50 protein-coding genes and 2 pseudogenes are annotated in these 57671 nt (G+C 58.6%); 33 read left to right on the top strand and 19 right to left on the bottom strand.

The window, feature by feature from the left end; genetic code table 11:
• The 4 genes from PH551_RS02415 to PH551_RS02430 form a co-directional block, all read left to right on the top strand.
• Window positions 1-644: FAD-dependent oxidoreductase (locus tag PH551_RS02415; RefSeq protein ID WP_285191711.1), on the top strand; the 644-nt coding region annotated here is incomplete at its 5' end.
• Window positions 645-721: 77 nt separating this feature from the next.
• Entirely contained in the window at window positions 722-1786 is a 1065-nt protein-coding gene (fba, locus tag PH551_RS02420) for a class II fructose-bisphosphate aldolase (RefSeq protein ID WP_285191712.1), read from the top strand.
• A gap of 185 nt (window positions 1787-1971) precedes the next feature.
• Window positions 1972-4491, top strand: a complete 2520-nt coding sequence (locus tag PH551_RS02425) for a methyl-accepting chemotaxis protein (protein ID WP_285191713.1) — start codon at window positions 1972-1974, stop codon at window positions 4489-4491.
• Window positions 4492-4593: 102 nt separating this feature from the next.
• Window positions 4594-5214 carry an HAD-IA family hydrolase gene (locus PH551_RS02430; protein WP_483315405.1) on the top strand — a complete coding sequence of 207 codons (621 nt, stop codon included), beginning with the start codon at window positions 4594-4596 and terminating at the stop codon, window positions 5212-5214.
• A 422-nt stretch (window positions 5215-5636) separates the two neighbouring features.
• Here the strand turns inward: PH551_RS02430 and PH551_RS02435 are convergent.
• Window positions 5637-6086 (bottom strand): annotated as a pseudogene (locus PH551_RS02435) (aldehyde dehydrogenase family protein); the annotation flags it as partial.
• Between PH551_RS02435 and PH551_RS02440 the strand changes: the two are divergent.
• A pseudogene (locus PH551_RS02440) lies at window positions 6080-6268 on the top strand (inositol monophosphatase family protein); the annotation flags it as partial. The pseudogenes PH551_RS02435 and PH551_RS02440 sit on opposite strands and share 7 nt — an antisense overlap.
• Window positions 6269-6753: 485 nt before the next feature.
• Here the strand turns inward: PH551_RS02440 and PH551_RS02445 are convergent.
• Window positions 6754-8046: a DUF3422 domain-containing protein gene (locus tag PH551_RS02445; protein ID WP_285191716.1), complete on the bottom strand. Its 1293-nt coding sequence runs from the start codon at window positions 8044-8046 to the stop codon at window positions 6754-6756.
• 208 nt (window positions 8047-8254) lie between these two features.
• Here PH551_RS02445 and tkt point away from each other — a divergent pair, with 208 nt between their 5' ends.
• From tkt to derI, 5 genes are read left to right on the top strand one after another with little or no spacing between them, the layout of a single operon-like run.
• Window positions 8255-10246 carry a transketolase gene (gene tkt / locus PH551_RS02450; RefSeq protein ID WP_285191717.1) on the top strand — a complete coding sequence of 664 codons (1992 nt, stop codon included), beginning with the start codon at window positions 8255-8257 and terminating at the stop codon, window positions 10244-10246.
• Complete coding sequence (locus tag PH551_RS02455) at window positions 10243-11265, top strand: class 1 fructose-bisphosphatase (protein WP_285191718.1); 1023 nt, start codon at window positions 10243-10245, stop codon at window positions 11263-11265. The genes tkt and PH551_RS02455 overlap by 4 nt, the downstream gene beginning before the upstream one ends.
• Before the next feature lie 6 nt (window positions 11266-11271).
• Window positions 11272-12321: a class II fructose-bisphosphate aldolase gene (fba, locus tag PH551_RS02460; protein WP_285191719.1), complete on the top strand. Its 1050-nt coding sequence runs from the start codon at window positions 11272-11274 to the stop codon at window positions 12319-12321.
• 43 nt (window positions 12322-12364) lie between these two features.
• Complete coding sequence (locus PH551_RS02465; protein WP_285191720.1) at window positions 12365-13132, top strand: triose-phosphate isomerase; 768 nt, start codon at window positions 12365-12367, stop codon at window positions 13130-13132.
• 10 nt (window positions 13133-13142) lie between these two features.
• Window positions 13143-13616 (top strand): D-erythrulose-4-phosphate isomerase, encoded by a 474-nt coding sequence (gene derI / locus PH551_RS02470; protein ID WP_285191721.1) that lies wholly within the window; start codon window positions 13143-13145, stop codon window positions 13614-13616.
• Between the two features lie 273 nt (window positions 13617-13889).
• Here derI and PH551_RS02475 read toward each other — a convergent pair whose 3' ends face one another.
• Window positions 13890-14591, bottom strand: a complete 702-nt coding sequence (locus PH551_RS02475) for a FadR/GntR family transcriptional regulator (RefSeq protein WP_285191722.1) — start codon at window positions 14589-14591, stop codon at window positions 13890-13892.
• Between the two features lie 101 nt (window positions 14592-14692).
• Window positions 14693-15487: an SDR family NAD(P)-dependent oxidoreductase gene (locus tag PH551_RS02480; RefSeq protein ID WP_285192118.1), complete on the bottom strand. Its 795-nt coding sequence runs from the start codon at window positions 15485-15487 to the stop codon at window positions 14693-14695.
• Between the two features lie 175 nt (window positions 15488-15662).
• On the opposite strand from PH551_RS02480, the gene PH551_RS02485 reads away from it, so the two are divergent.
• The 12 genes from PH551_RS02485 (at window position 15663) to PH551_RS02540 (ending at window position 28729) form a co-directional block, all read left to right on the top strand.
• Window positions 15663-16988, top strand: a complete 1326-nt coding sequence (locus PH551_RS02485) for a four-carbon acid sugar kinase family protein (RefSeq protein ID WP_285191723.1) — start codon at window positions 15663-15665, stop codon at window positions 16986-16988.
• An 11-nt stretch (window positions 16989-16999) separates the two neighbouring features.
• Window positions 17000-17887, top strand: coding sequence for a beta-keto acid cleavage family enzyme (locus tag PH551_RS02490; protein ID WP_285191724.1), 888 nt, complete (start codon window positions 17000-17002; stop codon window positions 17885-17887).
• Window positions 17888-17954: 67 nt separating this feature from the next.
• Window positions 17955-19487: a sugar ABC transporter ATP-binding protein gene (locus PH551_RS02495; RefSeq protein WP_285191725.1), complete on the top strand. Its 1533-nt coding sequence runs from the start codon at window positions 17955-17957 to the stop codon at window positions 19485-19487.
• A gap of 37 nt (window positions 19488-19524) precedes the next feature.
• Window positions 19525-20487, top strand: a complete 963-nt coding sequence (locus PH551_RS02500; RefSeq protein WP_097600938.1) for an ABC transporter permease — start codon at window positions 19525-19527, stop codon at window positions 20485-20487.
• 93 nt (window positions 20488-20580) lie between these two features.
• The gene (locus PH551_RS02505) at window positions 20581-21579 is read left to right on the top strand and encodes a substrate-binding domain-containing protein (protein ID WP_285191726.1); all 999 of its coding nucleotides are present in this window, start codon (window positions 20581-20583) and stop codon (window positions 21577-21579) included.
• 67 nt (window positions 21580-21646) lie between these two features.
• Window positions 21647-22681, top strand: a complete 1035-nt coding sequence (locus PH551_RS02510) for an aldo/keto reductase (protein WP_285191727.1) — start codon at window positions 21647-21649, stop codon at window positions 22679-22681.
• 5 nt (window positions 22682-22686) lie between these two features.
• The gene (gene oiaX / locus PH551_RS02515; protein ID WP_285191728.1) at window positions 22687-23976 is read left to right on the top strand and encodes a 3-oxo-isoapionate-4-phosphate decarboxylase OiaX; all 1290 of its coding nucleotides are present in this window, start codon (window positions 22687-22689) and stop codon (window positions 23974-23976) included.
• A 4-nt stretch (window positions 23977-23980) separates the two neighbouring features.
• A complete protein-coding gene (locus tag PH551_RS02520) occupies window positions 23981-24961 on the top strand; it encodes an aldo/keto reductase (protein ID WP_285191729.1) in 981 nt (326 codons plus the stop codon).
• Window positions 24962-25143: 182 nt separating this feature from the next.
• Window positions 25144-26100 (top strand): L-threonylcarbamoyladenylate synthase, encoded by a 957-nt coding sequence (locus PH551_RS02525; protein ID WP_285191730.1) that lies wholly within the window; start codon window positions 25144-25146, stop codon window positions 26098-26100.
• Between the two features lie 247 nt (window positions 26101-26347).
• The gene (locus PH551_RS02530) at window positions 26348-27391 is read left to right on the top strand and encodes an aldo/keto reductase (RefSeq protein WP_285191731.1); all 1044 of its coding nucleotides are present in this window, start codon (window positions 26348-26350) and stop codon (window positions 27389-27391) included.
• Window positions 27388-27891: a hypothetical protein gene (locus tag PH551_RS02535; RefSeq protein WP_285191732.1), complete on the top strand. Its 504-nt coding sequence runs from the start codon at window positions 27388-27390 to the stop codon at window positions 27889-27891. The genes PH551_RS02530 and PH551_RS02535 overlap by 4 nt, the downstream gene beginning before the upstream one ends.
• Window positions 27863-28729 (top strand): N-acyl homoserine lactonase family protein, encoded by an 867-nt coding sequence (locus PH551_RS02540; RefSeq protein ID WP_285191733.1) that lies wholly within the window; start codon window positions 27863-27865, stop codon window positions 28727-28729. Before PH551_RS02535 ends, PH551_RS02540 begins: the two co-directional genes overlap by 29 nt.
• A gap of 121 nt (window positions 28730-28850) precedes the next feature.
• Here the strand turns inward: PH551_RS02540 and PH551_RS02545 are convergent, their stop codons facing one another.
• Together PH551_RS02545 and PH551_RS02550 are read right to left on the bottom strand one after the other, a co-directional pair.
• Window positions 28851-30224 carry an NAD(P)(+) transhydrogenase (Re/Si-specific) subunit beta gene (locus tag PH551_RS02545; protein WP_285191734.1) on the bottom strand — a complete coding sequence of 458 codons (1374 nt, stop codon included), beginning with the start codon at window positions 30222-30224 and terminating at the stop codon, window positions 28851-28853.
• Between the two features lie 14 nt (window positions 30225-30238).
• The gene (locus PH551_RS02550; RefSeq protein WP_285191735.1) at window positions 30239-31813 is read right to left on the bottom strand and encodes a Re/Si-specific NAD(P)(+) transhydrogenase subunit alpha; all 1575 of its coding nucleotides are present in this window, start codon (window positions 31811-31813) and stop codon (window positions 30239-30241) included.
• 237 nt (window positions 31814-32050) lie between these two features.
• On the opposite strand from PH551_RS02550, the gene PH551_RS02555 reads away from it, so the two are divergent.
• Together PH551_RS02555 and PH551_RS02560 are read left to right on the top strand one after the other, a co-directional pair.
• Window positions 32051-32824 (top strand): DeoR/GlpR family DNA-binding transcription regulator, encoded by a 774-nt coding sequence (locus tag PH551_RS02555; protein ID WP_285191736.1) that lies wholly within the window; start codon window positions 32051-32053, stop codon window positions 32822-32824.
• Window positions 32825-33125: 301 nt separating this feature from the next.
• Window positions 33126-35030: a methyl-accepting chemotaxis protein gene (locus tag PH551_RS02560; RefSeq protein WP_285191737.1), complete on the top strand. Its 1905-nt coding sequence runs from the start codon at window positions 33126-33128 to the stop codon at window positions 35028-35030.
• Between the two features lie 87 nt (window positions 35031-35117).
• On the opposite strand, the gene PH551_RS02565 is transcribed toward PH551_RS02560, so the two are convergent.
• From PH551_RS02565 to PH551_RS02625, 13 genes are all read right to left on the bottom strand, one after another.
• Entirely contained in the window at window positions 35118-35837 is a 720-nt protein-coding gene (locus PH551_RS02565; RefSeq protein WP_285191738.1) for a GntR family transcriptional regulator, read from the bottom strand.
• 139 nt (window positions 35838-35976) lie between these two features.
• A complete protein-coding gene (locus tag PH551_RS02570) occupies window positions 35977-36822 on the bottom strand; it encodes an SDR family oxidoreductase (RefSeq protein WP_285191739.1) in 846 nt (281 codons plus the stop codon).
• 3 nt (window positions 36823-36825) lie between these two features.
• The gene (gene otnC, locus PH551_RS02575; protein WP_285191740.1) at window positions 36826-37470 is read right to left on the bottom strand and encodes a 3-oxo-tetronate 4-phosphate decarboxylase; all 645 of its coding nucleotides are present in this window, start codon (window positions 37468-37470) and stop codon (window positions 36826-36828) included.
• Window positions 37470-38729: a 3-oxo-tetronate kinase gene (otnK, locus tag PH551_RS02580; protein WP_285191741.1), complete on the bottom strand. Its 1260-nt coding sequence runs from the start codon at window positions 38727-38729 to the stop codon at window positions 37470-37472. The genes otnC and otnK overlap by 1 nt, the downstream gene beginning before the upstream one ends.
• A 5-nt stretch (window positions 38730-38734) precedes the next feature.
• Window positions 38735-40213, bottom strand: coding sequence for an aldehyde dehydrogenase (locus PH551_RS02585; RefSeq protein ID WP_285191742.1), 1479 nt, complete (start codon window positions 40211-40213; stop codon window positions 38735-38737).
• A 14-nt stretch (window positions 40214-40227) separates the two neighbouring features.
• Window positions 40228-40938 (bottom strand): haloacid dehalogenase type II, encoded by a 711-nt coding sequence (locus tag PH551_RS02590; protein ID WP_285191743.1) that lies wholly within the window; start codon window positions 40936-40938, stop codon window positions 40228-40230.
• A gap of 11 nt (window positions 40939-40949) precedes the next feature.
• A complete protein-coding gene (locus PH551_RS02595) occupies window positions 40950-41264 on the bottom strand; it encodes a putative quinol monooxygenase (protein WP_285191744.1) in 315 nt (104 codons plus the stop codon).
• Window positions 41261-42376 (bottom strand): isocitrate/isopropylmalate dehydrogenase family protein, encoded by a 1116-nt coding sequence (locus PH551_RS02600; protein ID WP_285191745.1) that lies wholly within the window; start codon window positions 42374-42376, stop codon window positions 41261-41263. Before PH551_RS02600 ends, PH551_RS02595 begins: the two co-directional genes overlap by 4 nt.
• Before the next feature lie 15 nt (window positions 42377-42391).
• Window positions 42392-43102, bottom strand: coding sequence for a GntR family transcriptional regulator (locus tag PH551_RS02605; protein WP_285191746.1), 711 nt, complete (start codon window positions 43100-43102; stop codon window positions 42392-42394).
• 29 nt (window positions 43103-43131) lie between these two features.
• Window positions 43132-43992 carry an NAD-dependent epimerase/dehydratase family protein gene (locus tag PH551_RS02610; protein ID WP_285191747.1) on the bottom strand — a complete coding sequence of 287 codons (861 nt, stop codon included), beginning with the start codon at window positions 43990-43992 and terminating at the stop codon, window positions 43132-43134.
• 30 nt (window positions 43993-44022) lie between these two features.
• Window positions 44023-45003: an ABC transporter permease gene (locus tag PH551_RS02615; protein ID WP_285191748.1), complete on the bottom strand. Its 981-nt coding sequence runs from the start codon at window positions 45001-45003 to the stop codon at window positions 44023-44025.
• Window positions 44993-46576, bottom strand: coding sequence for a sugar ABC transporter ATP-binding protein (locus PH551_RS02620; protein WP_285191749.1), 1584 nt, complete (start codon window positions 46574-46576; stop codon window positions 44993-44995). Before PH551_RS02620 ends, PH551_RS02615 begins: the two co-directional genes overlap by 11 nt.
• A gap of 57 nt (window positions 46577-46633) precedes the next feature.
• Window positions 46634-47764 carry a substrate-binding domain-containing protein gene (locus tag PH551_RS02625; RefSeq protein ID WP_285191750.1) on the bottom strand — a complete coding sequence of 377 codons (1131 nt, stop codon included), beginning with the start codon at window positions 47762-47764 and terminating at the stop codon, window positions 46634-46636.
• A 417-nt stretch (window positions 47765-48181) separates the two neighbouring features.
• Here PH551_RS02625 and PH551_RS02630 point away from each other — a divergent pair, with 417 nt between their 5' ends.
• The 9 genes from PH551_RS02630 to PH551_RS02670 all read left to right on the top strand — a co-directional run bounded on the left by PH551_RS02630 (window position 48182) and on the right by PH551_RS02670 (window position 57593).
• Window positions 48182-49684 (top strand): aminoacyl-histidine dipeptidase, encoded by a 1503-nt coding sequence (locus PH551_RS02630; protein WP_285191751.1) that lies wholly within the window; start codon window positions 48182-48184, stop codon window positions 49682-49684.
• Between the two features lie 9 nt (window positions 49685-49693).
• Window positions 49694-50161: a cupin domain-containing protein gene (locus tag PH551_RS02635; protein WP_285191752.1), complete on the top strand. Its 468-nt coding sequence runs from the start codon at window positions 49694-49696 to the stop codon at window positions 50159-50161.
• Window positions 50161-50565: a cupin domain-containing protein gene (locus PH551_RS02640; RefSeq protein ID WP_285191753.1), complete on the top strand. Its 405-nt coding sequence runs from the start codon at window positions 50161-50163 to the stop codon at window positions 50563-50565. The genes PH551_RS02635 and PH551_RS02640 overlap by 1 nt, the downstream gene beginning before the upstream one ends.
• Window positions 50566-50659: 94 nt before the next feature.
• The gene (locus PH551_RS02645) at window positions 50660-51736 is read left to right on the top strand and encodes a sugar ABC transporter substrate-binding protein (protein ID WP_285191754.1); all 1077 of its coding nucleotides are present in this window, start codon (window positions 50660-50662) and stop codon (window positions 51734-51736) included.
• A 53-nt stretch (window positions 51737-51789) separates the two neighbouring features.
• Complete coding sequence (locus PH551_RS02650) at window positions 51790-53325, top strand: sugar ABC transporter ATP-binding protein (RefSeq protein ID WP_285191755.1); 1536 nt, start codon at window positions 51790-51792, stop codon at window positions 53323-53325.
• The gene (locus PH551_RS02655; RefSeq protein WP_285191756.1) at window positions 53318-54292 is read left to right on the top strand and encodes an ABC transporter permease; all 975 of its coding nucleotides are present in this window, start codon (window positions 53318-53320) and stop codon (window positions 54290-54292) included. The genes PH551_RS02650 and PH551_RS02655 overlap by 8 nt, the downstream gene beginning before the upstream one ends.
• Before the next feature lie 10 nt (window positions 54293-54302).
• Window positions 54303-55007 (top strand): L-ribulose-5-phosphate 4-epimerase AraD, encoded by a 705-nt coding sequence (araD, locus tag PH551_RS02660; RefSeq protein WP_285191757.1) that lies wholly within the window; start codon window positions 54303-54305, stop codon window positions 55005-55007.
• Window positions 55008-55015: 8 nt separating this feature from the next.
• Window positions 55016-56632 (top strand): ribulokinase, encoded by a 1617-nt coding sequence (locus PH551_RS02665; protein WP_285191758.1) that lies wholly within the window; start codon window positions 55016-55018, stop codon window positions 56630-56632.
• A gap of 43 nt (window positions 56633-56675) precedes the next feature.
• Complete coding sequence (locus PH551_RS02670; protein WP_285191759.1) at window positions 56676-57593, top strand: LysR substrate-binding domain-containing protein; 918 nt, start codon at window positions 56676-56678, stop codon at window positions 57591-57593.
• Window positions 57594-57671: the final 78 nt, after the last annotated feature.

Below are 57671 nucleotides of genomic sequence, written 5' to 3' on the forward strand. Positions count from 1 at the left end.
CTGCAGACGGCAAGGTCCAGCAGATCACCGCCGACCGGATGATTTCGGCTGTCGGCGTTCAGGGCAATATCGAAAACCTCGGCCTGGAGGCGCTCGGCATCAAGACCGACCGCGGCTGCGTCGTCGCCGACGGTTACGGCAAGACCAATGTCGCGGGCATCTATGCGATCGGTGATGTCGCCGGCCCGCCGATGCTGGCCCACAAGGCCGAGCATGAGGGCGTCGTCTGCGTCGAAAAAATCGCCGGCCTGCCGAATGTTCATCCCACCGACAAGGGCAAGGTGCCGGGCTGCACCTACTGCAATCCGCAGGTCGCTTCCGTCGGTCTCACGGAAGCCAAGGCCAAGGAGCTGGGCCGCGACATCCGCGTCGGCCGCTTCTCCTTTGCGGCGAACGGCAAGGCGATCGCGCTCGGCGAAGATCAGGGCATGGTGAAGGTGATCTTCGACAAGAAGACCGGCGAACTGCTCGGCGCCCACATGGTCGGCGCCGAAGTTACCGAGCTCATCCAGGGCTTCGTCGTTGCCATGAACCTCGAAACGACCGAGGAAGAGCTGATGCATACGATCTTCCCGCATCCCACGGTTTCGGAAACCATGAAGGAAGCGGCGCTCGATGCCTATGGTCGTGTGCTGAATGCCTGAGGCAACTTAGGACTTGGCTTAATTGTTTTCGCGAAAAATATAGGCGGCGTTCGAGGAAAGCCGCGGGAGGGAGTTGGATGGCAAGGATAACCCTGAGACAGTTGCTGGACCACGCGGCGGAGGAAGGTTACGGCGTGCCCGCCTTCAATATCAACAATATGGAGCAGGCGCTCGCCATCATGGAGGCAGCGGATGCGGCTGATGCTCCTGTCATCATCCAAGCATCACGCGGCGCGCGCGCATATGCCCACGACATCATGCTGAAGCACATGATGGATGCAGTCGTCGAAATCTATCCGCACATCCCGGTTTGCGTGCATCTCGACCATGGCAACGACGCGGCAAGCTGCATGACGGCAATCCAGGCAGGTTTCACCTCGGTCATGATGGACGGCTCTTTGAAGGCGGATGCGAAGACACCTGCCGACTGGGAATATAATGTCGGCGTGACCAAGAGAGTGGCCGAGATGGCGCATCTCGGCGGCATTTCGGTCGAAGGTGAGCTTGGCGTACTTGGCTCTCTCGAGACCGGCATGGGTGAGGCCGAGGACGGCCACGGCGCAGAAGGAAAACTCTCACACGACCAATTGCTGACCGACCCGGACGAGGCAGTGAAGTTTGTGCGCGAAACACGGGTCGATGCGCTGGCGATCGCTATGGGGACCTCGCACGGCGCCTACAAGTTCACTCGCAAGCCCGATGGTTCGGTGCTGGCGATGAGCGTCATCGAAGAAATCCACCGCAAGCTGCCGAACACGCATCTCGTCATGCACGGGTCGTCGTCGGTCCCGATCGAGTTGCAGGAAATCATCAACAAATACGGCGGCCAGATAAGGCCCACCTGGGGTGTGCCGATCGAAGAGATCCAGCGCGGGATCAAGAATGGCGTGCGCAAGGTAAACATCGACACCGACGGCAGGATGGCGATGACCGGCCAGATCCGTCGAGTCTTGCAGGAAGATCCAGGCGAATTCGATCCCCGTAAATATTTGAAGCCGGCAATGACCGCGCTCACCAAGCTTTGCAAGGAACGCTTCGAGCAATTTGGCACCGCCGGCATGGCGGAACGCATTATGCCCCTTACCGCTCCGGCGATGGCAGAGCGATATGCGTCCGGCGCCCTCGATCCAGTTTTCTCCTAATTTCAGGGAGAACGTTTGTCTCTGTGAATTCCAATAGTTGATGAAGCGCGCCCTATTCTCGTATTCCGCTCGATAGCGTGAACATTTTGATCGCTCACTGGCAATATGTAAAACTGAAAGGTAAACTTAAGTAATTCATGCCAGGGTATCTCGGCTCGGAGAGAAAAATACCTTTGGGGGGCGAAATGGACAAAATTCTTGCGCGGTTCAGAATCCAGACGAAGGTCGTGATACTGGTTCTGCCGCTGTTGATCACTATCGCTGCAGTCGGCGCCACGGGACTTTATGCGACAAGGGTACTGGAAGCGCGATTGAACGTATCGAATGACGTGGTCCGGCTGCTCTCAGGGTTCAAAGGTGTTTATGCCGGCATTACGGCGTTTCTTCGCGAGCCCAACGATGAAACATTCACGCAAGCCTCCAGTATAACCGCAGCGCAGATCAGCGAAATCGACCGCGCCATCGGAGGAACTCCGGACGCCAAAGATGTTGTTGAATTGCGGAAGGCGCAGGAGGCTACGCGAACAATCCTGTCATACATAAGTGAAATATGGAGGATTCGGCAGGATCGGTCGCGGCTGACAGATAATATTTCCAGACAGCTGGACGCACTGAATTCACTGCAGCTGGAACTTGGGAAACACGCATTCAAGATCGTCGCGCAAGCTACGCAGCTGGAAAATAAACGAAAATCGAGGCTTTCCGAGACACTGGCCCTCCAATCGATTCTCAATGACTGCGAAGATCTCGAAATACAACTCCGGTCGAGGGAGGGTTGGTATTTTCGTTCAGAAGGAACAGCTGTACGAAAGGCCTTTGAAGATTTCGCACACAATCTGTCAAAATCGGATCGTCTTCTAAATTCATTCGCTGTGCGAGGCGGGTCCGGTATGGCCGACCGGATGATCGCGTTCCTCAAAGCAAACGGTGTCCAGGAAACGGCGAGCCAGCTTGAGGAGTCGGCTATCGCAAACGAGCTGGCCGGCTTATCAAAAAAATTGAGAGCGGCGAGCGTGGCAGCCGTCGATCAAGCCGCCGCCGATCTGGCTGGTCGAAACGGGGGGGCACTGGACGCCGACAAGGTGACGAAAAAGCTCCGGTCTATCGTGAGCAACAGCAGCGACGTGAAAATCACCTTTGCCAGTATTCTGGGTGAACCAATTGAGGATAATGTGAAGGCAGTGGAACGCGCCCTGTTCGTTTATAGGGGCGAGGTAAGCTTGCTGACGGAGTTGGTCTCGATCGATCCCTACTTCGGCGAGGTCCCAAATACGGTTACGGCGATCGCCGACGATTTACGGGAAAGTGCCGTCGGACTGGAAGCTAATCGAGCCGGTTCCGAGAAGCAGTATCGATCCGCGACCGACAAGATCAACGAGATCTGGGAATTAATGGACACATTTGCGGACGGTCAACGGCAAATGGCAGCGACTGAAAGGTCGCTGGCGAATTCAGTCTCGCTGACGTCGATGGCTGTTGGATTTTTCATCGCAATAGCATCAGGCACTGCACTCGTCATCACGCTCAAGCGGCCGATCGGCTCAATCACCGACATTATGCGCCGCCTGGCCGGCGGTTCGTTGGACATCGAGATTGAAGGAGACCGACGAAAAGATGAAATTGGTGAAATGGCGCGTGCACTTGCAGTGTTCAAGGAAAACGCAGCCCAGAAGATTGCCATACAGGCGCATACGGAAGATCTTCATCGAATGGCAGAGGCGGAGCGGGAGACAAATGAACGAGAACGAGCTCTGACCCAGAAAAACATCGAACGGGCGGTAACGTCACTTGCAAACGGTCTGAGAAATCTAGCGAGCAGAGACCTACGAAAAATGATCGATGTCTCTTTTGCTGGAGATCTTGATACGCTCAGACGAGACTTTAACAGCACCATCAGCGGCCTGAGCTCGACCATGCTCGACGTCCGGGCGACGTCAGCCGAAATTCATACCAATGGCCGGCTACTTGCAGAAGCCTCCGAAGAGCTTTCTCGGAGAAACGAACAGCAAGCAGGCTCGATTGAACAAACTGCGGCAGCAATCGAAGAGATCACCATAACTGTCGGGGAAGCGTCAAAGCGTGCATCAAGTGCCGCTGACATTGTACAGCGGGTCAAGCTGGAAGCAGATGGCTCACTTGTTATCGTAAGGAATGCCATCGGCGCAATGTCACGTATCAAGGAGGCATCCGATCGCATAACGAGTATCGTCACCGTCATCGATGGGATCGCGTTTCAGACAAATCTTCTGGCGCTAAATGCCGGTGTTGAGGCTGCTCGAGCTGGAGAAGCAGGAAAGGGGTTTGCTGTCGTCGCGCATGAAGTCAGAGAACTCGCCCAACGTGCCGCTTTGGCGGCGAAAGAAATCGGAGCGCTTATTCATCATTCGACGGGCGAGGTGGACGTCGGAGTGAAGTTTGTCGAGCAAACGGGCCACGCTTTGGACGATATTGCGCTGAAGATTGGCGACGTTTCGCGGGATGTCGACCAACTCGCCCTTTCAAGCCAAAGCCAGGCAAAGAGCCTCAGCGAGATCAATGACGCCGTCGGAACCATGGAAAGAGTGACTCAACTCAATGCTGCAATGGCTGAGGAGGCCGGCGCAGCGACCCGCCGGCTTGCGGAGCAAGTCGACGACCTCGTTCAGCTGGTAGATTCCTTTGCGTTGAATGAAATGCCAGTCGTTCAGACTGAAAGAGCAGCTTAGGGCCAAACTCCCCGCCTCGCCATCGCATAGCCCGTACCAGATAAGGATACCTACCCCTTGAAATTCGATCAAGACAAGCAATTCTCAGCCTTCCTTTTCGATATGGACGGCACGCTTCTTACTTCGATAGCAGCTGCCGAACGAGTTTGGGGTACGTGGGCGCAACGCCAAGGGCTGGATCCAATCGCGTTCTTGCCAACAATGCATGGCCAAAGAGCGATCGACACTATTCGTCGACTGGAACTCCCCGGCTTGGATCCGGAGATTGAAGCGGCAAACATCACCAATGCCGAGATCGAGGATGTTGAGGGCGTTGTCGCGATAGCAGGAGCCGCAGAGTTCCTAGCTGCGCTTCCCGATGATCGTTGGGCGATTGTCACATCGGCTTCAAAAAAACTCGCTCAGAGGCGACTTGAGGCAGCCGGGCTGGCCATACCTCGCGTTATCGTAACCGGGGACGACGTCGCGGTCGGTAAACCGGACCCTCAGTGTTTTCTTTTGGGAGCAAAGCGGCTGGGCGTTTCGGCTGCAGACTGTCTTATTTTTGAGGATGTTGAAGCTGGTGCCATCGCCGGACGCGCGGCAGGCGCGGACGTGATGCTCGTTACGGCCGCCGGTCATGGTCTTGATTTGCCCGACATACCAAAAATGGAAAATTACACCAACATCGTCCCCGTGATTTCGTCGGAAGGCCTGCTGTCGATCAATCCTATACACCCGTAAGAGTTTGGCACGACCGTGAAACTATCCGCCAAAACAGTTCCATAGTGCTCCCTTGATCAGCTAAGGGGGCTTGAACAGCGCCGACGTCAGACTCTTCTCCGGATTTCCGACCAAGATTGTGAGCATGTACGGTGCGCGAAAAGCGACCCAAAAGAATTAGGTCTCCCGCGCATCGCAGGTCTCCTTCGACCTTCGTCACTTGGATAAGCCGATATCGGACTAGGTCAGTCCACAGCCGTTTCGCTCGATTGGATAGTTCCTATGTCGCTGGCACAACGTGAGCTTTCGAGGCCGGTGCCCGCTTGTGGTCAAGGACAACATGAGACGCTTGGAGCGCCTCAAACTTCCGTTTTCGTGTCACCAAATCATGTCCTGGCATGAGGTGTTGTGATTCACCCATCAACACGGCAGCACGTATGATATCAAACAGACAGGCATACGTACTTGAGTTCCAGGAACTCTTCCATACCATATCGCGAACCTTCACGACCAAGGCCAGATGACTTTACCCCGCCAAAGGGTGCTTCGGCAGTAGAGATAAGCCCGGTGTTTACACCGACCATGCCGTATTCAAGCGCTTCGGCAACACGGAAGACGCGCGAAAAATCACGTGCGTAGAAGTAGGAAGCCAAACCAAATTCGGTGTTATTTGCCTGGCGAATAACATCGTCCTCATCAGTGAAACGAAAAAGCGGCGCGACAGGGCCGAACGTCTCTTCGTTTGCGAGCAGCATTCGACTGGTTACGTCCGCAAGCACGGTCGGTTGGAAGAAGTTCCCGCCGCGCTCGTGCCGACCGCCTCCCAGCATAACCCGGGCGCCCTTCGATCGGGCATCCGAGACATGTTCTTCGACCTTCTCAACGCCGGCTTGTTGGCTATTACGAGCCTCATATGCGTGCCTGGGATTGCATGGCCGGCTACTGCCTCGTCAGGGAGGCAGGTGGAACTCATCTAACCTTCCCGGCTGAAGGCGAAGCCTTGCTGCAGGGCCATCCAGTGCTGGCGAGCAACCAGACGGTCTATGCTGATCTGCTGGCAATCCATACCGGCTGAACATTGCAGCGCCCCATCGGGTGTCGAGGCCCCGGCGACGGCTCTTCCACTCCAGACGTATTCTCGGGGACCCTTGATTTTCATCAGGACGGAGCCGATCGCCTAAGTTTCTGTGTGCCGGTTGCCGAATATCTTTTACGCCACTGACACTGAAATAGCGGGGTCAATGGTTCTGGCATGGCGAGAGCTTCCCCGGGCGCACGGTCTGTTGCCGTTGTGTTCACATTCCGTGCGAAGAAGATCGCAAAATTCCCTATTGCCAAACACTAGCTATTTCCGGCGAGGGATCCCCGGTTCGATTCCGTTCAACTGCAAACGAAGGGTAACCGAACCCCCTAAACCCCACACTATAGCTCCCCAGGCACGAACCCTTTGCCCCGCCTGCTCGTGCGGCTGGCCGCGATACTCGACTGCAGTTTATCGAATAACTCGAAATTGTCGTCGCCTGCATTGTCTTTGGCGCGATCGGAGGCTCCGTCAGCGCCCTAGCTTTCGTTTTCTGTTTTCAGAGCATGCTTGACGCGGAGGATCGTGATCGCAACAGCTCCCACCACCACTGGAACAGCAACAAGCATGATCACGGGATCGAAATGATACCCGGCGTGGTCCGCAGTCTCATATATAAATTTCATCAAGCTCAGCAAATAGTAGCTTATCGCGATGATCGAAAAGCCTTCGACCGCGCGCTGGATTTTAACCTGTGTCGCAGCGCGATCAGCCATTGCCTGAATCTGCGTCGCGTTCTGGAACTCAATCTCGACCTGAATCCGCGTCTGCAGCAGGTCGAGCAGGTGCATCGTTGCTCGTGATAGGTGCTCAAGCCTCAAGGACGTTGCTTCGCAACTACGGACCGCCGGCTTGAATCGCCGCTCTACGAAGGTACCGAAACGTTGGAAGCCGGTCACATGGGTTTCCCGCAAGAGGGCTATCCTCTCTTCGACGATTTTGGCGTAGGCAGCGGTCGCTCCGAACCTGTTTCTGGTTTCGGCAGTGGCCGAAATGATATGCGACGATAGGACGGTGATCTCCTCAAGCAACTGCTTGTGCTGATGCGCAGGTGTTCTCAAGTTGCGATTGGTCAGCTGAACGAGTTCCGCATCGTAACTACCGAGAAGCGGGGCGAGACGTCGCGCCTCCGGCAGCGCAAGTAGCGCCATCGACCTATAAGTTTCGATCTCAAAGATACGGCGCACCATACGTCCCAGGCGATGCGCATTCAGATCCTTGTTGAAGAGGATGATCCTGCTTGAATTGTCCCCTCGAACGCGGAAGTCCGAGCAGACTTGGGCCGACCCACCACCGATCGACGAGGCGGCGGTATCGCCGAAATCGAAGGTTTTCAAAACCGGTCCCAGTTGGTCAGGAGGGTTGCCTAGGACAAGGATACTGGCGTGGCAAACAAGCCGAGGAGAGTTCAACCCCGCCAGCCGCGCAAAATCGTCTTCCGTGAGATCCGGTTCGGGCCAACGCTCGGGTTCAGACGCCAATTTTCGCACGCGTGTGATCGTCACGAACTCGGTATGCCGTTCGACTCGGACCGAAATCTCACCTTCGGCTTCGAGGCTGTCGTGGAACTCCTTGATCGTTCCATCTAACGGCATGAATGCAACGTGCTCGACGATTGCGGGACCGATAAAATAAATCGACGGACGAGCGTGAAGCTCGGAGTTGAAGTCTCCTGCCTGCCGGCCAAAAGCAGTTGAGCCAGAGGCACGTGGTGTGGGGGCAGACGTAGTCGTCGAAACCGCTTCTGCCGCGTGAGTTAAAGTCACGTCCATCTCCCCAATATCCGACCAAGACAGGAGCCGCCTCCCAAGCGTCGTGTGCCCCAGGTAAGGTATGACGTATGATCCATTGAGAGACAAGGTGTGGCACTAAGATGTTGCGGATCCTTACAAAATAACAGACATCATGTGTTTTTGTGGTTTACTATTGTGATTTTGCAAAAAGTTTGTCACATTAGGTTCAGTAAAAGGGGAGGAAGAGTTGACAGCAGTTTCGATCCGCGATCTCGCGAATGCCATTCGAGTCTTGTCGATCGACGGAGTGGAGGCGGCAAAATCCGGTCACCCCGGCATGCCGATGGGTATGGCTGATGCCGCGGCGGTCCTCTTCGGCAGGCACCTCAAATTCGACGCGAGTGAACCCGCGTGGCCGGACCGCGATCGGTTCGTCTTGTCGAATGGCCACGGCTCGATGCTGCTCTACAGCGTCCTTCACCTTACCGGATACAGAGATCTGCCCGTCGAGGAGATTCGCAATTTCCGCCAATGGGGCTCCAAAACGCCGGGCCACCCGGAATACGGCCACACAGCGGGCGTCGAGACGACAACGGGTCCGCTGGGACAGGGAATTGCGTCCGCTGTCGGAATGGCTATTGCGGAGCGGCGCTTGGCGGCTGAATTCGGCGCTGGACTTGTCGATCACCACACCTACGTCTTCTGCGGAGACGGATGCCTCATGGAAGGCGTCGGTCAGGAAGCCGCCTCGCTGGCGGGCCATCTTCAGCTAGGCAAGCTGGTCGTGCTCTACGACGACAACTCCATCACAATCGACGGCTCAACTGCCATCGCGTTTTCGGAGGATGTGCTCGCGAGATTCGATGCATACGGATGGCACACGCAACGCGTCGATGGTCATGACCCTGAAGCGATCGACGCAGCGATCTCGAACGCGAAAGCGGAAGCATCGCGACCGTCCCTTATCGCTTTGAAAACCATCATCGGATACGGCTCGCCCTCAAAGGCAGGAACCAGTTCGGTGCATGGCGCGCCGCTGGGCGCGAGCGAAGCCGCCGCGACAAAGGCAGTCTACGGTTGGACGGCAGATCCTTTCGAGATTCCCACTCAAATCCTGAAAACATGGCGCGAGATCGGTGGAAAGGGTGCTACGGCTCGCAAGGAGTGGGAAGCACAGCTCGACGCAGCCGAGGCAGACGTCAAAAGCGAATTTCAGCGTCGCACCACGGGCTCGTTGCCGCCGCAATACACGGACGCGGTGAGTGCTGCCAAGGCAAAGCTGCTCGACAAACCGCAATCGGTGGCCACGCGCAAGGCGAGCCAGATTGCACTGGAGGCGCTGACGGAGTTGATTCCCGAAATGATCGGCGGCTCGGCAGACCTTACCCACTCGAATCTGACCCGGGTTCCCGCCGTGGACAGCGATTTTACCGCCGCTGAAAGCGGACGTTATGTCAGCTATGGCGTGAGAGAATTCGCCATGGCCGCCGCGATGAACGGCATGGCGGTTCACGGCGGCTTCATACCGTATGGCGGCACCTTCCTGGTATTCTCGGACTACTGCCGCAATGCCATTCGCGTGGCAGCCCTGATGGGCGTCCGCTCCATCTTCGTGATGACCCATGACTCCATCGGTCTCGGCGAAGACGGCCCGACCCACCAGCCCGTCGAGCATCTCGCAAGTCTTAGGGCCATGCCAAACTTGCACGTGTTCCGGCCCGCGGACACGATCGAAACGCTCGAATGCTGGGATCTTGCGATAACCAGTAAGAACACCCCGTCCATTCTGGCGCTCTCGCGACAGAATGTTCCTCAGCTCCGCTCGGAGCGTGATGGCATCAATCGCTGCGCACGGGGAGCCTACGTGATGCGGGAAGCCAGTCGCGAGCGCGCCGTCACGCTCATTGCCACCGGAACGGAGGTCGCACTTGCGATCGAGGCCGCCGAGGAGTTGGAGGCGAGAAACATTCCAGCCTCGGTCGTGTCGATGCCGAGTTGGGACCTCTTCGAACGGCAGGCCAAGGACTACCGGAATGCGGTCCTGGGAGACGCACCACGCATCGCCGTGGAGGCGCTCTCGAAGTTCGGCTGGACCAGGTATGTCGACAGTGAAGACGACGTGATCGGGATGTCCGGCTTCGGCGCTTCCGCGCCGGCGGAGACATTGTACGAAAAGTTCGGGATCACTCGTGAGGCGATCGTCGCTCGCGCCGTCGCAAGGGTGAGGGGTGACGAATGAGCGCGCCGCTAACTCTCGCGAACGACCAAGCCCAAGTCCTGCATGGATCGGTTGATGCGTACCTTTCGACCTGGGCCGCTGAGGACACGGCCCGACAGGGCGTGGCGGCATTGATCAACGGTGTCTTGGATGCCGCATGTCTTTTGTCCGAGCGCATCGCGGCGGGTTCTCTCGAGGGCGATCCTGCGCGGCTGGTCGGAGCCAATTCCGACGGAGATGCGCAAAAGACCATCGACGTCTCGTCGCACGAATTGTTCCTCGAGATTCTGGAACGAGCAGGGGCTGCGCAGGTCTTGTCCGAGGAGGCCGACGCGCCGCTTCTGTTTAAGGGGCAGCGTTTCGCCGTCGCGATCGATCCGATCGACGGTTCAGGGAATGTCGGATTGGGCACACCCGTCGGGACGATCTTCTCGATCCTCCCACTTAGCGAAGGGGAAGACCCTTTTCTGCTCCCCGGAAAGCGACAGGTCGCCGCGGGTTATGTGTCCTTCGGCAATACGGTGGATCTGGGCTTCGCGGTAGGAGAGGGTGTCCTGCTGGCAACGATGCATCCGCAGACCGGCGAGTTCTTGATCGTGAGAAGGCAGGTCCAAATACCTCGCGACACTTCGGAGCTTGCATATAACGCCTCCAACCACCGCCACCTTCAACCTGGTCTGAGCTTGTATCTTCAGGATTGTTTGGCTGGCAAGGACGGAGCGCGTGGCCGCGATTTCAACATGCGCTGGCTCGGGTCCGCCGTCGGCGAGCTCCACCGGATCCTGCTCAGAGGTGGTGTATTTTTCTACGCCGCCGACAAGCGACCGGGGTACCAAAATGGGCGGCTTCGCCTGGTTTACGAGGCAAACCCCATCGCGTTCCTGATGGAGCAGGCTGGAGGGCTGGCGACGGATGGCACTTCAGCGATTTTGGACAAGGTCCCGACCTCCCACCACTGCCGCACGCCGCTGGTCTTCGGTTCGGCGACCGAGGTCGAATTGATCGCAAGCTATCTCAATTCCAATCCAACCAGCGAGTGAGATTTCATGGCCAAGATTACTCTTCGCCAACTGTTGGACGACGCTGCAGAACAAGGCTACGGCGTCCCGGCGTTCAACATCAACAATATGGAGCAGGCGCTCGCCATTATGGAAGCGGCAGATGACACGGATTCGCCTGTCATTCTGCAGGCGAGCCGTGGGGCGCGGGCCTATGTCAACGACATCATGCTCAAACACATGATGGATGCGGTGACGGAGATCTACCCGCATATTCCGGTGTGCGTCCATCTCGACCACGGGAATGAACCCAGCACCTGCGTCACTGCAATCCAACATGGCTTTACGTCAGTGATGATGGACGGGTCGATCCGCGCGGACGGAAAGACGCCGGCGGATTGGGACTATAACGTCAAGGTCACGAAAGACGTCAGCGATATCGCTCATTGGGCAGGCGTCTCGGTTGAAGGGGAGCTTGGTGTCCTAGGCTCGCTGGAGACCGGTATGGGCGAGGCCGAAGATGGTCACGGCGTTGAAGGCAAGCTGGATCCGCATCAGCTTCTGACCGATCCGGACGAGGCCGCGAAATTCGTCAAGGAGACGAAGGTGGACGCGCTTGCCGTCGCAATGGGAACGAGCCACGGCGCCTACAAATTCTCACGCAGGCCGGACGGCGATGTTCTCGCAATGGACGTAATCGAGGCGATCCACCGGAAGCTGCCGAACACGCATCTTGTCATGTATGGTTCTTCGAGCGTGCCGGAGGAGTTGCAGGAAATCTTCAATCAGTTCGGCGGCCGGATGAAGCCAACTTGGGGTGTGCCCCTCGAGGAAATCTTGCGGGGATTCCGACACGGCGTGCGAAAGGTCAACATCGACACGGATTGCCGTATGTCGATGACGGGCCAGGTACGCAGAGTGCTTGCCGAGGACCCGACAGAATTCGATCCTCGTAAGTATCTGAAGCCTGCAATGACGGCGCTGACAAAGCTTTGTCGCGAGAGATTCGAGGCCTTCGGAACGGCCGGGCGCGCAAGCTCGATCAACGTCATCCCACTTGCAGAAATGGCGAAGCGGTATCGCGCCGGGTCGCTATAGGTCCTGCAATCTCAACTGAAATGGAAACGCGGTGAAGCGGGACATGACCGAGAAGAAACGCATCTGGATTGGCACCAGCTGGAAGATGAACAAGGCGCTTGCCGACGCCGAGCAATTTGTGCGCGGTCTCAAGTCAGGCTCGACGGATCATCCACGCATCCAGCGCTTCGTCATTCCGGCTTTCACGGTTCTTCGCGAGGTCAAGGCGATGCTTGCAGAGACCTCCGTAAAGGTCGGCGCCCAGAATATGCATTGGGCCGAGCGGGGCGCGTGGACGGGCGAAGTCTCGCCGCTGATGCTGAAGGACTGCAAGCTTGATCTGGTCGAACTAGGCCACTCCGAGCGACGTGAACATTTTGGCGAGACTGACGAAACAGTGGCGTTGAAGACAGAGGCCGCCGTCCGGCACGGTTTCATTCCGCTGATCTGCATAGGCGAGACGTTGAGAGACCGCGACAGCGGAAACGCTTCGAAAATTCTGGCTACCCAGGTGCGTGGCGCGCTTTCGAAGTTGACCGCTGCGCAGAAGGAGGCGGAGATCCTCTTTGCCTATGAGCCCGTCTGGGCGATCGGTGAGACGGGCGTTCCGGCGACCGCTGACTACGCTGACGCGCGTCACGCCGAAATTATTGCGGTCGCCGAGGCGGCAATCGGCCGGAAAGTGCCCTGCCTGTATGGCGGCTCGGTCAACCCGCAAAATTGCGAAGAACTGATTTCGAGCCCGCATGTTGACGGGCTTTTCATAGGCCGTTCGGCATGGAACGTCGAGACCTACCTCGACATCCTTGGGAAATGCGCCGCCAAACTCTAAGGAGAAGGACATGAAGGTTGCCGTTGCAGGAGACAGCGCTGGCGAAGGTCTCGCCAAGGTTTTGGCCGAACACCTGAAAGGCCGCTTCGACGTTTATGAGGTATCAAGGACCGATTCGGGCCCCGATGCCTTTTATGCCAATCTGTCCGAACGCGTGGCCTCGGGCGTTCTCGATGGCACGTATGACAAGGCCATTCTCGTTTGTGGAACCGGAATTGGCGTCTGCATCGCAGCGAATAAGGTTCCCGGCATCCGGGCCGCTCTGACGCATGATACCTACTCCGCCGAGCGGGCTGCCCTGTCGAATAACGCGCAGATCATCACGATGGGTGCCCGTGTGATAGGATCGGAGCATGCCAAGGCGATCGCCGACATGTTCCTGGGTAAAACGTTCGATGAAGGTGGCCAATCTGCGGGCAATGTCAGGGCGATTGACAACCTGGACAACAAATATCATGCCAGCGCGCCGATTTCTCGCAGTTAGTCGATCGGCACGGCGTTTGGCTGTCCGCGAGGCGAGTGCGGCAGCTTCAACGCCGCCGCGAGTTCGGCCCCGTCGATCATGCTGACGATCGGGCCAACATCCCGCGCAACGCGATAGGGAAGGGTGGTTCTCTATGTCGCCGGCTGCCCATTCGATGCGCCTCTCATCGAGCGCCGCGGAGTTTAGGTGCCCGGGGCAGCACCCCGTGACGGCGGCAGTGCGGCCTGGGCGGAACGGCGGGACGCGCGACGCGCTGTCCTCCGGCTCAAGTCGTCATTTCAGCAACGACGTGCGAAAGTGTTCCATGTTTTCCTCGACGCTCTCGCGGCTAAGATCGCCGGTCTTCCTGTCGCGGATCATTTCGAACATGCGTTCATGCAGACCGACAGCACGCCACTTGCCGCTGACCTCGAGCGACTTCTGCACCCACGGCGCGACCATGGTCAGGACGAAGTCGGCGATCACCACGATCAATGGGTTGCCGGCGGCCTTGTATATGGCGCGGTGGAAATCGAGGTCGGCCTTGAGGAGGTCTTCAATCGCGGAGTTCGGATCATCGGATAGCCTTCTCAGGCGGTCGATGCACTCCCTCATGGTGGCGAGATCTTCGTCCGTGCGCCGCAACGAGGCGAGTTCCGAACAGTTGCGGTCGAAAATATACCGCAGCTCCATCAGCATTTCGGGTGTCGAACTCTGAAGGTAGAGCTGGAACATCGCGAGCGGCATCGCCGGAAGGCCTTCATCCTTGCGGATGTAGTTGCCGAATCCATGGCGCGTCTCCACGAGCCCCGACACCGCAAGGGTCTTGATCGCCTCTCTGATCGGCGTGCGGCTGATGCCGAGAAGCTGGGCCAGCTCCTTTTCATTGGGAAGTTTGTCACCGGGCCCAAGGTTTCCATTGGCAATTTCGCCCGTAATATAGTCGAGCGCTATGTCCAACCTGCTTGGGATTTTTTTGGGATCAACAGACAGCATTCCTGGTCACGCTCCATTCAGAATTGAGGAAGGTACGAGGTCATACCGCGTTTTGCGTTTTGCGACAAATGCCCAACGGTCGAGCTGGCCACTTATCGAGGCTACTCGCTGATTTGTCCCAGTCGCTTCGAGGCTTTCGGGTCGAACGGGAACATCAGGCCAGCGGCCAAGAATCCGCCATCGACGTTCAAGGTGTGCCCGGTGATGTAGGCAGCATCGTCGCTCGCCAGGAACACCGCGGCGTCGGCGATCTCCGAGGGCTCGCCGTAACGGCGTTGCGGAACAAGTCGATGATAGGCTTCGCGCGTTTCGACGGTATGCATGACCTTCGACACTTCGGTCAATATCGGACCGGGCGCAATGTTGTTCACATTGATGCCTGATTCCGCGAGTTCGACCGCCATCACCTTGGTGAGGAGCTCGACGCCTGCCTTTGAGGCACCATAAGCCGAACGGCCAACACCGCCCTTCTGACCGGAGAGTGAAGCAATGTTGATGATCCTCCCATAGCCTTTGGCCGCCATAATCCGCGCGAACGCCTGCGCCACGAGAAATGTCCCCGTCAGGTTGATCCGGACAACGCGCTCGAATTCCTCCCTTGAGCTTTCGAGGAACAGCGTGGTCGCCCCCACGCCGGCGTTGTTAACGAGAATCTCGACCGTGCCGAATCGGCCGAGCGTTTCCTTAACGATCGACTCGACATCTTCGTTGACCGAAATATCGGCTTGAACGGCGAGCGCGTGATCACCCAGCCGCGCCGCCGCCTCGTTGGCAACCTCCCGATCCCGGTCGACGATGACTACGTTCGCGCCTTCGCGAATGTAGGCTTCGGCGATCGCTAGTCCAATGCCTCGGCCTGCGCCGGTCACCACCGCGGTGCGTCCAGAGAGTCTCATTCTGTCCTCCATTTTCGAGATATAAGGTATGAGGTATAAGGTATGACCTTGACAGAGTTATGAGCCGCTTCTATTAGTATTGTCAAGAGTGGAGCACGGCCGAAGTACCGGAGGCAGATATCCTCGGCCGGGAGATTGGGAGAAACCGATGACATCAGCTGGTAGGCTCAAGGCCGTGTTTTACGGCGACGACTTCACGGGCTCGTCCGAAAATCTGGCGCAGTTCCGTCGGAGCGGTGTGAAGGGCAAGCTGTATCTGGCGCGTCCTTCCGTGGAGAAAGCGGCCGCGGATTCTCAATCCTATGACGTTCTTGGTTTCGCCGGCACCGCGCGGGCATTGTCGGGAGTTGAACTCGATGAGGAACTCAACAGCGCCTTTTCGATCATCCGCACCCTCGACAGTCCGTTCATTCAATACAAGATCTGCTCGACGTTCGACTCGTCGCCGACCGTTGGAAGCTACGGTGCCGTGCTGGAGCGCGCCGCGGTCCACTTCGGAAAAAGGGACGTTTCGGTCCTCGCTGCGACTCCGGACTTCGGGCGTTACACCTGTTTCGGAAATCATTTCGCGCGCTTCGCCGACAGGATCGAGCGGCTTGACCGTCACCCAAGCATGTCGTGCCATCCCAGGACGCCGATGCACGAGGCCGATTTGCGCATGCATCTGGCCGGGCAGACGGACAGGGAATTCATCAATGTCACGCTGCCCGTGATCCGCAACCGTTCAGCCATGGACGAGCGCGTGTTTAAGGCTTTTCAAGAGGGGGCAGGGGTCATTTTCGATGGCCTCGAAAACACTGATCTCGCTGCTGTCGCAGATTTGCTTTGGGCGCGGTATCCCAAGCTCCCTATGTTTGCGCTTGCAGCTCAAGGCCTTGCGCAACAACTTGGAGCGCTTTGGGCACGATTGGGGCTGCTAACTTCGTCCATGCCGGTGAAGACCGAAATCACCGGGGTCGAAAATCTCCTGGTGCTATCCGGCAGCTGCGCCCTCCAGACTGGACGCCAGATCGCGGCGGCGGAAGCTGCGGGCTGGAAGATGGTCCACCTGGATGTTTCGAAGATTGAGTCCGACGACCAGGCTGTGGCTGTTGCCCGGGAGGTCGCTCTAAGGGCGGTCGAAGGCCTTGATCGTGGCCGCCCCACAATCATCTACACGGCCCGCGGAGAGTCGGGCCGCGTGACCGGTGGCGATGTGCCGGCGGAACGCTTGGGAGCCATCTACTGCGACGTTGCTCGGGCCGTGCGCCGCGTCATTTCCTTGCCCCGCATCGTTTTCTCCGGCGGGGACAGTTCGAGCTACGCGGTACGGACAGTCGGAGCGGAAGCGCTCGAGATCGCAGTTTTCGATGAGGTTCAGAATTGCCACGTCTGCCGCCTTGAGGCGCCAGGGGACGCCGAGATCGATGGCCTCGAAGTCATGCTGAAGGGCGGACAGATCGGTGCCGATGACTTCTTCCTCCGCGCCAAGGCGGGCACTGTTGGTTCAGTAGCGGCATAAGGGATCGGGCGATGCAAAAGAAGATCATCCTCGAAGCTAGGGTCAACGAGTACGCTCCGCGTACCTCCAATCCAAATATCCCATACACCGCCGACGAGATCGTTGAGGCCGCCATTGCGGCTCGGAAGGCGGGAGCGGCGATCCTCCATTACCACGCGAGAACACCCGACGGAGGCGCGACGAACACAGTCGAAGCGAATGCCGAAGTCATCCGTCAAGTCAGGGGCGCAACCGATCTGCTGATCCTCCCCACTCTTGGCTTCATTTCGAATGACTCCGACGCCAAGAAGCGCATCGACACGGTTGCAACCCTGGCCTTAGACCCTGCCACGCGGCCCGACATCGCTCCGATCGATACCGGATCGGCCAATCTCGAACTTTGGGACGCCGAACAGCGCACCTTTGAAAATCCCGAGCGGCTCTATCTGAACACAACCGAAAGCCTCGCGCATTATGCGCGGGTCCTAGCCGAGAGAGGCGTGAAGCCGAAACTGGTCTCTTGGTCCGTTGGATTTACACGGCGCGCCGTTGCCATGATGGATGCCGGTCTCGTAAGGGGTCCTGCTTACTTTCTCCTCCACCTTACTGGAGGGCGGTACATCACCGGTCATCCCCCCACCGAGGCTGGTCTCATGGCGCATCTTGCATTCCTGCCAGACGACCGGCCCATCGAGTGGACGGTAAATTGCCTGGGAGGCAATCTACTGAACATCGCTCCTGCGATTTGCCGACTGGGCGGCCATATGGCGATTGGCATCGGCGATTACCCCTATCGTGAGTTCGGCACACCCACGAACGCAGAGATCATATCCCGTGCTGTGGAGGTCGCCCAGAAAGTTGGGCGCGATCCTGCCACACCGGACGAGGCGCGCGCGATCCTGGGATTGGAGAGCGCCTAGAGCCAGCGCGAATGCCGCGCGCTTACAGCGGCGTAGTTTTCGGTTTTATGAGGTATGACGTCATATCATGGTCAACGCAACTGAGAAGATTGAAGCCCTGTCACCCGCGCTTGCTTCGCCGGAACGCATGCTTCTCCGGGCTGAGGGCGTGCAAAAGTCGTTCAACGGTGTTCCGGCGCTGGTCGACGGACGACTGACCCTAAAGGCCGGCACGGTCCATGCTTTGTGCGGTGGTAATGGAGCGGGCAAGTCGACCTTTCTCAATATCACGATGGGATTGCTCCGCCGCGATGGAGGAACAGTTGAGATCGATGGCGAACAAGTCGACTTCAAAAGCGCGGCGGACGCTCTGCGCCACGGGATCGCCATTATCACCCAGGAGCTTTCTCCCGTTCCCGAGATGACCGTCGCCGAGAACCTTTACCTTGGCCGTGAACCGAAGAGACTTGGCGTTTTTGTCGATTTCGCTCAGATGCGCAAGGACGCTCAAGCTTTCCTTGATGAACTGGGTTTCGACGTCGACGCCCGTAAGAAGATGGGGGAACTGAGCCTCGCCCAGGTTCAGCTCGTTGAAATCGCCAAGGCGCTCAGCTACCGCGCGCATATCGTCATTATGGACGAGCCGACTTCGGCGATCGGCGAACACGAAGTCCACGTCTTGTTCAACGCGCTCCGTAAACTCACCGCGCGTGGTTCCGCGATTATCTACGTGTCGCACAAACTCACCGAAATCTTCGAGATTGCGGATGAATACACGGTATTCCGTGACGGCCGTTTTATCGAGACCGGAAATATTAAGGACATCGACCGTCGTCATCTCGTGACACAGATCGTAGGCCGAGAAGTCAAGCTGGTCGAAAAGGGCAAGCCTCTCGAAGACGCGCCGATCCTTCTTTCAGTCTCGAATCTGGCCAGAGGTACCCACTTTCGGGACATCTCGTTGGAGGTGGCATCGGGTGAAGTGGTCGGCATCTACGGGCTACTCGGGTCCGGACGAACCGAATTCCTCGAGACGATATTTGGACTGCATTCGCCGACTGGAGGTGAGGTTGTTTTCAACGGCGGCAGGGTGAGACCGGGCAGCCCGAAGGAAGCGATCCAACGTGGAATGGCTATGGTGACCGAGGACCGTAAGGATAGCGGGCTCGTGTTGTCGGCGTCGATTGCTCATAACATTACGCTCTCCTCGCTCGCCTTGATGGCTGTCAGCGGTTTTATCCGAGGTGACAAAGAGCGCAGCGCGGTCCGAGACATGATCGTCTCCCAGCGGATCAAATCGGCCTCGCCGGACGTCGCCGTCGAAACATTGTCGGGCGGAAACCAGCAGAAAGTCGTGCTGGCCAGATGCCTCCTGACGAATCCGAAGCTCCTGATTTGCGACGAGCCGACGCGCGGCATCGATGAAGGTTCGAAACAGGAGATCTACGCGTTCCTGCGCGACTTCGCGGCAAAGGGTAACGGCGTACTCGTAGTTTCTTCCGAGGCACCGGAGATCATGCAGCTGAGCGACAGGATCGCGATTTTCAAGCAGGGGCAGCTCGTCAACATAATCGACGGTGCCGAGGCATCACAACAGACGCTCATGGATTTGGCGAGCTGATCGACAGCGCCAATCGGTCAATGGGAGGATTCGAGTAATGAATACAATCGCTATTGGAAAATCAGGAAGCTTCCGTGCCGGAGAGATCATACGGCAATTCAGTATTGTCGTGGTTTTCTTCCTGATCGTCGCGTTCTTTTCGTTCGCCAGCCCGTATTTCATGAGTTGGCCGAACTGGCTGAATCTGGTTCGCCAGTCGTCGATCAACGGCATTCTGGCGATCGGTGTCACCTTCGTGATCCTGACCAAAGGCATAGACCTGTCCGTAGGCTCGGTCATGGCAATTGCCGGCATGATTGCTGCGAGCCTGGTCACCGAAACGAACGAGCACTTCGTCCTCATCGGCATCTTGGCCGGACTTGCTGTGGGCGCGGGCCTCGGCCTGGTGAACGGCGTCCTCGTGGCGGCAATCAAGGTTCCGCCGTTCGTGGTGACGCTTGGAATGTTGAGCGTGGCCCGCGGTCTGACCTTGATCTTCTCCCAAGGAAGCCCGATCCCCAATCTTTCCGACGCCTACAAGTGGATCGGCTCGGGCCAGGTCATGTACATCCCGGTTCCGATTATCATCCTGTTTCTCGTATTCATCATCGGATGGGTCGTTCTGAATTACACGACCTTCGGTCGCTACGTCTACGCTGTCGGCGGCAATGAGAAAGCAGCGCGTACGAGCGGCATCTCGACGAAAATCATCGTCGGCGCGACCTACGTCATCTCAGGCCTCTTGGCCGGCCTGGCTGGGCTTGTGTTGACCGCGCGGACAACCGCGGCGCTGCCGCAGGCGGGTATTGGCTACGAGCTCGACGCCATCGCCGCCGTCGTCATCGGCGGCACCAGCCTCGCAGGCGGCCGTGGGTCATTGCTTGGCACTCTGATCGGCGCGCTGATCATTGGCACCATCAATAACGGCATGGATCTGATGGGGGTGTCGTCCTACTACCAGCAGGTGCTCAAGGGCACCATCATCGTGGTCGCGGTCATCGCCGATCAAATCCGCAAATGACGAATTTCGGAATTGCCGCCGACGAGGTCGGCGACAATGCCCGGTCATGCAAGCCGTGTTCGGGCAGTTTTTAAACCAGAGGAGATCAATAAAATGCAGACGTTTAGGAGGAGCCTGCTCAAGGCAGGTGTGGGACTGGCACTCGCCGCGGCGACACTGACCGGACCGAAATGGGCGGTCGCGCAAGACAAGATCCGCATCGCAGCCCTGTCGTTCGGTGAGTCTGGCGAATACATGAAGGCGTGGTCGACGGAAATCAAGAACCACCCCGCCGTGAAGTCCGGCGAGGTCGAGATCACCGTCTTCGACGGCAAGTACGACCCCCTGACCCAGGCCAACCAGATCGACACTGCAATCACCCAGCAGTTCAATGCGATCATCATGGCTCCGTTCGATCTTGAGGCCTCGGCACCGCCGATCGACAAGGCCGCCGAAGCGAAAATCCCGCTGATCGTGTCGGCGCTCAAGACGAAGTCGACGAACTACACCGCGTCGATCATCGTCAACGATACCGAAGGCGGCCGTATCATTGCTGACGAGCTCGGCAAGCGCCTTCCAAACGGGGGCAACGTCGTCCTCATGGAAGGACCGATCGGCCAGTCGGCCCAGATCGAGCGCCGCGCCGGCATCGACGCTGGCCTGGCCAAATTCCCGAACCTCAAGCTCATCGAGAACAAGACCGGCAACTGGAGCCGAGCCGAAGGTCAGGCTCTTATGGAGAATTGGCTGCTCGCGCATCCGGGCCAGATCAACGGCGTCCTCGCCGAGAACGACGAAATGGCGCTGGGTGCGATTGAAGCGATGAAGAGCTCCGGCATCGACCTGAAGACGGTTCCCGTCCTGGCGATCGACGGTATTCCGGACGCCAAGCGGGCCGTGAAGAAGGGCGAGATGGCGGTCAGCCTTTACAAATACGCCCGTGCCGAAGGCCAGGGCGCGGTCGACCTGGCCCTTCGCGCGATCAAGGGCGAAAGCTACAAGCCGCAGTCCGAAATCTGGGGCTCGCTGATGGAATGGAAAGACGGCACCCAGAAGGACTACACCGTGCCGTGGCTGATCCTCGATTCCACCAACGTAGAAAAGTACATGTAATTGGAAAATGGCGGACGGCCCGCGCGGGCCGCCCGCCTTACAAGACAGGGAAATAGGATCGACCACCATGTTGGAAAGAAAACTTGGAAAGACGGATGTGACGCTCACCTCGCTCGGGCTGGGAACGTCGCCGCTCGGAGGCTGCAATGTCGACGTCAGCTTCCCGACATTCGAGGCGGTGGTTCTCGAGGCCTATGAGCTGGGTGTCCGTTACTTCGACACGGCACCTCTGTACGGGCTGGGAAAGTCGGAACACTCCCTCGGCCATGTCCTGCGGAACAACGATCTCGTGGGCAAGGTCGTCGTCAGCACCAAGGCGGGACGCATCCTCAAGCCGGAAAGCCGCGCCAAGCGTGCCGAAAGCCTGTACGGCATCGACTGGGTTAAGGCGCTGCCGTTCGTCGACGAGTACGACTATTCTTACGATGGCATCATGCGTGCGTTCGAGGACAGTCAGCAGCGTATGGGGATGGACCACATCGATATCCTCTATCTCCACGACGTGAGCGGGGAATGGCATCGTGAAGCGTACGACACGCATCTGTCGGCGCTTAGGGCCAGCGGCTACAAGGCGTGCGACGAGTTGCGCCGGACAGGTTCCGTCAAGGCGATCGGCCTCGGTGTGAACGAGACCGCTTCGGTCCTGCAGGTGGCGGAGGAGTTCGACCTCGACTGCTCCATGGTGGCCGGACGCTACACTCTTCTGAACCATGGCGCGCTCGACCATTTCTACCCCGAAATGCAGCGTCGCGGCATCGGCATCATCGCCGCCGGCATCTACAACTCGGGCATTCTCGCCGAGGGCAGCAAGTCGATGACGACGACGCGGACCTATGATTGCCAGCCCGCGCCTGAAGCGATCGTCCGTAAGGTCGAAGCGCTCGAGGCTGTGTGCGAACGGCACGGCGTGTCGCTTCCAACCGCCGCCACTCAGTTCGTTTACGCACATCCAGCGGTGACCGCGGTGGTGCAAGGCGCACTGACACCGGAACATGTGACTGCCAATGTCGCTGCGATCTCCACCCCAATCCCGGCCGCTTTCTGGGACGATTTGAAGTCGTCCGGCCTTATCCCCGCAGCCGCGCCAGTGCCGACGACGTGACTCTCATGACGGTAGAATTGGCTCAACCGAGGCCCTCCGACATCCTGGTCACTTACCGGATCGAAACGGCGGGGAGCACTGAGACATTGGCCGCAAAGATAGCGAGCGACCAATCCACCGGAACGTTTGTTGAGTTGCCGGGCGAGACGCCGGAGCTCAAAGCCCGCGCGGCCGCCAGGATCGTGGCGTTCGAGAAGCTGGATGGGATCGACGTGCCGTCTCTTCCATTTGAGGGGAGAGCGTTCAATCGCGCTCAGGCCACGATCGCCTATCCGCTTGAAGCGGTCGGCACCGATCTATCGGCTCTGACGACGATTGCGCTTGGTGGCGTTTGGTCGATCAAGGGGTTTACCGGACTGCGGATTGTCGGCCTGCAGTTGCCGCCGGAGTTCGACGGCCTCTACCCTGGCCCCCAGTTCGGGATTGACGGCTCCCGGCGACTTACGAGTGTCTATAACCGGCCAATCATCGGCACGATCATCAAGCCCGCGCTTGGCCTTACCCCGCACGAGACAGCGGAAGTGGTCGCCGATCTGGTTGCGTCCGGCGTCGACTTCATCAAGGATGACGAGAAGCTGATGTCGCCGCCGTACTCCTCGTTGGAGGCACGGGTGAAAGCGATCATGCCGATCATCCGTGACGAAGAGCAGCGTACGGGTAAGAAGGTGATGTATGCCTTCGGTATTTCCGATGTCGATCCCGACGAGATGGTCCGCAAGCACGACATGGTGGTGCGTGAGGGCGGCAACGCCGCGGTGATCAACATTAATTCGATCGGGATGGGCGCTTTCCTGTTTCTGCGTCGACGCTCATCGCTAGTGTTGCATGCCCATCGGAACGGCTGGGATCTTCTCACTCGCCATCCGGGTCTTGGGTTCGACTTCTCGGTCTATCAGCAGCTCTGGCGACTACTCGGCGTCGACCAATTCCAAATCAACGGCATCGCTGCCAAATACTGGGAACCGGACGACTCGTTCATCCAGTCGTTCCACGATCTCCAGAAACCGATCTTTAGAGAGACCGATCGTCCTCTGCCGGTCGTTTGTTCCGGGCAGTGGGGCGGACAGGCACCGGAGACCTATCGAAGAACCGGTCAAACGGTCGACCACCTGTATCTTTGCGGTGGTGGCGTCGTCAGCCATCCCGGCGGGCCGTCCGCGGGCGTGAGAGCGGTCCGTGCGGCGTGGGAGGCCGCAGTCGCCGGAGTTGATCTCCACGAATATGCCAAATCCCACCCCGAGCTGGCGCAGGCGCTTGCTAAGTTCGGCTCGAAAACCGTATCAGAAGGAAGATGACAGGATGGAATACCGTCAACTTGGCCGGTCAGGTCTGAAAATCTCGCAACTGGTTCTTGGATGCATGAGTTTCGGCGTAGCCGATCGTGGCAATCATGCATGGACACTATCCGAAGAGGACAGCAGGCCCTTCATCAAGGAGGCGCTCGAGCTGGGCATTAATTGTTTCGACACGGCCAACGCCTACTCGGACGGCACCAGCGAGGAGATCGTGGGCAGGTTGCTGAGAGAGATGGTGCCTCGTGACGAAGTCGTCATTGCCACCAAAGTTTACGCAAAGATGCGCAATGGAGCGAATGCGATCGGACTCTCTCGCAAAGCAATAATCGCAGAGGCCGAGGCGAGCCTGAAGCGCCTGGGGACCGACTACATTGATCTCTACCAGATTCATTTCTGGGACAACTCTACGCCCATCGAGGAGACCTTGGAAGCGCTGACGGATCTGGTCCGGAGCGGAAAGGTCCGCTACATCGGGGCAAGCAACTGCTACGCGTGGCAATTCGCAGGCGCACTCTACAAGTCCGACGCTGCCGGATGGTCTCGCTTCGTTTCGATGCAAGCTCAGCTGAACCTCCTTTATCGCGAGGAGGAGCGGGAGATGTTACCTCTCTGCAAATCAGAAGGTGTCGGTATCATCGCGTTCAGCCCACTGGCTCGTGGCCGCCTCAGCCGCCCCTGGGAGGAAAGCAGCTTGAGGTCTCAGACCGACAATGTGACGGCCCGGTTCTACGGCCACGCGGACGCGGCGGATCGGCGTGTGGTGGACGTCGTCTCAAAGATAGCACAGGAAAAGAACGTCTCGCGCTCTCTCGTTGCGATGGCGTGGCTGAACCTCAAGGCGGGCGTAACGGCTCCAATTGTTGGCGCTACCAAGCTTCAGCATCTGAAAGACGCCGTCGCTTCGTTGGAGGTCAAGTTGAGCGATGGCGAGATCCGTGAACTCGAGGAGCCATATGTGCCGCACAGCGTGGTCGGCTTGAATTGAGTTTGGCCCACCGGTACGAGTTTGGGATTGTTAGGAAGAACGCAAAATCGTGCTTGCTTAACTGCGTCGAGAAGCTGCTCCGATAGCGGGTGGGAATGCGTCGGTAGCCTATGGAGATCTTCCGTCATTGAGTGGACCACACAATTGCAGGTGATCGCTCCAGAACCAACGCGAGGAAATTGATGACGGTCACCCGCCGGTTTGACGTAAGCGATAGCGCGATTGAAGCTGCCGCACATCTGATGCGAAATGGCGAAGTCGTAGCTTTTCCGACCGAGACGGTATACGGGCTGGGAGCGGACGCTAGCAACCCAGCTGGGATCGAGCGAATCTATGAAGCAAAGGGACGCCCACGGCATAACCCGCTGATCATCCACGTCTCGGACTTGGAAATGGCCCGGAGGATGGCACATTTCAGTCGGAAAGCGGAGGTGGTTGCCGCCAGCTTTTGGCCGGGACCTCTGACATTGCTTCTGCCCAAGCGGGCGGACGCGGGGCTCGCATCCGCCGTCACGGCAGGCATGACAAACGTCGCAATCCGGTTTCCGTCGTCATCAGTCGCGCAGCGATTGATCCGAGCGGTTGGGTTTCCGGTGGCAGCGCCTTCGGCCAATCGCTCGGGGAAGATCACCTCGACGCGGTTCGCGGAGGTCGCCCGTCAGTTGAACGGACGTATATCGGGCATCGTGGAAGAAGACACATGCGATCACGGCCTCGAATCCACCATCCTGTCTTTGGTCGGCTCCCCCATTATTCTACGCCACGGGTCTGTTCCCCAAGAGGCGCTGGAAACGCTACTAGGTCGGATGGACGAGGATAGCAAGCCGGACAAAGTCTCAGTCCCCGGCCAACTGAAGAGCCACTACGCTCCCGAAGCCGCAGTTCAGATGAATGTCAACACTCCGACCGGCGGCATGGTTTGGGTCGGCTTTGGGCCAGACAGCCAGGGTTGCCGGTTGACGCTGTCCAGCTCTGGCGACCTCGAGGAAGCTGCTCGCAACCTCTACATCGTCATGGTTGAAGCTGACGCCCTATCCAAGCCGGGCGACGTAATCGCATTTGCCCCGGTGCCTCTGGTCGGCATTGGCAGAGCAATCAACGATCGGTTGAGGCGGGCTGCCGCGCCGCGGTGCGCGTAGGGGACCAATTCATATCGAAGCACTGCGCGCCCAAAAAAGGCTTGCATATAAAGGTATGACCTTATACCTTACACCTTACTGATTGAGGAGTCAGACCGAGGAGGTTGTCCACCGAGATTTAGGGCTGGCGCGTCGTGGTCTGACGCGCCTTCAAACACGCATATCGGCGCGGGGCCTTACCCGAAACAAAGACGGCAACGTTGACACGAGGTCGTCTCGACATCATCGCCATCTCAAGGATGCCTACATGACTGAACTCGAAATTAGGCCGCTCGGAAAAAGCAAAGTGCAGGTGACTTCGCTGGGGCTGGGCACAGTGCCACTTTCTGGCTTTAATGCCGACGTTTCCTACGACGAATTCGAAGCGACGATCCTGGCTGGATATTCGGCCGGAGTCCGCTACTTCGATTGCGCGCCGATGTACGGCTTCGGAAAATCCGAGCATTATCTCGGGCATGCCCTCCGAGCGAACAAGCTTCGCGAAAACGTGGTGGTAAGCACCAAGGTCGGCCGCGTGTTGAAGCCTGCGAGCAGGACGAAAAAGCTGGAGACCGTCTATGGCATCGACTGGATCGACCCGCTTCCGTTTCTCGACACCTACGACTACACCTACGACGGCGTAATGCGTGCATTCGAAGACAGCCAACAGCGTCTTGGGCTTGACTATATCGATGTCCTTCTGGTGCACGACGTCGGACGCGCCTGGCACGGCGACGAGAGCGAGTTCTACTGGGATCAGCTTCGGGCCTCCGGTTACAAAGCACTCGACGAGCTTCGGTCCACTGGTGCCGTCTCAGCTATCGGCCTAGGCGTCAACGAAACCGACTCGGTCGTCGGTGTCGCACGTGAATTCCCGATCGACTGCTCTCTGATTGCGGGCCGCTACACGCTCTTGAACCATGCTCCTCTTGAGGCCGCGTTCGACGAGTTGCTCCAGCGGAACGTCTCCGTAATCGCGGGCGGTATCTTCAATTCTGGAATTCTGGCGACCGGAGTTGGCGGCTCCACGGCCACGTACGATTACGGCAAAGTTCCCACCGCCGTCGTCGAGAAGGTGAAGGCTATCGAGAACATTTGCTCAAGATATTCGGTGAGCCTGCCTGCCGCGGCGATGCAATTCGTCTATGCACACCCCGCGGTGGCCACTCTTGTCATGGGCGCGAAGAGCCAATTTGAAGTCGACCAAAACGTCAAAGCGATTAACGAGGCGATACCCCTTGCATTTTGGGATGCCCTGAAGGAGGCGAGCCTTCTTCCGCCGAACGCTCCTCTGCCGACGGCTGGCCGATGATGACCAGCGATCCGGGTCGCCGCGGCTTCAAATGTGACGCGATCGTTGATCCTGTCGCGTTGAGCGAGATGCGCGCAAACCTCGAATCGCTCGTGCGAACCTATGGCGAGCTCCTCGCCGTGTATTCGTTCATGCATTTGGCGTCGAGGGAGAAGAGCATGCGCCTCCTGGCTGGCGAACTCGCCGACCGCGCCGCCGACATAAAACGTTCCATTCGTGACGTGTGGTCCGTCTCACTTGGTCTCACGCGCGACACCCATACACTGGGTCATCTCGAAAACACCGACCGCCTGCTTGTAGAGGCGGATTGGCAGCTTCAGCGCGGCGTCTTCGGCTCAGACGCCACGCTATTGCGTTTGCTTGCAAACGCGGCGACCGAACTGAAGCGTTCGGCCGCCATTCTGGGCACGACGACCTTCGATACGAGCACATGCTGTGGAGGGTCTCTATTTGAAAATGGGGAGGGAAACCATGGGAGCACATTCGATCTGGGTGCTTGAATACTCGCGTAGCCCGGTGCATCCGGTCAGCGGAGTGTTTTATGGCGCACACAATCAGGGCACAATGAACCTGCCGTTCGCCTACATTCTCGTCAAGACAGCAGACGCCGTGGTCCTGGTGGATGTCGGGCACGATGCCGCCGATTTTGGAGGAAAGATCGCCAATTCAATCGGCGTCACAGGTTGGACGTCTCCGGATGTCGTTCTCGGGGAGTGCGGAATAAGGCCCCAAGACGTCACCCATGTCATCCTCACGCACGCCCACTTCGATCACATCGGCGGCCTAAAGTTCTTTCCGAATGCGAAAATTTTCATTCAAAAAAAGGAATTGGAATCCTGGATGTGGATTCTGGCAAAGGGTCGCCGCTTCCGTTCATTGCAGGCGGGATTGAACCCGGCGGACATCCTCTATTTGACCCAGGCAAACATCGAAGGCCGCCTTGAACTGGTGGAGGGGGAAGTTGAGAATTTAGTGCCCGGCATTCACGTCTATCCCGCCTTCGACACTCACACGGCAGGATCGCAATATGTGGTGGTCGAGACCGGTGATGGAGCCGACAAGTATGTTTTGTCTGGCGACGTCATCTATACCTACAACAATCTAACCGGCGGGGACGCAAATGACCCTTGCTTCGTACCGCCCGGCCTCGCCAATGGCAGCCAGACACGCCTGATCGAGTCCGCAGATGAGATGCTGAAAATCGTCGGCATGGACGAACGCCGCATCGTTCCGATGCACGAGGAAAAGCTTTCAGAAATCTATCCGTCACGCTTGACCGATCGCGAGCTCATGCTCGTCGAGATATGTCTGGCCGACGGAGAGCGTTCCAGGGTGTGACGGATCAGAAGGTCCACGAACGCGAAGGCGCTCAGTTCGAAATCGTCCTCCCAGACGATGCGCAGAGAGAAAGGCCGGGTGTCGATGACCCGGCCTTTTTCCAATTTGCCTTCTTTCACATCTACCTGAGCAGAGGGATTAGCTGGCTGACGGAGTGCTTCGCGTCGCCATAGAACATTCGAGTGTTCTCCCTGAAGAACAGGGGATTTTCGATCCCCGAATATCCTGTACCCTGTCCACGCTTCGAGACGAACACCTGCCTCGCTTTCCATACCTCCAGAACAGGCATGCCGGCGATCGGCGAGTTCGGGTCGTCCTGCGCCGCCGGGTTCACGATGTCATTCGACCCGATGACGATGACGACGTCCGTCTCCGGGAAGTCTTCGTTTATTTCGTCCATTTCGATGACGATGTCGTAAGGCACCTTCGCCTCGGCAAGGAGCACATTCATATGGCCAGGCAATCGACCCGCCACAGGATGAATGGCGAAGCGCACGGTCTTGCCGGCGGCGCGCAGCTTGCGCGTCAGTTCCGATACCGCAGCCTGCGCCTGAGCCACAGCCATTCCGTAACCCGGTACAATGACCACGCTTTGCGCGTCGTTGAGCGCGGCGGCAACCCCGTCGCCATCGATTGCGATCTGCTCGCCTGTGATTTCCATCTGCGGCCCAGCGGAGCTGCCGAAACCACCAAGTATCACCGAGAGGAAGCTACGATTCATGGCCTTGCACATGATGTAGGACAGGATCGCACCCGACGATCCGACCAGAGCTCCGGTCACAATGAGCAAATCGTTGCCGAGCAGGAAGCCCGTTGCCGCCGCCGCCCAGCCGGAATAGGAGTTCAGCATCGACACCACGACGGGCATGTCGGCACCGCCGATCGCCATGACCAGATGTGCTCCGAGAAGGAATGCGATCAAAGTCATCAGGTATAGCGTCAGGGGTCCCGCGTCGTTCATGTAGAAGATCATCAACGCGACCGAAATGACAATTATGGCCGCGTTGCACAAGTGGCGCCCGGCCAGGATCAGCGCCTTGCCGCCGATCCGTCCGGAGAGCTTTCCGTAGGCGACAATCGATCCCGTGAACGTGACCGCTCCTATGAAGACGCCGATAAAAATCTCGGCTTCATGAATGACTTGGTCGCCCGCAGTTGCGAATGTGTGCGCGGTGAGATCGGAATTGATGCCTATCAGCACTGCGGCGAGGCCTACAAAACTGTGCAGCGCCGCCACCAACTGCGGCATTCCCGTCATCTCGACACGCTTCGCCAAAACAGTGCCGAGGATCGCACCGACAACCAGAGCAAATCCGAGTGTTCCGGACAGCCCGACACCTGGGCCGAAAACGGTGGCTACGATCGCGATGCCCATGCCCGTGATGCCATACCAGACGGCACGCTTGGCGCTTTCCTGACCGGAGAGTCCGCCAAGCGCGAGAATGAAGAGGACTGATGCCGCGATATAGGCGGCGGTCTGAATTCCAATGGTCATAGGAGCCTCCTCGCTCAGGACTTTTGAAACATCATCAACATGCGTCGGGTCACCATGAACCCGCCGACAATGTTGATGGTCGCGATCAAGACCGACAGGCTCCCGAGCAACGGCACCAGCCAGCCGGGGGAACCTATCTGCAAAAAAGCGCCGAGCACGATGATCCCGGAGATAGCGTTGGTAATTGCCATCAATGGCGTGTGGAGGGAATGGCTCACTCCCCAGATCACCTGGAAACCGATGAAGCACGCAAGGGCAAACACGATAAAGTGCCCCATGAAAGCAGGTGGCGCGTAAGCACCGACCAATGCCATAAGGAACCCTCCCACTAAGAGCAGGCCGACCTGCGTGCGTGTAGCAGAGCGGAAGGACGCGCGTTCAGCAGCCCGTTTTTCCTCGAGCGTGAGTTCCCTTGTCTTCTCCTTCGGCTTCTGCGCGGCAATCGCCTGCACCTTGGGCGGTGGCGGAGGGAAGGTGATGTCACCACGAAACGTCACAGTTGCGCCACGGATAACATCGTCATCCATGCTGTGAACGATCACACCATCCTTGCGCGGAGTAAGGTCGGCGATCATGTGCCGGACGTTGGTTGAATAAAGCGACGATGCCTGGGCTGCCATCCTGCTCGGATAGTCCGTATAGCCGATGATTGTCACACCATTGTCCGACACCACTTTTTGATTGATGACCGTGAGCTCGCAGTTTCCTCCGCGTTCCGCAGCGAGATCGACGATGACGGATCCTTGTTTCATCGACTCGACCATGTCTGCCAACCAGAGTCTCGGAGCGTCGCGGCCCGGTATCAAAGCGGTCGTGATGACGATGTCGATCTCCGGAGCAAGCTCGCGGAACTTGGACAGCTGCTTCTCGCGGAACTCCGGCGACGATGGCGCCGCATATCCACCCGTCGCTGCGCCGTCGCTCTGTTGTGCGTCAAAGTCGAGATAGACGAATTGAGCTCCCATCGATTCGATCTGTTCGGCCACCTCAGGCCGGACATCGAAGGCGTAGGTGATCGCGCCGAGGCTGACGCTGGTGCCGATCGCCGCCAACCCCGCCACGCCGGCACCAATGATCAGCACCTTTGCCGGTGGTACTTTGCCGGCCGCGGTGATCTGCCCGGTGAAGAAGCGCCCGAAATTTGCACCCGCTTCGATGACAGCCCGGTAGCCAGCGATATTCGCCATCGAGGACAGAGCATCCATCTTCTGTGCGCGGCTGATGCGCGGCACCATGTCCATGGCGATGACGTTCGCGCCGGAAGCTCTTGCACGTTCGAGCAACTTTTGGTTCGCCGCGGGATAAAAGAACGAGATCAGGGTCTTTCCAGGCGAAAGTAAAGTAGCTTCATCATCGGAGGGCGGGCGGACCTTGATGATCACATCTGCAGCCGTGACAAGCTCCTGCGCGCTGCCGACGATCGCGACGCCCGCCGCGCGATAGGCGTCGTCCGAGATGCCCGCTTTGGTTCCGGCCCCCGTCTCGACCACCGGCTCGTGCCCAAGCTTTTGAAGTTGCCGTGCGGAGTCCGGCGTCAATGAGACGCGCGCCTCACCGTCCAGCCGCTCACGCAGCGCTCCTATCTTCATTCGAAATCCCTCCTGTTTCCAACTAAAACCTCATCGCTTCCAAGCGACGATCTTCCGCGTGGCTATTCGATCAGACGATGGTCGCCAATCCTCGCTCGCAGCCAGGCCTTAATACCATTGAACGGTGGAGCTCACAAGAAAAGCTGCCAAAATCACATAAAAAAATGTTATTATGTTACTTTGTGTTGTCGCGTGCTTGATGTTAAAGATCCGAGTGATGGCGTCGGAGAAGTGGAAATGAAGAGAGATGATCGGAGGCAGGCCATCATGGACCTGCTGGTCGAGCAGAGGATGGTGGATCTGGATGACCTATCCGATCGGTTCGCAGTATCGAAGATGACTATTCACCGAGATCTGGACGATCTTGAGCAGGCGGGGATGCTCCGCAAAATTCGTGGCGGGGCGACGATCGAGGCAGGAGGCCAATTCGAAAGCGATTTTCGGTTCCGCCAGCAGCAGGAGGGCGATGCCAAACGCCGAATGGCCGAAGCGGCCCTCGAACTCATCGAGCCCGGAATGACGGTCATGGTCAACGATGGCTCAATGGCGTCGGTGCTCGGCGAAATGCTGCCGCAGAAAAGGCCGCTGACGGTGATCACCAATAATGCCGCGGTGATTGATCGGCTCAAGACCGAGTCGGGCGTCAACCTGATCGCGGTCGGCGGAAGCTATTCGGTGAAGTTCAACGGGTTTTTCGGCGTTGTGGCCGAAGAAACCCTGTCGCGCCTCAGCGCCGACATCGCCTTCATCTCTACGCCAGCCGTTTCAGGAGCGCGTGTTTATCATATGGATGACAATGTCATTCGCTCGAAACGGGCTATGATTGCAAGCGCTGCGCGTCGGTGCCTTCTCGTGAACCACAAGCGTTTCAATCACACTGCCCTTCACGTTCTTGGAACGGTCGACGAGTTTGAGGTCATCATTACAGACCAAGACCCGCCAGAAGATGCCCGACTGGCTTTAGAAAGTGCCAACGTACCAGTTCGAGTCGCATCAACAGAGAGCGATTGAAGGCGACGGATCTTTTCGGATCGGTTCAGTTTACCCGCTTATTTCCGCCAGTTGCCAGAACATCCTACAGCTTTCGATCGTCGCTCGCCGTAGCGACCGTCGTGGCGATAGTCCGAATAGCGCGACGCCGAGCCGCTGTGAACACTGCAAGCGGATGCGCTCTGGGCGATCCGGCGCCTTTGTCATTCCTTCCACCTCCGGCACTGCCTTCTTCAGGCAGGCGCTTTAACCCGGACTAAAGGTATTACGTATAAGGTTATACCTATGTCCACTCGATGAGCAATTTTGCGGCGGAGGAACAATGCGTGATTTTCGGAAATTTGGCGTGGCGTTGCGTTTGTCGATGACTTTCGGACTGCTGTTGTTCGCAATGACAATACTGTCTCTTTCGTCGATAAGGCAGGTAAATGAGATAAACGCGAAGCTCAATCTCATAAATGGCGGCAATAGCCAAAAATTCCGGAACGGTATTGATATGCTCGGAACGGTTCGTGATAGAGCAATCGCATTGCGCGACATCGTCTTGACAGAGTCTGGCACGGATCAAGCGACGACGATCGTGATGATGAAAAAGCTGCAGGCGTCCTATGCCTCCAACTCGGCGGAGTTGCAGAAAGCGGTGAATTCTGATGCCTTCAGCACTGCCGCCGAGCGCCGGCTTGTCGAAGGCCTGACGGGGTTTCAGAATGAAGCTGAGCCACTAATTGCCGAAGTGACCAAGCTGACACTTGATGGAGAAAAAGACCAGGCAAAGCCACTCCTCTTAAATGAACTTCGACCCAAGTTGACGGCGTGGACCGGTGCTTTGAACAAGTTGATCGATTACGAGCAAGCATTGAACCAGGGCGTAGGCGGGAAAGTGAAAGAGGCTTCTGACGAATTTAAATCCATGACCCTCACTGCGCTAGGTGTTGCGGCCTTATTCGGGGTAATTGCGGCAGCACTCACGACCCGGTCAATCATCGCGCCTCTGGCAAAGCTGCAGCAGTCGGTTGGTCAAATGATAACCGGCGACATGCAGACTGAGCGAGTACTTGAGCGACGGAGAGATGAAATCGGCCGGCTAGCTAGGCAGATATCAAGCCTAAAGATCCATCTTTCAGACCAGGCTGAGCGCGAAGCGATTGCCGAACAACATCGACAGGATGCCGAGCGGCAGCGTCTGGAAAGGGAAGGGGAGGAACGCCAGCGCGTTGCCGAAGCGACGAGCTCAGCTGTTGAACAAGTTGCCGACGCGCTGAAACAATTGTCGCAAGGCAACCTTCATATTCGACTCAGCCGGCCTTTCGCGGGAGATCTAGAGCCACTTAGATTGGACTTTAATTCAGCGATCAGCCAGCTTCGTGATGCGATGTCCGAGGTGAACTACAATGCGCAAGCGATTGCTGCAGGTGCCGAAGAAATCCGCAGTTCCTCTAACGACCTCGCGACAAGAACGGAGCAGCAAGCTGTAGTTGTCGAGCAGACGGCGTCGGTCCTTGCGGATATGACGAGGCAGTTGGTGGACGCTAGCCATAGAGCACATGAAGCAGGCGTCCTCGTCGGTGAAACCAGAGAAACTGTCGAGAAGTCCGGCACAATAATGCGCGAGGCTGTCGAGGCTATGACAAAAATTCGAGCCTCTTCGGTTGAAATAGGCAATATCATCGGTGTGATCGATGAAATCGCATCCCAGACAAACCTCTTAGCGTTGAACGCGGGCATCGAGGCGGCTCGCGCTGGTGAGACAGGGCGTGGTTTTGCTGTGGTAGCGCAGGAGGTTAGAGATTTGGCACAAAGGTCTGCGGCGGCAGCAAAGGAAATTAAATCGCTGGTTGAGGTGTCCAACTCACACGTAAATGGCGGGGTCCAGCGGGTGAATGAAGCCGGAAATGCCTTGGGCCAGATCGTTATTCGCGTGCAGAGTGTGAATCAAAACGTCGACGCCATCGCGCAAGTTTCTCGCGTCCAAGCTGACGGTCTCAAGGAAATCAATTTCTCGGTCAGGAAAATTGAATCAACAACACAACAAAACGCGGCGATGGTGGAAGAATCGACCGCCGCTGTAAACAATCTCGCGAAGGAGGCAGCCTCGCTTTTCGAAATGTTATCGAGGTTCCAGATGAACGACGGACAAGCAAGCAACGAGCGCATCGAAGAGCCAGCGCTCTGCGTCGCTCCGCTTGCGTCGACTTTGCAAGATAGGGCTTCCAGGTTGTCGGCCTGATGCAGGCGCGACAAGATTTCAAATTTCCACCGATCAAATTCTGCGGGTGTGCCTGATGCCCGAAAGTGGTAGAGCGGGATTGCGGCATCAAAAACCGAGGCGCTCAAGCAGTTCCACGATCGTCTGCTTGGCACGTTCTCGGTGGTCATGATGGATTTGCCTAGCACTCTCGGCGTCCTTTTGAATGAGGGCGTCGATAAGGGCTTCGTGATCGCGGTTCGACTGTATCGGCTTGGGCCTGAGTTTGAGGGTAAGCATCCGAGCCCGGTGTGCCTGCTCCACGAACTGGTTCACCACCGCAATCAACCTCTGGTTTTTGCTGAGAGAGACCAGTTGCGAATGAAACTGTTCATCCGCCTTGGCCCAAGCCGTTAGATCATCGACTGTGAGGGCGGCGTCCATGGCGTCGATGGCGGCACGAAGGCTCTCCATCTCGGCTTCGGACACGCCTCTTTTCGCCACCTGGTATGCGGCGATTGACTCCAACCCGGTTAGGATCTCGTACATTTCGCGGACATCTCTGGAGGAAAGCGGCAGGACCCTCATTCCGTGGCGAGATCGTATCTCTACTAGTCCCTCGGTCTGTAGACGCAGCATGGCCTCGCGGGTGGGTGTTCGACTCATGCCCAGTAGATCGCTCGCTTCTGCTTCGAGGAGCTGTGACCCGGCTGGTAGCTCGTTGTCGAGGATAAGCCGCTTGAGCTCGATGTAAGCGCGCTCAGCCTGGCTGACCTTCTCCGGTGTCGACACAGTAACGTCATCTACATCCTTCTGGAGCAATCGAGCGGCTCGGGACTGGGACGCCATCAAGCAGGTTCCTCAAAGAGTGTTATGAATCCTCTGATAAAGAGTTGCCCTTCAAAATCTCGCTCGTCAACTCCGATACGAAAAGACCCGGCATCCCCTCCAGTCCTCTACCCTTGATAGTTGGTGCTGGAGCCGACCTTCAGCCCCGCATCCACTCTGCAAAGCGGTCCTTCCAGTTCGGGTGCCACCGTGATAGCGCCGGACGATTTTCAATCACGTCGTTTGCCGACCACTGTATCCGCTTCGCATCCATGGCGCTGGTCACGGTATTGTCCGGGCAAATGATGTAGAAGTCGTCGTTGAACAGGTGATCAAGGAAGTAGGCCACGAGTTCGGCCGCTGTCCATGCTTCATCCGGCTTCGCCGATCCATCAGGCTTATGCGCCGCGTTCATCGGCGTCCAGGTGTACCCGGGGACGAGGAGGTGAGCCGAGACACGACCCTTCGTCTCCTTCAGCAGTTCATGCGACAATTGCTCAGTCAGCACCTTCACGGCTGCCTTGGCCACGGAGTAGGCGGCGTTTCCAGGCGGCGTGGTAATGCCCTCCTTCGAGCCCAGGTTCACAATAGCCGACGGGCGGTCCGAGGCCACCAGAAGGGGAACAAACAGATGTTGAGCCGACAGGATGCCGCCAAAGTTCACATCGAGCTGGCGCTTCCAAGCTTCCGGGTCACCCCAGGGGCCTGCGCCAGCCGAGATACCAGCGTTGTTCACCAGCAGTGCAATGTCACCGAACCTTTCCACCGTCGCGTCCCGCAACCTGCGTAGGTCTGTGGTATTCGTGACGTCGCCAACAACCAGTAGCGGGTTCGTACCCAGTGACTGGGCCAACCTCTCGAGTGCCTCACGATCACTGTCAAACAGCGCGAGTTGCATGCCGCGGCTCGCCAGGGCGCGAGCCAATGCTTCACCGATGCCCTTGGCGGCTCCTGTGATCACAGCTACCCGACCGGCGGCGAGTACGTTTTCCATTCTGTCTGTCATTGCTTACTCCAGTATAACCAAGGCGGCCTTTTGTTCGCTGGTCAGGGGGCGAATTCGGTGGTTCTGAAGCAGCAGGAACAGTTTTGCCGTTTCTTCGAGTTCCTCGGTCGCGTACTGGGCATCTCGCAGAGATTTGCCCGCCACGACCGGGCCATGATTGGCCATCAAGATGGCGTGATGACTATATGCCGCCGCTCCCACGGCGGTCGCCAAGTTTTCGTCTCCTGGGGGGAAGTACGGGACCAAAGGCAGCGTACCTACGCGCATGACGTAGTACGCCGTCAGCGGGGGCAGGACATTTTTCTCGTCGACGTTTTCGAGGATGCTCGTCGCGACCGAATATGTGGAATGCAGATGAACAACGGCGTTCCCACCCGAACCACCGCAGTACATGCACTTGTGGAGGAAAGCCTCTTTCGTCGGTCGATCGCCCCCAACGTGAACGCCTTCCGCCGACAACAGCGATATGCGTTCCGGGACGAGTTCGCCCAGGCATGCATTGGTGGGTGTCATGAGGAGTCGACCATCGGTCATGCGGACGCTGATGTTCCCTGACGACCCCGGCGTGAGGCCGCGGTCGAACAGGGACTTTCCGACGCTTACGATCTCATCCCGCGCCTTCGTTTCTTCGGAGATGACAGACGACATCACAGCTTCTCCCAGGCATCCAGGAAGAAGCGCGAATTGCCGAAGTTGCCCGACTTGAGGGCAAGAGCAAGCGAACCGGTCTTGTGGTCGGTACGAACCCAAGGAACACCAGGCGCAATCTCGCGGCCGACCTTGAGGCCCTTCACGTCCAGGGCCTTCACGACAGCGCCGGACGTCTCGCCGCCGGCGACGATCAGTTCGGAAACACCGTTTTCAACCAAGGCCAACGAAATCGCAGAGAGTGCGTCTTCCACCAGAGTTCCGGCCGCTTCGACGCCCAGCTTCTCCTGGTTTGCCTTGACCTGTTCGGGGCTTGCCGTCGCGTAGATCAGGATGGGCTTGCGGCCGAGCCTTGCTTTTGCCCACGCCACCGCGTCTCCGACGACGTCTTTGCCAGAGGCCAGATCGTCGACTTCGATCCGGTAACCTTCGTGGTTACGCAGCATCGTCTCGACCTGGCCGTTCGTCGCAACAGAGCAACTGCCGGAGATGACCGCCCTCAATCCCGGGCGTCTCACCTCGGAAACATCCTGATCGTGTGCCACCTCACCGCCGAGAGCCGTTACGAGCCCGTAGGCCAGCCCAGACGCGCCAGTGAACAGAGGGAGGTCGAGCAATGCCGTTGCGATCTCCACGAGATCATCGTTGCCGAGTGCGTCGGTGACGGCGATGGACACACCCTCTGCTTTCGCTGCCAACGCCCATTCTTTAATGGCTGACGCGCCTCGTTGCACGGTTTCGTGATAGCAACCCGAAACCCTCAGCCTCGTCTGTTCCGCAAGTACCCGAATGAGGTTCGAATCCTTCATGGGCGTCAACGGATGATCGCGCATCCCGGACTCGTTGAGGGGCGCGTCGCCGACAAACAGGTTTCCCTTGTAGATCGTGCGGCCGTTTGCCGGGAAGGCTGGGCAAGCGATCGTGAATTCGCTGCCCAGTTCAGTCAGGAACGCGTCGGTGACGGGACCTATGTTGCCCTTTCGCGTGCTGTCGAAGGTCGAGCAGTACTTGAAGTAATATTTCTGTGCGTCGCGCTGGCGGAGCCAGCGCAACGCGTCGAGGGACTCTGCGACCGCGAGCGATGGACGGGTCGTCCGCGTCTTGAGGGCGATCACAATCGCCTCGGCATCCACCTGCGCGTCGTCGGCAGGCACGCCGATCAGCACCGTGGTCCTGAGTCCGCCTCGCGCGAAAATGTTCGCGACGTCCGTAGCGCCGGTGAAATCATCGGCGACGCATCCAATCAGAAGAGAGGCCATTGTTGTCACCTCATGATGAAGGGGTTGGCAACGCTCTCGGCCGTGGAGATCATCACGCTCTTGGTCTGCATGTAGTTCTGGATCGATGCCATGCCGTTCTCACGACCGATGCCGGAGTGCTTGTAACCGCCCAGCGGAGACATGTAGCTGATCGTACGGTAGGTGTTCACCCACACCGTTCCAGCCTGGATCGCCGAGGAGACCTTGAGGATACGGCGCATGTCCTGTGTCCAGAAACCTGCGGCGAGACCGTAATTGGTGTCGTTGGCGATGTGGATTGCTTCCTCGTCGCTGTCGAAAGGAATGACCGCGAGAACAGGACCAAAGACCTCTTCCTGGGCAATGCGCATTTCGCTGCGGACGCCCGAGAAGATTGTCGGCTCGACGAACCAGCCGTTGGACAGCTCGGGATTGCTCGGCCGGCCACCGCCGAGAAGGCATTCAGCCCCTTCGTTCTTCGCGATGTCGATGTATCCGAGAATCTTCTCGAGTTGGGGAGGGGTCGTCACCGGGCCAACCTGCGTCGCGGTCGACATTGGATCGCCCATTCGTGCGGTCTTGGCCAAGGCGACGACCTTTTCAAGGAACTGGTCATGGATCTTGCGCTCTACGAGCAGACGCGATCCCGCGATGCAGGTCTGACCGGTTGCCGCGAAGATGCCCGAGATGACGCCGTTTACGGCATTGTCGATCTCCGCGTCAGCGAAGACGATATGCGGGCTCTTGCCGCCGAGCTCCAGCGTGACCTTCTTGAAGTTGCGGGCGGCGAGTTCGCCGATCTTGCGCCCCGTTCCTTCGCTGCCCGTGAAAGCGATCTTGCTGACGTACCTGTGCGATGTGAGAGTTTCGCCAACGTCTGCGCCGAATCCGGTGACGACGTTGAAGACGCCCGCCGGGAAACCGGCCTTTTCCACGAGCTTGGCGAATTCCAGCGTAGAGGCCGAGGTGAACTCGGATGGCTTGGCGACGAACGTGTTGCCGGCGGCGAGCGCCGGTGCCAGCTTGTAGGCGAGGAGCAGCAGAGGCGAGTTCCACGGGGTGATGCCGACGCAAACACCGAGCGGCTCGTTCCGGGTGAAGTTGAAAGTGTCTGGCTTGTCGATTGGGATGACTGCGCCTTCGATCTTGTCGGCCAGGCCGCCGAAGTAATAGTACCATTGCGGGATGTACTTGAGCTGGAACAGCATCTCGTTGATGAGCTTGCCGTTGTCCCGCACCTCGGTGTTCGCGAGATGCTCGGCGTTTTCTGCGATCAGATCGCCGAGGCGGCGCAGCAAGTGGCCGCGGTCGCTTGCCGTCAGCTTAGGCCAGGGGCCGCTCGTGAACGCCTTGTGCGCCGAGAGAATGGCGCGCTCCGCGTCGTCCTTGCCGCCCTTGGGAATCTGAGCCCAAACTTCGCCCGTGAATGGGTTGCGGGTCTCGAAGGTCTCTCCGTTGACGGCGTCTTCCCATTTGCCGTCGATGAACATCTTATAGATCTGCATTGTGTCTCTCTCTTTCAGCAACCGAGTTTGCTTGCTAGGTTTTCAAGGTCGTCGGCGATGAAGTCCCAGTCCTGTTCGGCGTGGAGGTCCGTGGTCTGGCCGGGGCCATATTCGGTGGGGCGTGTGATAAAGGCGGTCCTGAGGCCGAGATTACGGGCGGCCGCGAGGTCATAGTTATGCGCGGCGCACATCATGACGGCGCTCGGTTCCAGATACAGGAGCTTGCAGACGCCGAGATAGGTTTCGGGATCGGGCTTGTAGTGCTGGAATAGCTCGCAGGAAAACACGTTGTCCCACGGCAGGTCCGCGTTCTTGGCCATGTTGACCAGAATCGCGACGTTCGCGTTGGAGAGCGGTCCGATGATGAACTTGGTCTTGAGGCGATGAAGTCCCTTCGAAGCATCCGGCCAGCCCTGCAGGCGGTGCCAGACCTTGTTGATGTGCATCATCTTGTCGTGTTCGAGCTCCGGAACGCTCATTTCAGCGAAAACCGATTTCAGGGAGTCGAAATGCAGTTCGTCCAGGTTCGTCCATGGCAGCTCGCCAGTGCGGACGCGGGCCTTCTGGGGGTTGTAGCGGTCGCGCCACTTGTCGACGACTTCAGCCCAGTCGACCTCAAGGCCTTCACCTTTGCCCCACGCACCGAGATCGCTGATGATCGAGCCCCGCCAGTCGACGACGGTTCCGAACGTATCGAAGACGATCGCTTTGATTTCGTTTGCCATCGTGCGTTCCTTTATGCCTGCATGACGAGTTCGAAGGTCTGGACGCGCTTATCGGCAACCCACGGAGCGGTGAGCTCGTTGAAGCTCAGGAAGTGCTCCGTCTCGAGGTGATAATCGAAGTCAGCCTTGGCGTTGTACACCTCGTAAAGATGAATGTGCTTAGGGTTTGCCGGGTCAACGCACACGTCGAAAACGGTGCAACCCGGCTCGTCGTTCACTGACGCCGCCGCATTGGCGATCATCGCGGGCCGAAATTTCTCGACATGTTCGTCATAGATGACGAAATCGACGACGACCACGAAGCGCTTCGTCTGCCCCGCCCTCATGCGACCTCCTTCTGGACTGCCCTGAGCGAGCTGATGACGGTGCGCGTCATCTCTGCGCAGTTTGCATTGCCGCCGTATTCCATCGGAATAGCCAGACCCGCCGAAAGGGTGTGTTCAACCGCTGTTTCGATGAGGCGGGCTGCTTCGGCAAGCTTCTGTTCGCCGTGACGGACCGCCAGCCAGTCGAGCATCATCGCGCCGGACAGGAACATCGCGCTCGGATTTGCAATTCCCTTACCTGCGATATCCGGTGCCGTTCCGTGAGCGGGCTGGAAGAGCCCGTGGTTTTCTCCAATGTCGGCGGAAGGGGCCATGCCCATGCCGCCGATCAAACCTGCGGCCAAGTCCGACAGGATATCGCCGAACATGTTTTCGGTGACCAGAACGTCCAGCGTCCATGGCTTCTTGACCATGTTGAGGGCGAGGGCGTCGACGTAGGCGTAATCGCGGTTTATCTCCGGATGGAGCTCGGCGACTTCATCGAACACCTTCCGGAAGAAAGCCATGGAGGCGAAGACGTTCGCCTTGTCGACGCAGGTCACTGTGCCCGGCTTGCCGCGGCGCTTGCGCTCTGCGGCCAGCTGGAAGGCGAACTCGGTCACGCGCTCGGTACCAGCGCGCGTGATCTGCATGGTGTCATATGCCTCCTGGTCATCGCGGATTTCGCCGCGACCGCGGGCATAAAAGAGACCCTCGGTCTGTTCGCGGATAAGGACGAAATCGATACCTTCCGCGCGCGGATCCGTGAGGACCTTAGGAAGGCCGGGGAACCAACGGATCGGGCGTACGCCGGCGAAGAGGCCGAATTCCATGCGCAGATCAAGCTGCGGGATGATTTCGGTGCCGTCAGGGAAACGGATGTCGGGCCAACCCATCGCGCCGAACAGGATGGCGTCAGCGGTACGGCAGGCCTCAAGAGCAGAAGCGGGGAGAGCTTCGCCAGTCTCGGCGTAATTCTGCGCGCCCGCTTGGTGCGTATCGAACGTCACGGGAGGGGCTCCTGCGAGTTTGACGGCAGCGTCAATGAGTTGGAGGCAAGCGGGCATGACCTCGCGACCGATACCGTCTCCCGGCAAGACCGCGACCTTGATGCTATTCTTGAGCGATGACATGTTGTGTACCTGTTTCTAAAGGTGATTGAGACCTAGACGGTCGAGAAGGACGAGCAATTCGGTGCCTGCCCGTTCTCTGTGCGCCCGGTGAATGTTGCGTGCTTTTGCGCGATCGCCCTCCCGGATCGCCTGAACGAGTTCGGCATGTTCGCGGGTGGAGTTGACGGGCTTCGGACGCATCTTGAGGGTTAGCATCCGGACACGATGGGCGCGGTCGATGAAGTTCAGGACGACCGATTTGAGCATCTGGTTGCCGCCCAGTTCGAGGAGCTGTTCGTGGAACCGCGCGTCCGCCTGGGCCCATCGTTCGAGGTCTTCCTCAGCCAGTGCCTTGTCCATGTCGGCGGTGGCTTTCTCCAGCCCGCGGATTTGCTCCTCGGATAGATGGCGGGATGCGGCCAACTCGGCGGCGGTGCTCTCCAGCGATGTCAGAATGTCGTAGATTTCCCGCATGTCCGAAGCCGAAACCGGCAGCACTCTCATGCCATGCCGCGGTATGACAGAGACCAGCCCGTCTTGCTGGAGACGCATCAGTGCCTCCCTGACGGGCGTCCGGCTCATGCCAAGCTGCGAAGCGACGTCCTGCTCCGTTGCCTGATAGCCGGGGGGCCATTTGTTATCCAGGATGAGCTGCCGGAGACGCAGGTGGGCCGCCGCGGTCATTGTCTTCGCGAAGGACTCTTCCTTTATCTCTGCGGCGCGTTCAGTCTGTTTCGTAGTGGCCATGCGATATCCCCCGGCTAAGCCGATCCCCCTCAGCTGCCTGCGTATTTTCGCCAGCTGTGTTCCGGCTGGTAACCGAGAACCCGCTTGGCCTTGTCGATCGAAAGGAGTGTCTCGTTCTTCCCCATTTGCTTTTTGAAAGGGACGCCCGGATACCACTTCGCAACGAGCTCTTCGTTTGCGGTGGTCATTACGCCGTCGTCGTTCGCGATGATGAAGACTTCCGCGCCCTTGCCATTCCATTCGAGCGAGCGGCGGATCGCCTGCGCGCCGTCGCGGGCATCGATGTAGGTCCAGAGGTTGAAGCGACGGCTGCCCGGGTTTTTCTCGAAAGCGGGGAAGTCCGCGTACTCGCGCTCGTCCATGACGTTCGAGAAGCGCAGGCACACCAGCTTGAGTTCGCTGTCCCAACGGCAGTACTGCTTGGCCATTTCCTCGCCGAGATGCTTCGACAGCGAGTACGACGTTTCGGGGCGAGACTCGTATTCCTCGTCAGCGGGGAAGTAGTCAGGCTTGATCTCGTACGGAATGCCGAGGAGGGTCTCGCTCGAAGCCCAGACGATGTTCTTGATGCCGAGAAGCCGGCAGGATTCGAAAACGTTGAATGTCGAGATCGTGTTCACACGGAAGACTTCCGCAGGTGCCACACGGCCCGGCATCGGGACCGCGGCAAGATGCACGACTGCCTCGGTTTTGCGATTATGGTCCCAGTCGAAACCGCTAATAGCTTCCACGGTCGCGCGCATGTCCTCGAAATCCACCTTGATGAAGGGGCAGAGGTTTTCCTGCGGGGCGACGGTGTCTGCGTTGATGACGTCGTGGCCCGTTTCGATCAGGTGCTTGATCGTTGCTCGACCGAGCTTGCCGCTACCGCCAGTTACCAGAACTCTCATTTTCTAATACCTCCTGAAATATGCTTCTTGTTAGCGGCTGCGACCGAGGGCAACCGCGAGGATGATGAGCAGACCGCGGGCGATCAGCTGCTGGCTGTAGTCGAGACCACCAAGGATCAAACCGTTGTTGATGACGCCGATCAAAAGCGCTCCGACGATCGATCCGATGACCGTGCCGCGGCCACCGAAGAGGCTTGTGCCGCCGAGCACGACCGCTGCGATGACCGACAGTTCGTCGCCTTCGCCAAGCTGGAAGCGACCGGACTGCAGACGGCCCGCATAGAGCATTCCGGCGATTGCGGCGGCGACGCCTGTCAGAAGGAGGACCTGGAACTTGATCTTGCGGACGTTAATGCCGCTGTAACGGGCTGCCACCGGATTGCCGCCCGCAGACATGACCTTGCGGCCGAACGGAGTCTTGCGGAGCGCCACGTGGGCGAGGGTGCCGAGGACAGCAACCCAGACGACGAGGACGGGGACGGGACCGATGTTGCCGGAGCCGAAGACATAGACGAAGGTGTCATCGACGATCGGAACCGGGGAGGTGCCGCTGACCCACATGCCGATTCCGCGAGCAATTCCCATCATCCCGAGCGTCACGAGGAACGAGGGGATATTGAGATAGGCGCTTAGGGTGCCGTTGATCGCGCCAACTAGAAGGCCGAGCGCCAAGCCTGCCATGATGCCGGCGGCCAGGCCATATTGCATAAGAGCCAGGCCCGCGATCACCGAAGAGAGACCTGCGATCGCGCCGACTGAGAGGTCGATCTCGCCCGCCGAGAGGACGAACGACATGGCCATCGCGACGATGGCGACGATTGCCGTCTGTCTAAGAATGTTCAGCAGGTTGTTCGACGACAAAAAGCCGCGGTCCTGGAGAAGAATGGCGAAAACGATGAAGATGACAACGAAGCCGATGTAGACAACGTAGTCGCGCCAGTTGCTGTGCCATGGCCTGCGTTGGATTTCTGATTCAGGTTTTTCGCTCAACGCCTTGACTTCAGTGGACATTTTGGCTTGCCTTCTGTATCGCCACCTGCAGGCCGAGTTCCCTGCGGATCAGCGGAGATTGGGTTTCGTCGCCGGCGTTCTCCGCCCAGGCTTCGATTTCGTCGCGTTCGATTTCACGGGCGAGCTTGCCGTTGCACATGACGAGAATGCGGTCGCTCGTAGCCAGGAGTTCGGCGGGCTCGGACGAAATGACGATGACGGACTTGCCGGATGACGCCACGCTGCGGATGAGTTCTACGATTTCTGCTTTAGAACCGATGTCGACGCCAGCGGTCGGTTCGTCGAGGATGACAACCGAGGGATCGGTGGCGAGCCATTTCGCGATGACAATCTTCTGCTGGTTCCCGCCGGATAGGTTGCGAACCTTGTTTTCCGCATTCGGCGTCTTGATGCGAAGGCGGGAAATGAGCTCGGCGTGAAGCGAGTTCTCGCGGTTGCGATCGATGAACGGCCCACGCACCATCTGGTCGACCTGGGGGAGTCCCAGGTTGTGACCGACGCTGTGCTCGACGATTAGACCTTCGTCATGCCGGCTCTCCGGTACGAGCACGATGCCTGCCTTGATGGCATCGGCAGGAGAGCGGAACTCGAGTGTCTTGCCATCGAGCTCGACCGACCCGGCCTTCCGCTGGTCAATGCCGAACAGCAGGCGGGCAAGTTCGCTACGTCCTGCACCCATCAAACCCGCGATACCGACGATCTCGCCCTTGTGGATTTCGAAGCTCACATGCTCAGGCTTGCCGGACGGCCCCGACAGATCGCATACTTTGAGGGCAGGTGCGCCCGAACGATCAATGGGACGAGCCTGGTACTCAAATCCGGTGACGCGTTTGCCGACCATGTTCTGTACGATGGAATCGAGCGTGAAATCGGAGGTCTTCCCGGAGGTCACATTCTGACCGTCACGCAGGATGGTGATCTCGTCGGCGATCGTCATGATTTCGGTCATGCGATGGGATACATACACAACCGCTGTGCCCGCGGCGGTCAGCTTGCGCAGCATCCCGAAAAGGGTGTCCGCTTCCTGCGCGCTGAGCGACGACGTCGGCTCATCGAGGATCAGGACGCGGGCCTTCTGATGAATGGCCTTCGCGATTTCCGTCAGCTGGGCCTGGCCGGGGCTGAGCTCCGAAACAGGTGTCCGAGGGTCGACCCGGAGGTTCAGCTGGCCGATAATGTCGGCGGCCTGAATGATTTCCCTCCGTTCGTCCACCAGCAACGACATCCGACGCGGTTCGCGGTTCAGGAATATGTTCTGGGCGACTGACAGAGACGGGATCAGACTGAGGTCTTGAAAGATCATCTCGATCCCGAGGCGACGGGAATTCTCCGGAGAGTTCTCCGTCATCCGTTCGCCGAAAACTTCGATCGTACCTTCCGTAGGGCTCACCACGCCCTGGAGGATTTTCAGGAGAGTGGATTTTCCAGCCCCGTTCTCTCCGACCAGCGCGTGGATAGTACCAGGCCGGATCGTCAGGCTAACGCCGCGGAGAGCGTGCACACCGCCAAACGACTTCTTGACGTCGCTCATCCTGACGGCGGCGACTTTATCCGCATCTACATGTGTATTCATGATCTTATCCGCCGCTTGTGAAATGGGGAGTGACAGCGCCACTCCCCGGTGGCGTCTTTAGTTCATCGCGTCAGTCAGGAGCTTTGGAGCCTGATCGCCGTTCGACTGGGGCCATGCCTCGAGAAGATTGTCGCGATTGACGGCGAGGGCAGGGAGAACGACGTATGGAGGTGCGTCCTTGCCGAGCAGTGCGTAACCAGCGAGGACGCCTTCCGCGTAGCCGGCACCGTACGGACGCTGGGAACCCGTTCCCTTGACGTAGCCGTTCTTGGCCATGTCGAGCGAGATGTTCACGCCGAGGTCGCAGGTCGTGATGACCAGGTCCTTGGAAGCGCCAGCCGCGCGTGCGGCAGAGAGCACGCCTTCAGTCGGAACGTCCCAGACAGCCCAGATGCCGTTGAGGTTCGGATGGGCTGTCAGCATTGCGGAGGCGACGCGTTCGGATTCGCTCGAGAAGTCAGGACCGCCGACGCCCGTTTCCTGGACGACCTTGATTTCCGGGTAGTCCTTGATGGCTTCCTTGAAGCCGACAACGCGTTCCTTCGTCGCGAAGAGGTCGGACGCGTGCGGGATCAGGCCGATTTCCCCTTTGCCGTTCAGCGCCTTCGCCATCAGGAGGGCGGCGACCTTACCCATGCCGCGGTTGTCGGACGACACGAGACTCACATAGTCCTCGCCAGCTTTCATTCCTGCGCCCGTCTGGTCAAGGAAGATGATCTTGATGCCGGCTGCTGCTGCCTTCTTGTAGGCACCCGCGGTCGCCGACTGCTCGGCGGGAACCGTGATCATGACGTCAGGCTTGAGTGCCATGACGCTTTCGATGTCGGACACCTGCTGTTCGGCGCGGTAACCGGCGTCGGTCGTCGCGACGATCTGGATACCGAGTTCTTCGAGAGCGTTCTTCTGGCCTGCCATCTGGGCCTTGGCCCAATCGGAAGCCGTGTAGTGCATCACTATCGCGGCCTTGGCCTTCTTCGCCTTCACCTTTTCGATCTCTTCCGGCGACAACTTGAGGTCGCTCGCGAGCACAGCTTTCTCGCCGTTCGGGCCGTCCGCTGGATGGCTTTCGATGTCCTTGATCTGCTGATCGACGTCGATCGCGAACGCGCTTGGCGCATAGGACGCGCTCATCGCCAACGCTGCGACGAAAGCAAGGCTATGGAGTGGCTTACGCATATTCAACGGCATTGTGGTTCCTCCCAATGTTGCCGATTAATACGAATGCAATAACGTATACGATAGCGCATTAGCTGGTAGAGTCAATCTGCAAATGACGTGTCAGCTTTTGTCGCGCAAATCCGGATCGAGCGACGCCAGTCACAAATCTCCATCAGCCGTGGCCAGACTTGACAGTAACGAATTCGCTAACGTATACGCTAAAGGATCGAAGCCAGACGTTCAGGTGAAATTCTCTCACCTATTTCGCTGAATAATGCGTTTGAAATACTTGCTCGAAACGAAGATGTTTCATGCCGTGGAGGGCATCTGAGCCTTGGATCGCCTTAGAGCGTAAGATGTGAAGCAATACGGTTTTACGCAATCGCCGAGACTATGTTTCGTCGGACAGGAAAGTATTGCGCCGATTTGGAGTAGGAGGAGGACTGAATGAGTGTCCCTGCCGGAAAGACTGTCGACAGACGCGCCAATTCTGTACTTGCTGGCCTGGAGCCCGCAATATTTTTTGGATTTTTTGAAGAGCTCAGCGCGATCCCGCGCGGTTCGTACAACGAGAAGCAGGTCAGCGATCATATCGCCAATTTCGCTCGCTCTCGTGGTTTTGAAGTCTACCAGGACGATATCTTCAATCTGCTCATCAAGAAGCCGGGCACGCCTGGCTACGGAAACGCGCCGACGCTGATCCTGCACGGCCATACCGATATCGTCTGCGAAAGCGACGAAGGCGTCGAGCATGATTTCAAGAACGAAGGCATCAAGCTCCAGGTAATCGGCGATTTCATCCACGGAACTGGCACGACGCTCGGTGCCGACAACACGGTCGGCGTAGCATTCGCGATGTCGCTGCTCGCATCGGATGATATTGCGCATCCGCCGCTGGAAATCGTCTTGACGGTGCAGGAAGAAGTGGGGAAAGGCGGCGCGCAGCACTTCGAGGGTGCCAAGCTCAGCGGCAAGCGTCTGCTCGACATGAACTGGCATGACCCCAAGTCTCTGTTCGCAGGTTGCGCCGGTGACATTTCGGCTCGCTTCAAGATTCCGCTCAAGTGGGAACCGCGCGCTTCCGGTCAGACCGCTCTTTCCCTGCGTATCTCGGGGCTCAGCAGCGGTCATTCCGAATTCGACATCCATCTCGAGCGTGCCAATGCGATCGTGCAGCTCGGTCGTCTTCTCCGGATCGCGATCCGACAAGCCGGCGCGAGCGTCGCCGAGGTCAACGGAGGGGTAAACCGTTACGTCATCCCGGGCGAAGCGGAAGCGATCATCTCGGTCGACGCATCCAATGTCGCCGATCTGAAGCAGAAGATCGAGGCGGAAGCTGTCGCGATAGCCTTCGAATATAAGACCAGCGACCCGAATCTAAAGATTGCTCTGACCGAGTGGCAGAACCAGTTCACGGAAGTGTTCTCAGCCCAGGCGGCTCGCGCCATGGTCGACGCCATGAACCTGCTCCCGAACGGTGTCCAGAGCAAAAGCCTTCAGGTCGAAGGTCTTGTCGAAAGCTCGAACACCGTCGCCTTGCTGTCGAACGACCGTAATGAGGTCGAGATCGTCAACACGATCCCGAGCGCCGTCAGCTCGCGTCGCTATAACATCGTCGACAAAATCCGGCAGCTGTCGGAGCTCATTGGCAACGGCGCGACCGTCGAGACTTTCGCAGATTGCCCGGAGTGGCCGTACAACCCGGACTCCCGGATGCTTAACGCCGCCAAGGCCGCATACGAGCGCGAGTTCGGTGAACAGCCGCACGTCGAGGTTTCGCACTCGAGCCTCGAACTCGGCCTCTTCCGCAAGAAGGTTCCGGACATCGACATGCTGTCGATCGGACCGGAAGCGTTCGACGTCCACACGACCCGCGAGCGTCTCAACCACACGACCGTGGATTCAACCTGGCGGCTTCTCAAGTCGCTGCTTTCCGAACTCCGGACCTAAGGTACCGAAATGCCAAAACTGCCAAGCTACTTCGGCAATTTCCCGCATCCGCCGACCGACAAAAAGCCAGTCCATCTGACCCGTGACGCGTACAAGATGTTCATCTACACGGGCACGAAGCCTTACTCGAGCGACCTGAACTATCTGCTCGCCAGCACGGACCAGCAGACCACGGGCATCTACCAGCTCGCTCCGGGTAGCAACTTCGATCCCGCCGACATTCACGCCGGCGACGAAGTCTACTACGTGCTCGAAGGTACCGTTCACCTCCTCAATCCGGCAACGGGACAGACCGAGGAGCTCGGACCGGGCGACGCAGTGCTTATTCCCAAGGGAGCATGGCACCGCGGCTATAACTTCAGCGACAAGCCCGCGGTCATCCTGTTCTGCATCGCTCCCCGTATCTGGGACGAGAGCGGTCCGCCGACTGCATACGACGGCCCGACCCGCCTCTACAAGCACGAAGGGAGAGCGTGATGAGCCTCGAAAAGCTCGGAGCCTATCCCGTCGACGGCGCTAAGGCCCGCGAAAAGGGAGACCTCGTCAAGGTCTCCAAAGGCGATCGTTTGAACATCGTTTCCGGTGCCGACCATCCTGTTCTGATCCAGTTCGCGGTCAGCAATGACTGGATGCACCTCGGAGAATTGGTGATCCCGGTCGGTGGCGTCGGCCCGCGCGCAAGCGAACCCGACAGCCACGAAGGGGACGCGGTGTTCTACGTCCTGCAGGGACCTGCGACTTTCTATCTCGCCGATACCGACGAGACGTTCCACATCCGTGACGGGGAGTCGTTCTTCCTGCCCGGCGGCACAACGTACCAGTGCCTGAACTACGGTGCGAACCCGATACGGGCGGTCTTTACAATCGCTCCCGGGCTCTAAGCCGGAACCTTCGAATGCCAGTTTGCAAAGTTCCTCCGCGGAGCCGTTTCCGCGGACGGGAGACCCTTGTCTTGTCACAACCAGGGAGGATCATGTGACAATCTCCAGACGTACGCTAATGCTCGGTGCGGCAATCGCCGTCACCGCCTCGCTTTCCTTCAGCTCGGCGTTTGCACAGCAGGCCGACTACTCGAAGGTCTTTCCAGGCATCTTGATGGACAAGGACATCAAGCCGACAGGCCAGGAAGCAAAGCCCGTCAAGAAGGACAACCGTCCGCTCAAGGTTGGCTTTCTCCCCACGGCGATGGACACCTATTACCAGCGCGTTCTCGCTGGCGTGAAGGAAGAAATCGACAAGCGCGGGGGCAATTCGGCGATCCAGCTCCTCGTCCAGGCTCCGAGCAGCCAGTCTGCCACGGACGACCAGATCAGAACCATGGAAGCCTGGATCAACGACGGCGTCGATGCAATCGCCGTTGCCCTATACAACGAAGGTGCGTTGCTTCCTTCGATCCGCCGCGCCACCGAGGCAGGCATCCCGATCTTCCTCTTCAACTCTCCTGTCGCCGACAACCCGTACTACGTCAGCGACATCGGTTACGACCAGAGCGACGGTGGTCGTGCACAGGCTCAGTGGCTGGTCGACACCTACGGCGACAAAGAAGTCAAGCTCGGTATCCTCGAGGGTCTGCCGGGCCCGCACACGAACCAGCGCATGAAGGGTTTTGACGAGATCATCTCGAAGCATCCGAACTTTAAGATCGTTGCCCAGCAGCCCGCCGGCTGGGTTCGCGCTCAGGGTCTGACGGTTACCGAAAACATGTTCACGGCTCACCCGGACATCGAGGTCCTGGTCGCTCTCTATGACGAAATGGCCCTCGGCGGTCTCCAGGCTCTCAAGGCCAAAGGCCTGGACGGGCAGGTCGCGATTGTCGGCTACGAGAACATGAAGGAAGCCAACGACGCGATCCTGACGGGCGACTTCTCGGCGACGGTCGACACGGGAGCCAAGGAAGAAGGCCGCAACATCATCCGCGCTGTCGACGAGTTCGTCATGAAGGGCAATCCCGTTCCCAAGAAAATCTTCGTCGCACCAAAGACCTACGACGCCAAGAACATCAAGACGTTCGATCAGAACGACTACGTCTACGTTCCGCAGCAGAAGATGTGACACGTACGCGGCCCCTCTTATCGAGGGGCCGCTCATCGAAATGGGTGACTTAGATGACGAACGCTCCGCTGCTGCAAATGAAGGGCATCACTAAACGCTTCGGGAACATGAAGGCGCTTAGTGGGATCGACCTTGTACTCAATCCAGGCGACGTCCTTGGCCTTGTCGGTGAAAATGGCGCAGGCAAATCGACGTTGATGAAAATCCTGTCGGGAGCGTATGCACGCGACGAGGGCACGATCTCAGTACGGGGCAGGGTCGTCGATCTTGACAATCCCAGGGACGGCTCCAAGGCCGGGATCGCGATTATCTATCAGGAACTGAGCCTGTTCCCCGATTTTGACGCCGCGGAAAACATCTTCGCAGGCAGGGAGCTCCGTCGTGGAAAGTCAAGCGCGTCGCCGCTGGATCACACGGCAATGCGTGCCGCTGCATCGCGCATTCTCAAAGGCGAACTCGGCGTCGACGTACCGCTCGATCGGCCCGTCCGCGAGCTTAGCCTCTCCCATCGACAGATGATCGAGATCGCGAAGGCGATCAGCAGCAATGCCGACATCATCATCATGGACGAGCCAACCGAGGCCCTCGAGGAGGTCGAACGCAAGCAGCTGTTCGCCATCATCAAGAAGCTCCAGCAGGCCGGCAAAGGCATTATCTACGTCTCCCACCGCATCCAGGAACTCCTCGGCATCGTCAGTCGCGTGATGGTCCTGCGCGACGGCAACACGGTTGCCGATCTGCCCGTGTCCGAGCTCGACGTCGACAAGGTCGTCAGCGCGATGATCGGCGGGTCCCTGGCAAAGCAGTTTCCTCCCCGCGTCCCGGCAAGGTCCGAGCCCTCGCTGGACGTTCGCGGTTTGACGAAGAAGGGCGTTTTCGAAGACGTCACTTTTTCGGTGGCCAAGGGTGAAATCCTCGGCATTACGGGCCTTGAAGGCTCCGGGAAGAGCGCCGTGTTGCGCGCCATCTTCGGACAGCGCGCCTTTGACGCTGGCTCGATACACATCGAGGGCAAACAGGCGCGGATTTCGGACGCGACAGACGCGATCCGTCAGAATGTCGCATTCCTGCCTGCGGAACGCAAAACCGAGGGAATCTTCCCCGAGCACTCCGTGGGATGGAATCTCTCGATCGCCAATCTCAGGACGTTGGGCAAGATCACGCTCAAGCCGAGCCGCGAGCGCGACATCACCAAGGGCTACATCTCAAAGCTCGGCGTCAAATGCGACGGCCCTTCGGCCGACATCGCGTCGCTCTCCGGCGGCAACCAGCAGAAGGTCATGCTCGCCCGTTGGCTTCTCACGCGGCCCAAGGTGCTCATGCTCGAGGAGCCCACTCGTGGCGTCGATGTGCGTGCGAAGGCCGAAGTTTATGCCCTCATCCAGGCGGCAGCCAAAGAGGGTTGCGCCGTCGTCGTGGTCTCGGCCGACAACGCCGAGCTGCTCGGTCTCTGCCACCGCGTTGCGGTCATGTTCGAGGGGCGGATCACCACCGTCGTGGATGCGGCGACGTCAAAAGAAGAAACACTCGCACTTCATTCGGTCCGGCCGCCTCAAGGCCAGCCTATTCAGGGAGGAATCCATGGCTGACATCGCAGCTACGCGCCCGCGCTCGGCTTTCAAGTTCGCACGCAACACCGGCAATGCGGGTGTCTACCTTGCATTCGTCGTATTGCTGATCGCGCTCGCTTTCGCCGCTCCGCGCTTCTTCACCTTCGGCAATCTCACCGACGTGCTTCGCCAGGCCGTTCCGATCGCGGTCATCGCATTCGGTGCGACCTTCGTTATCGGCATGCGCGGTATCGATCTGTCCGTCGGCTCGACGCTAGCGCTTAGCGGCCTCGTGACGGCGAACCTGATCGTTCTCGGGTATCCGGTCGCTCTGGCCTGTGCCGGCGGCATTGCGGTCGGCGTGGCCATCGGCTTCGCGAATGGCATCCTTATCACGAAGGTCGGCATCACCGACTTCATCGCGACTATGGCGACCATGGTCATGAGCCGCGGCATCGTGATGGTCTACACGCAGGGCATTCCGATCGTCGGCGCGTCCGATCCAGCGTTCCGTGTAATCGGCCAGAGCTATGTCGGCGGCATCCCGGTTCCGGTAATCCTGACCGCAATCGTCTTCGCCATCGCGTTCTACTTTCTCTACTACACCCGCTTTGGCCGCTTCGTTCTTTCGATCGGCAGCAATCCGGACGCTGCTCGTCTCGTCGGCATTCCGACGGACAAAGTGAAGATCGCGGTATACGTTCTCGTTGGCGTGCTATCGGCATTCGCGGGGGTACTCCTAACCTCGCGCCTCGAGGCTGCCATGCCAGAAGCGGGGCAGGGCTACGAACTCGATGTCATCGCTGCTGTTGTCATCGGTGGGACGGGTCTTTCCGGTGGTCGGGCTACGCTTTTCGGAACGGTTGTCGGTGCGGTTCTCATGGCCGTGGTCCGCAACGCCCTCAACCTGCTCAACGTCAACACATTCTGGCACCAGGTCGTTATCGGCACGATCATCCTGATCGCCGTCGCAGCCGACCGCTTCAACCGTCGTCAGAAGGCTTGAGGAGAGCGCCATGAAATACGCAGAACTGCGCAAGTCCGTTCTCGACGCCAATTTCAAACTCTATGACAGCGGTCTTGTCATCTCGACGTTCGGCAATGTCAGCGCCATCGATCGTGAGCAAGGTGTCGTCGCCATCAAGCCGAGCGGCGTTTCCTACAAGGCTATGACCGCCGCGGACATCGTGGTGACCGACCTCGACGGAAACATCGTCGACGGCACGATGCGGCCGTCGTCCGACCTCGACACCCACCTGGAGCTCTACCGGAGCTTCAAGGCCATCGGCGCTGTGGTTCACACGCACTCCTTCTTCGCGACGGCCTGGGCTCAGTCCGGAAAGGGGATACCCGCGATGGGAACGACGCACGCCGACTATTTCAACGGCACGATCCCGGTCACGCGGAAACTTCGGGACGACGAGATCAAGGATGACTACGTCCGGAACACCGGGAAGGTCATCGTCGAGGCTCTGGGCAACAACAGGCCGCTCTCGATCCCCGCCGCTTTGGTGAACGATCACGGTCCCTTCTGCTGGGGCACGGACGCGGCGGAGGCTGTTCATAACGCGGAAATGCTCGAGGCCGTCGCCAAGATCGCTTTCCACTCGCGCCAGCTGAACCTGGACGATCAGGAAATATCTGCAGCTCTGCTCGATCGCCACTATCAACGCAAACACGGCCACTCGGCGACTTACGGCCAGCCTGATGGTTCTAAGTAGGGATTACCATGTCGATTGTAGCAGGTGTTGACTTCGGAACGCTGAGCGTGCGCGTGACGCTCGCGGATTCCGACAAGGGTTCCCTTGGGACGGCTATCGCGGAGTACCCGCTTGAACGGCGTCGCTCCGATCCCGATCTCGCGACACAATCCCACGCCGACCATATGGAAGCGCTGGTGTTCGCGATGAACCGGGTCACCGACGAATGTGGTATTGACCCCAAGCTCGTCCGATCGATTGCTGTCGACACCACCGGGTCATCGGTGCTGCCCGTTGACAAGAACATGCAGCCACTCGGGGATTATTACCTTTGGTGTGACCACCGTGCGAAAGCAGAAGCCGAAGAAATCACGGCGATGGCGCACGACATGCACCTGGAAGCGATCGAATGGTGCGGCGGGACTTATTCGCACGAATGGGGTTTCGCAAAGCTGCTCCACTGGTTGCGGCACAACCCTGATCAACGGGAGCGCTTCGGAACCGCGGTCGAGCACTGCGATATGGCCGCGGCAGTCCTGACGGGCGTCACCGATTCATCCCGGATCGTCCGCAGCGTCTGCGCCATGGGTCACAAGTGGATGTGGAACACGAAGTGGGGCGGCTTGCCGTCACAGGCATTCCTTTCACGTGTCGATCCATTGTTTGACGGGGTGAGAGAGAAAATTGGCGGTACCTATCAGACGTCCTCCTCGGTTGCTGGCGGCCTCAGCACCCACTGGGCCGCACGCCTTGGCCTGACATCCGGCATTCCTGTTCCGACGGGAGCCTTCGATGCCCATTGGGACGCGATCGGAGCGGGGTGCAAACTTGGGGATGTCGTCAACGTTATCGGTACGTCGACGTGCATCATTGCGGTCAGTGAGCGGGTAAAGCTGATCCCGGGCGTTTGTGGGGTCGTGCCCGGAAGTGCCCATCCGGACCTGGTGGGTGTCGAGGCCGGCCTTTCCGCGGTTGGCGATCTCTTCGACGCCGTCGCGCGACGCGCGGGCACCACCGTGGCAAGGCTCGCCGAGGGACTGGAAAGCATCGAGGGCGGGAAGACGGGCCTCATGCGTTTTCCATGGGACAACGGCGATCGGACTGTTCTTGTGCGCTCGGACCTCGGCGGAGTGACCCTTGGTTGGCATCTTGGCCATACTGCGCAGGACGAACTCTACGCGGCAATCGAAGGGACCGCCTTCCATACCCGCATCATCCTCGAGCGAATGGAACAGCACGGCGTTCCGGTCAATCGGGTGATCAACGGGGGAGGAATTCCGCAGAGAAACCATATCCTCAATCAAATCTACGCGAATGTTATCGGGAAGCCGATCCTGGTTCCGGACGGCGTTCCCACTGGTCTCGGTTCGGGAATTTTCGCCTCTCTCGCCTCGAAAGATCACGCGTCGATTGAAAGCGCCCAGGCCGCCATGTGCGTGGGGTTCAAGAAGTACGAGCCCGATCCAACGACGCGGGAGCGGTACGAAACCCTCTACCAGCTGTTCAAACAGGTCTACATGGGTTTCGGCACTCCCAGCCTTGGCGACTTCTCGCAGGTTCTCGGCGACATCAAGCGTATCGCCGCCGGAGAAAGCATCCGGTCGGATTTCGGCCAGCGCACGCCACGGAAGGTAGCTTCGCTATGACCGGGTGCGCGGCCAGAGTACATGATGACGGATCGGGGCGGCTATGACGACGCTTCCATCAATCCGTGCAATCCAGTCATTCGTCGCCGCTGGCAGGCGTGGTTCGTTTCTTGAAGCGGCCGCCCAGCTGCAACTTACGCCCTCTGCGATCAGCCACCAAATCAGATTGATGGAAGAGGACCTTGGTGAAAAGCTGTTCCATCGCATCGGAAGAAACGTATCGCTTACCGAAATCGGTGAGCGATATCACCGCGATCTATCGGAAGCGCTTTCGATGATAGAACAGGCCACCGACGAGGTGTCGCGACGCAACAGCGTTGACGTCCTCAGCGTCGGCTGCGCTCCAAGCCTTGCATCACTGTGGCTGATGCCTCGACTCCAGCAGTTCGAAGAGCTGCATCCCTCGATCGAAATCCGTCTTCTGTCGTCATCGGACCCCGCAAAATTGACGGATGGTTCGGTGGACGTGGACATCTGCTACGGCAGCGTACCGCGTCTTGGCTCGATCGCCGCCGAAGAGTTCCCGCTCGAGACGATCGTCGTGGCGTGCTCGCCCGAGGTCGCCAACGGCGAAAAACCAATTCGCAGGCCATCCGACCTCGTCGGCCACACCCTGATCAAGTCCGAACAGACGCTCTACAGCTGGCAGCAATGGGCGAAAGACCATGGGCTGGTGATTGACCTGAACCGCGGCTCGCGGTTCCGAGACGCCTTCATGTCTGTCGCGACGGCAGTGGAGGGGCGGGGCGTCTGCCTCGAAAGCTATCGTCTGCTCCAACGTGACGTCGAGAGAGGCAACCTCGTTCTTCCTTTTGGGATGACGGGGCCAAACCTGCGTTGCCATACCTTAACCTATGTTCGATCGCGGCTCCGGTCGGAGAAGGTCAGCGCGTTCAAGCGTTGGCTCGAAACCATATGGATCGAGGACTGCGCGTCGGCTGAAATGCGCGCTCGGGCCTGATTGGTGAGCCCGCCGGATGCGTCCTGTTTGGACCAATGCGGAACAGATGCTGAAGGCGGATGGGACCATAGACTTGAT

Origin of the sequence: Rhizobium atlanticum (assembly GCF_030182485.1) — a bacterium.
GTDB lineage: Bacteria > Pseudomonadota > Alphaproteobacteria > Rhizobiales > Rhizobiaceae > Rhizobium.

What these genes read in the sequence shown, in the direction of transcription:
- PH551_RS02670 (WP_285191759.1), top strand. Translation starts at nt 56,676, where the DNA reads ATGACGACGCTTCCATCAATCCGTGCAATCCAGTCATTCGTCGCCGCT.
- PH551_RS02595 (WP_285191744.1), bottom strand. Translation starts at nt 41,264, where the DNA reads ATGAGGGCGGGGCAGACGAAGCGCTTCGTGGTCGTCGTCGATTTCGTC.
- PH551_RS02665 (WP_285191758.1), top strand. Translation starts at nt 55,016, where the DNA reads ATGTCGATTGTAGCAGGTGTTGACTTCGGAACGCTGAGCGTGCGCGTG.
- PH551_RS02490 (WP_285191724.1), top strand. Translation starts at nt 17,000, where the DNA reads ATGCAAAAGAAGATCATCCTCGAAGCTAGGGTCAACGAGTACGCTCCG.
- otnC (WP_285191740.1), bottom strand. Translation starts at nt 37,470, where the DNA reads ATGTCGTCTGTCATCTCCGAAGAAACGAAGGCGCGGGATGAGATCGTA.
- PH551_RS02650 (WP_285191755.1), top strand. Translation starts at nt 51,790, where the DNA reads ATGACGAACGCTCCGCTGCTGCAAATGAAGGGCATCACTAAACGCTTC.
- PH551_RS02510 (WP_285191727.1), top strand. Translation starts at nt 21,647, where the DNA reads ATGTTGGAAAGAAAACTTGGAAAGACGGATGTGACGCTCACCTCGCTC.
- PH551_RS02555 (WP_285191736.1), top strand. Translation starts at nt 32,051, where the DNA reads ATGAAGAGAGATGATCGGAGGCAGGCCATCATGGACCTGCTGGTCGAG.
- fba (WP_285191719.1), top strand. Translation starts at nt 11,272, where the DNA reads ATGGCCAAGATTACTCTTCGCCAACTGTTGGACGACGCTGCAGAACAA.
- PH551_RS02425 (WP_285191713.1), top strand. Translation starts at nt 1,972, where the DNA reads ATGGACAAAATTCTTGCGCGGTTCAGAATCCAGACGAAGGTCGTGATA.
- PH551_RS02480 (WP_285192118.1), bottom strand. Translation starts at nt 15,487, where the DNA reads ATGAGACTCTCTGGACGCACCGCGGTGGTGACCGGCGCAGGCCGAGGC.
- PH551_RS02560 (WP_285191737.1), top strand. Translation starts at nt 33,126, where the DNA reads ATGCGTGATTTTCGGAAATTTGGCGTGGCGTTGCGTTTGTCGATGACT.
- PH551_RS02535 (WP_285191732.1), top strand. Translation starts at nt 27,388, where the DNA reads ATGATGACCAGCGATCCGGGTCGCCGCGGCTTCAAATGTGACGCGATC.
- PH551_RS02545 (WP_285191734.1), bottom strand. Translation starts at nt 30,224, where the DNA reads ATGACCATTGGAATTCAGACCGCCGCCTATATCGCGGCATCAGTCCTC.
- PH551_RS02620 (WP_285191749.1), bottom strand. Translation starts at nt 46,576, where the DNA reads ATGAATACACATGTAGATGCGGATAAAGTCGCCGCCGTCAGGATGAGC.
- araD (WP_285191757.1), top strand. Translation starts at nt 54,303, where the DNA reads ATGAAATACGCAGAACTGCGCAAGTCCGTTCTCGACGCCAATTTCAAA.
- PH551_RS02475 (WP_285191722.1), bottom strand. Translation starts at nt 14,591, where the DNA reads ATGCTGTCTGTTGATCCCAAAAAAATCCCAAGCAGGTTGGACATAGCG.
- PH551_RS02430 (WP_483315405.1), top strand. Translation starts at nt 4,594, where the DNA reads ATGGACGGCACGCTTCTTACTTCGATAGCAGCTGCCGAACGAGTTTGG.
- oiaX (WP_285191728.1), top strand. Translation starts at nt 22,687, where the DNA reads ATGACGGTAGAATTGGCTCAACCGAGGCCCTCCGACATCCTGGTCACT.
- PH551_RS02640 (WP_285191753.1), top strand. Translation starts at nt 50,161, where the DNA reads ATGAGCCTCGAAAAGCTCGGAGCCTATCCCGTCGACGGCGCTAAGGCC.
- PH551_RS02565 (WP_285191738.1), bottom strand. Translation starts at nt 35,837, where the DNA reads ATGGCGTCCCAGTCCCGAGCCGCTCGATTGCTCCAGAAGGATGTAGAT.
- PH551_RS02605 (WP_285191746.1), bottom strand. Translation starts at nt 43,102, where the DNA reads ATGGCCACTACGAAACAGACTGAACGCGCCGCAGAGATAAAGGAAGAG.
- PH551_RS02600 (WP_285191745.1), bottom strand. Translation starts at nt 42,376, where the DNA reads ATGTCATCGCTCAAGAATAGCATCAAGGTCGCGGTCTTGCCGGGAGAC.
- PH551_RS02625 (WP_285191750.1), bottom strand. Translation starts at nt 47,764, where the DNA reads ATGCCGTTGAATATGCGTAAGCCACTCCATAGCCTTGCTTTCGTCGCA.
- PH551_RS02530 (WP_285191731.1), top strand. Translation starts at nt 26,348, where the DNA reads ATGACTGAACTCGAAATTAGGCCGCTCGGAAAAAGCAAAGTGCAGGTG.
- PH551_RS02655 (WP_285191756.1), top strand. Translation starts at nt 53,318, where the DNA reads ATGGCTGACATCGCAGCTACGCGCCCGCGCTCGGCTTTCAAGTTCGCA.
- PH551_RS02550 (WP_285191735.1), bottom strand. Translation starts at nt 31,813, where the DNA reads ATGAAGATAGGAGCGCTGCGTGAGCGGCTGGACGGTGAGGCGCGCGTC.
- otnK (WP_285191741.1), bottom strand. Translation starts at nt 38,729, where the DNA reads ATGGCCTCTCTTCTGATTGGATGCGTCGCCGATGATTTCACCGGCGCT.
- PH551_RS02570 (WP_285191739.1), bottom strand. Translation starts at nt 36,822, where the DNA reads ATGACAGACAGAATGGAAAACGTACTCGCCGCCGGTCGGGTAGCTGTG.
- PH551_RS02615 (WP_285191748.1), bottom strand. Translation starts at nt 45,003, where the DNA reads ATGTCCACTGAAGTCAAGGCGTTGAGCGAAAAACCTGAATCAGAAATC.
- PH551_RS02540 (WP_285191733.1), top strand. Translation starts at nt 27,863, where the DNA reads ATGGGAGCACATTCGATCTGGGTGCTTGAATACTCGCGTAGCCCGGTG.
- PH551_RS02525 (WP_285191730.1), top strand. Translation starts at nt 25,144, where the DNA reads ATGACGGTCACCCGCCGGTTTGACGTAAGCGATAGCGCGATTGAAGCT.
- PH551_RS02445 (WP_285191716.1), bottom strand. Translation starts at nt 8,046, where the DNA reads ATGGACGTGACTTTAACTCACGCGGCAGAAGCGGTTTCGACGACTACG.
- PH551_RS02635 (WP_285191752.1), top strand. Translation starts at nt 49,694, where the DNA reads ATGCCAAAACTGCCAAGCTACTTCGGCAATTTCCCGCATCCGCCGACC.
- PH551_RS02505 (WP_285191726.1), top strand. Translation starts at nt 20,581, where the DNA reads ATGCAGACGTTTAGGAGGAGCCTGCTCAAGGCAGGTGTGGGACTGGCA.
- PH551_RS02610 (WP_285191747.1), bottom strand. Translation starts at nt 43,992, where the DNA reads ATGAGAGTTCTGGTAACTGGCGGTAGCGGCAAGCTCGGTCGAGCAACG.
- PH551_RS02465 (WP_285191720.1), top strand. Translation starts at nt 12,365, where the DNA reads ATGACCGAGAAGAAACGCATCTGGATTGGCACCAGCTGGAAGATGAAC.
- PH551_RS02455 (WP_285191718.1), top strand. Translation starts at nt 10,243, where the DNA reads ATGAGCGCGCCGCTAACTCTCGCGAACGACCAAGCCCAAGTCCTGCAT.
- PH551_RS02500 (WP_097600938.1), top strand. Translation starts at nt 19,525, where the DNA reads ATGAATACAATCGCTATTGGAAAATCAGGAAGCTTCCGTGCCGGAGAG.
- PH551_RS02590 (WP_285191743.1), bottom strand. Translation starts at nt 40,938, where the DNA reads ATGGCAAACGAAATCAAAGCGATCGTCTTCGATACGTTCGGAACCGTC.
- PH551_RS02630 (WP_285191751.1), top strand. Translation starts at nt 48,182, where the DNA reads ATGAGTGTCCCTGCCGGAAAGACTGTCGACAGACGCGCCAATTCTGTA.
- derI (WP_285191721.1), top strand. Translation starts at nt 13,143, where the DNA reads ATGAAGGTTGCCGTTGCAGGAGACAGCGCTGGCGAAGGTCTCGCCAAG.
- PH551_RS02495 (WP_285191725.1), top strand. Translation starts at nt 17,955, where the DNA reads ATGGTCAACGCAACTGAGAAGATTGAAGCCCTGTCACCCGCGCTTGCT.
- PH551_RS02520 (WP_285191729.1), top strand. Translation starts at nt 23,981, where the DNA reads ATGGAATACCGTCAACTTGGCCGGTCAGGTCTGAAAATCTCGCAACTG.
- fba (WP_285191712.1), top strand. Translation starts at nt 722, where the DNA reads ATGGCAAGGATAACCCTGAGACAGTTGCTGGACCACGCGGCGGAGGAA.
- PH551_RS02585 (WP_285191742.1), bottom strand. Translation starts at nt 40,213, where the DNA reads ATGCAGATCTATAAGATGTTCATCGACGGCAAATGGGAAGACGCCGTC.